49 protein-coding genes (1 of these 49 only partly in view) are annotated in these 57,271 nt (G+C 67.0%); 23 read left to right on the top strand and 26 right to left on the bottom strand.

Going from position 1 to position 57,271, the window contains the following annotated elements; translation table 11 throughout:
• Positions 1-17 precede the first annotated feature (17 nt).
• The 4 genes from J2W36_RS14265 to J2W36_RS14250 all read right to left on the bottom strand — a co-directional run bounded on the left by J2W36_RS14265 (position 18) and on the right by J2W36_RS14250 (position 2,804).
• Entirely contained in the window at positions 18-713 is a 696-nt protein-coding gene (locus tag J2W36_RS14265; RefSeq protein ID WP_307690406.1) for a Bax inhibitor-1/YccA family protein, read from the bottom strand.
• A 198-nt stretch (positions 714-911) separates the two neighbouring features.
• Positions 912-1,301, bottom strand: a complete 390-nt coding sequence (locus J2W36_RS14260; protein ID WP_307690405.1) for a hypothetical protein — start codon at positions 1,299-1,301, stop codon at positions 912-914.
• Positions 1,302-1,357: 56 nt separating this feature from the next.
• Positions 1,358-2,002: a maleylacetoacetate isomerase gene (maiA, locus tag J2W36_RS14255; RefSeq protein WP_307690404.1), complete on the bottom strand. Its 645-nt coding sequence runs from the start codon at positions 2,000-2,002 to the stop codon at positions 1,358-1,360.
• Positions 2,003-2,006: 4 nt separating this feature from the next.
• A complete protein-coding gene (locus J2W36_RS14250; protein ID WP_307690403.1) occupies positions 2,007-2,804 on the bottom strand; it encodes an SDR family oxidoreductase in 798 nt (265 codons plus the stop codon).
• A gap of 202 nt (positions 2,805-3,006) precedes the next feature.
• On the opposite strand from J2W36_RS14250, the gene J2W36_RS14245 reads away from it, so the two are divergent.
• Positions 3,007-5,256, top strand: a complete 2,250-nt coding sequence (locus J2W36_RS14245) for an ATP-binding protein (RefSeq protein WP_307690402.1) — start codon at positions 3,007-3,009, stop codon at positions 5,254-5,256.
• Positions 5,257-5,292: 36 nt separating this feature from the next.
• On the opposite strand, the gene J2W36_RS14240 is transcribed toward J2W36_RS14245, so the two are convergent.
• The 3 genes from J2W36_RS14240 to J2W36_RS14230 form a co-directional block, all read right to left on the bottom strand.
• Positions 5,293-5,691, bottom strand: a complete 399-nt coding sequence (locus J2W36_RS14240; protein WP_307690401.1) for a hypothetical protein — start codon at positions 5,689-5,691, stop codon at positions 5,293-5,295.
• A 197-nt stretch (positions 5,692-5,888) separates the two neighbouring features.
• Positions 5,889-8,456 (bottom strand): cyanophycin synthetase, encoded by a 2,568-nt coding sequence (gene cphA, locus J2W36_RS14235; RefSeq protein WP_307690400.1) that lies wholly within the window; start codon positions 8,454-8,456, stop codon positions 5,889-5,891.
• Positions 8,457-8,466: 10 nt separating this feature from the next.
• A complete protein-coding gene (locus tag J2W36_RS14230) occupies positions 8,467-10,725 on the bottom strand; it encodes a cyanophycin synthetase (protein WP_307690399.1) in 2,259 nt (752 codons plus the stop codon).
• 38 nt (positions 10,726-10,763) lie between these two features.
• Here J2W36_RS14230 and J2W36_RS14225 point away from each other — a divergent pair, with 38 nt between their 5' ends.
• Together J2W36_RS14225 and J2W36_RS14220 are read left to right on the top strand one after the other, a co-directional pair.
• Positions 10,764-13,046, top strand: a complete 2,283-nt coding sequence (locus J2W36_RS14225) for a cyanophycin metabolism-associated ABC transporter (RefSeq protein ID WP_307690398.1) — start codon at positions 10,764-10,766, stop codon at positions 13,044-13,046.
• Entirely contained in the window at positions 13,046-13,516 is a 471-nt protein-coding gene (locus J2W36_RS14220) for a cyanophycin metabolism-associated DUF1854 family protein (RefSeq protein ID WP_307690397.1), read from the top strand. The genes J2W36_RS14225 and J2W36_RS14220 overlap by 1 nt, the downstream gene beginning before the upstream one ends.
• Positions 13,517-13,532: 16 nt before the next feature.
• On the opposite strand, the gene J2W36_RS14215 is transcribed toward J2W36_RS14220, so the two are convergent.
• Positions 13,533-13,943 (bottom strand): DUF2177 family protein, encoded by a 411-nt coding sequence (locus tag J2W36_RS14215; RefSeq protein ID WP_307690396.1) that lies wholly within the window; start codon positions 13,941-13,943, stop codon positions 13,533-13,535.
• Positions 13,944-14,013: 70 nt separating this feature from the next.
• On the opposite strand from J2W36_RS14215, the gene queC reads away from it, so the two are divergent.
• The gene (gene queC, locus J2W36_RS14210; protein WP_307690395.1) at positions 14,014-14,709 is read left to right on the top strand and encodes a 7-cyano-7-deazaguanine synthase QueC; all 696 of its coding nucleotides are present in this window, start codon (positions 14,014-14,016) and stop codon (positions 14,707-14,709) included.
• A gap of 13 nt (positions 14,710-14,722) precedes the next feature.
• Here queC and J2W36_RS14205 read toward each other — a convergent pair whose 3' ends face one another.
• The 9 genes from J2W36_RS14205 to gspL all read right to left on the bottom strand — a co-directional run bounded on the left by J2W36_RS14205 (position 14,723) and on the right by gspL (position 27,863).
• Positions 14,723-16,558, bottom strand: a complete 1,836-nt coding sequence (locus J2W36_RS14205; RefSeq protein WP_307690394.1) for an ABC transporter ATP-binding protein/permease — start codon at positions 16,556-16,558, stop codon at positions 14,723-14,725.
• 108 nt (positions 16,559-16,666) lie between these two features.
• Positions 16,667-18,907: a phosphocholine-specific phospholipase C gene (locus J2W36_RS14200; RefSeq protein WP_307690393.1), complete on the bottom strand. Its 2,241-nt coding sequence runs from the start codon at positions 18,905-18,907 to the stop codon at positions 16,667-16,669.
• 346 nt (positions 18,908-19,253) lie between these two features.
• Entirely contained in the window at positions 19,254-20,162 is a 909-nt protein-coding gene (locus J2W36_RS14195) for a 5'-nucleotidase (protein WP_307690392.1), read from the bottom strand.
• A gap of 112 nt (positions 20,163-20,274) precedes the next feature.
• Positions 20,275-21,507, bottom strand: a complete 1,233-nt coding sequence (gspF, locus tag J2W36_RS14190) for a type II secretion system inner membrane protein GspF (protein WP_307690391.1) — start codon at positions 21,505-21,507, stop codon at positions 20,275-20,277.
• Between the two features lie 10 nt (positions 21,508-21,517).
• Entirely contained in the window at positions 21,518-22,939 is a 1,422-nt protein-coding gene (gene gspE, locus J2W36_RS14185; RefSeq protein ID WP_307690390.1) for a type II secretion system ATPase GspE, read from the bottom strand.
• A 5-nt stretch (positions 22,940-22,944) separates the two neighbouring features.
• Positions 22,945-25,221 (bottom strand): type II secretion system secretin GspD, encoded by a 2,277-nt coding sequence (gene gspD / locus J2W36_RS14180; RefSeq protein WP_307690389.1) that lies wholly within the window; start codon positions 25,219-25,221, stop codon positions 22,945-22,947.
• Between the two features lie 2 nt (positions 25,222-25,223).
• Positions 25,224-26,030, bottom strand: a complete 807-nt coding sequence (gspN, locus tag J2W36_RS14175) for a type II secretion system protein N (RefSeq protein WP_307690388.1) — start codon at positions 26,028-26,030, stop codon at positions 25,224-25,226.
• Positions 26,031-26,043: 13 nt separating this feature from the next.
• Complete coding sequence (locus J2W36_RS14170) at positions 26,044-26,658, bottom strand: type II secretion system protein M (protein ID WP_307690387.1); 615 nt, start codon at positions 26,656-26,658, stop codon at positions 26,044-26,046.
• Positions 26,655-27,863: a type II secretion system protein GspL gene (gspL, locus tag J2W36_RS14165; RefSeq protein ID WP_307690386.1), complete on the bottom strand. Its 1,209-nt coding sequence runs from the start codon at positions 27,861-27,863 to the stop codon at positions 26,655-26,657. The genes J2W36_RS14170 and gspL overlap by 4 nt, the downstream gene beginning before the upstream one ends.
• Before the next feature lie 366 nt (positions 27,864-28,229).
• Between gspL and J2W36_RS14160 the strand changes: the two genes are divergently transcribed.
• A complete protein-coding gene (locus tag J2W36_RS14160; RefSeq protein WP_307690385.1) occupies positions 28,230-30,227 on the top strand; it encodes an acid phosphatase in 1,998 nt (665 codons plus the stop codon).
• A 37-nt stretch (positions 30,228-30,264) separates the two neighbouring features.
• On the opposite strand, the gene gspK is transcribed toward J2W36_RS14160, so the two are convergent.
• Genes gspK through gspG form a run of 5 tightly spaced genes read right to left on the bottom strand, consistent with a single transcriptional unit; the run spans position 30,265 to position 33,295 of the window.
• Positions 30,265-31,329 (bottom strand): type II secretion system minor pseudopilin GspK, encoded by a 1,065-nt coding sequence (gene gspK / locus J2W36_RS14155; RefSeq protein ID WP_307690384.1) that lies wholly within the window; start codon positions 31,327-31,329, stop codon positions 30,265-30,267.
• A complete protein-coding gene (locus J2W36_RS14150; protein WP_307690383.1) occupies positions 31,326-31,994 on the bottom strand; it encodes a PulJ/GspJ family protein in 669 nt (222 codons plus the stop codon). Before J2W36_RS14150 ends, gspK begins: the two co-directional genes overlap by 4 nt.
• A complete protein-coding gene (gene gspI, locus J2W36_RS14145) occupies positions 31,994-32,374 on the bottom strand; it encodes a type II secretion system minor pseudopilin GspI (protein WP_307690382.1) in 381 nt (126 codons plus the stop codon). Before gspI ends, J2W36_RS14150 begins: the two co-directional genes overlap by 1 nt.
• Positions 32,371-32,880, bottom strand: a complete 510-nt coding sequence (locus J2W36_RS14140) for a prepilin-type N-terminal cleavage/methylation domain-containing protein (protein WP_307690381.1) — start codon at positions 32,878-32,880, stop codon at positions 32,371-32,373. The genes gspI and J2W36_RS14140 overlap by 4 nt, the downstream gene beginning before the upstream one ends.
• Positions 32,855-33,295: a type II secretion system major pseudopilin GspG gene (gene gspG, locus J2W36_RS14135; protein ID WP_307690380.1), complete on the bottom strand. Its 441-nt coding sequence runs from the start codon at positions 33,293-33,295 to the stop codon at positions 32,855-32,857. Before gspG ends, J2W36_RS14140 begins: the two co-directional genes overlap by 26 nt.
• Positions 33,296-33,362: 67 nt before the next feature.
• Here gspG and J2W36_RS14130 point away from each other — a divergent pair, with 67 nt between their 5' ends.
• Positions 33,363-33,887 (top strand): type II secretion system protein N, encoded by a 525-nt coding sequence (locus J2W36_RS14130; RefSeq protein ID WP_307690379.1) that lies wholly within the window; start codon positions 33,363-33,365, stop codon positions 33,885-33,887.
• Positions 33,888-33,914: 27 nt separating this feature from the next.
• Here J2W36_RS14130 and ilvA read toward each other — a convergent pair whose 3' ends face one another.
• Entirely contained in the window at positions 33,915-35,498 is a 1,584-nt protein-coding gene (gene ilvA, locus J2W36_RS14125) for a threonine ammonia-lyase, biosynthetic (protein WP_307690378.1), read from the bottom strand.
• A 284-nt stretch (positions 35,499-35,782) separates the two neighbouring features.
• On the opposite strand from ilvA, the gene J2W36_RS14120 reads away from it, so the two are divergent.
• Positions 35,783-36,232 carry an OsmC family protein gene (locus J2W36_RS14120; RefSeq protein ID WP_307690377.1) on the top strand — a complete coding sequence of 150 codons (450 nt, stop codon included), beginning with the start codon at positions 35,783-35,785 and terminating at the stop codon, positions 36,230-36,232.
• Between the two features lie 44 nt (positions 36,233-36,276).
• Here J2W36_RS14120 and coq7 read toward each other — a convergent pair whose 3' ends face one another.
• Positions 36,277-36,906, bottom strand: a complete 630-nt coding sequence (gene coq7, locus J2W36_RS14115; protein WP_307690376.1) for a 2-polyprenyl-3-methyl-6-methoxy-1,4-benzoquinone monooxygenase — start codon at positions 36,904-36,906, stop codon at positions 36,277-36,279.
• Between the two features lie 272 nt (positions 36,907-37,178).
• On the opposite strand from coq7, the gene J2W36_RS14110 reads away from it, so the two are divergent.
• From J2W36_RS14110 to J2W36_RS14080, 7 genes are all read left to right on the top strand, one after another.
• On the top strand, positions 37,179-38,294 hold the full coding sequence (locus tag J2W36_RS14110) for a porin (protein ID WP_307690375.1): 1,116 nt from the start codon (positions 37,179-37,181) through the stop codon (positions 38,292-38,294).
• Positions 38,295-38,512: 218 nt separating this feature from the next.
• Positions 38,513-39,493, top strand: coding sequence for an ABC transporter permease (locus J2W36_RS14105; protein WP_307690374.1), 981 nt, complete (start codon positions 38,513-38,515; stop codon positions 39,491-39,493).
• A 2-nt stretch (positions 39,494-39,495) separates the two neighbouring features.
• Positions 39,496-40,719 (top strand): M20 aminoacylase family protein, encoded by a 1,224-nt coding sequence (locus tag J2W36_RS14100; RefSeq protein WP_307690373.1) that lies wholly within the window; start codon positions 39,496-39,498, stop codon positions 40,717-40,719.
• A 30-nt stretch (positions 40,720-40,749) separates the two neighbouring features.
• On the top strand, positions 40,750-42,336 hold the full coding sequence (locus tag J2W36_RS14095; RefSeq protein WP_307690372.1) for an ABC transporter substrate-binding protein: 1,587 nt from the start codon (positions 40,750-40,752) through the stop codon (positions 42,334-42,336).
• Between the two features lie 132 nt (positions 42,337-42,468).
• Positions 42,469-43,383, top strand: coding sequence for an ABC transporter permease (locus tag J2W36_RS14090; protein WP_307690371.1), 915 nt, complete (start codon positions 42,469-42,471; stop codon positions 43,381-43,383).
• Entirely contained in the window at positions 43,383-44,384 is a 1,002-nt protein-coding gene (locus J2W36_RS14085) for an ABC transporter ATP-binding protein (RefSeq protein WP_307690370.1), read from the top strand. Before J2W36_RS14090 ends, J2W36_RS14085 begins: the two co-directional genes overlap by 1 nt.
• Positions 44,381-45,373: an ABC transporter ATP-binding protein gene (locus tag J2W36_RS14080; protein WP_307690369.1), complete on the top strand. Its 993-nt coding sequence runs from the start codon at positions 44,381-44,383 to the stop codon at positions 45,371-45,373. The genes J2W36_RS14085 and J2W36_RS14080 overlap by 4 nt, the downstream gene beginning before the upstream one ends.
• A gap of 10 nt (positions 45,374-45,383) precedes the next feature.
• On the opposite strand, the gene zwf is transcribed toward J2W36_RS14080, so the two are convergent.
• Positions 45,384-46,853, bottom strand: coding sequence for a glucose-6-phosphate dehydrogenase (gene zwf / locus J2W36_RS14075; protein WP_307690368.1), 1,470 nt, complete (start codon positions 46,851-46,853; stop codon positions 45,384-45,386).
• A 122-nt stretch (positions 46,854-46,975) separates the two neighbouring features.
• On the opposite strand from zwf, the gene J2W36_RS14070 reads away from it, so the two are divergent.
• Positions 46,976-47,620 (top strand): HAD family hydrolase, encoded by a 645-nt coding sequence (locus J2W36_RS14070; protein WP_307690367.1) that lies wholly within the window; start codon positions 46,976-46,978, stop codon positions 47,618-47,620.
• Here the strand turns inward: J2W36_RS14070 and J2W36_RS14065 are convergent.
• The gene (locus tag J2W36_RS14065; RefSeq protein ID WP_307690366.1) at positions 47,601-48,287 is read right to left on the bottom strand and encodes a lipocalin family protein; all 687 of its coding nucleotides are present in this window, start codon (positions 48,285-48,287) and stop codon (positions 47,601-47,603) included. The two genes, J2W36_RS14070 and J2W36_RS14065, sit on opposite strands and share 20 nt — an antisense overlap.
• Before the next feature lie 110 nt (positions 48,288-48,397).
• Between J2W36_RS14065 and tal the strand changes: the two genes are divergently transcribed.
• From tal to J2W36_RS14025, 8 genes are all read left to right on the top strand, one after another.
• The gene (tal, locus tag J2W36_RS14060; protein ID WP_307690365.1) at positions 48,398-49,348 is read left to right on the top strand and encodes a transaldolase; all 951 of its coding nucleotides are present in this window, start codon (positions 48,398-48,400) and stop codon (positions 49,346-49,348) included.
• The gene (gene pgi, locus J2W36_RS14055; protein ID WP_307690364.1) at positions 49,345-50,883 is read left to right on the top strand and encodes a glucose-6-phosphate isomerase; all 1,539 of its coding nucleotides are present in this window, start codon (positions 49,345-49,347) and stop codon (positions 50,881-50,883) included. Before tal ends, pgi begins: the two co-directional genes overlap by 4 nt.
• A gap of 207 nt (positions 50,884-51,090) precedes the next feature.
• Positions 51,091-52,398: an ABC transporter substrate-binding protein gene (locus tag J2W36_RS14050; RefSeq protein WP_307690363.1), complete on the top strand. Its 1,308-nt coding sequence runs from the start codon at positions 51,091-51,093 to the stop codon at positions 52,396-52,398.
• A gap of 77 nt (positions 52,399-52,475) precedes the next feature.
• Complete coding sequence (locus tag J2W36_RS14045; RefSeq protein ID WP_307690362.1) at positions 52,476-53,333, top strand: carbohydrate ABC transporter permease; 858 nt, start codon at positions 52,476-52,478, stop codon at positions 53,331-53,333.
• 10 nt (positions 53,334-53,343) lie between these two features.
• Positions 53,344-54,165 carry a carbohydrate ABC transporter permease gene (locus tag J2W36_RS14040; RefSeq protein WP_307690361.1) on the top strand — a complete coding sequence of 274 codons (822 nt, stop codon included), beginning with the start codon at positions 53,344-53,346 and terminating at the stop codon, positions 54,163-54,165.
• A gap of 152 nt (positions 54,166-54,317) precedes the next feature.
• Entirely contained in the window at positions 54,318-55,352 is a 1,035-nt protein-coding gene (locus J2W36_RS14035; RefSeq protein WP_307690360.1) for an ABC transporter ATP-binding protein, read from the top strand.
• A gap of 25 nt (positions 55,353-55,377) precedes the next feature.
• Positions 55,378-56,826: a D-arabinitol 4-dehydrogenase gene (dalD, locus tag J2W36_RS14030; RefSeq protein ID WP_307690359.1), complete on the top strand. Its 1,449-nt coding sequence runs from the start codon at positions 55,378-55,380 to the stop codon at positions 56,824-56,826.
• Between the two features lie 19 nt (positions 56,827-56,845).
• Positions 56,846-57,271 carry the 5' portion of an L-iditol 2-dehydrogenase gene (locus tag J2W36_RS14025; protein WP_307690358.1) on the top strand. It continues 405 nt past the right edge of the window, so 426 of the gene's 831 nt are visible here — the first part of the coding sequence; the start codon lies at positions 56,846-56,848; the stop codon falls past the right edge of the window.

The following is a 57,271-nucleotide window of genomic DNA, read 5'->3' as shown; positions in this document are numbered from 1 at the left end:
GTTGTGTGTCTGTGCGCTTACTCGTCGCGGCCGCCGGCGATGCCCAGCAGGGCGAGCAGCGACTGGAACACGTTGTAGAGGCTGAGGTACACGCCCAGCGTGGCGGTGATGTAGTTGGTTTCATGGCCGTCCTTCACACGCTTGAGGTCGTGCAGGATGAAGGCCGAGAAGATACCGATGGCAGCCACCGACAGCGTCATCATCAGCGCGCTCGACTGGATGAAGAAGTTGGCCACGCCGGCCACCAGCAGCAGGATGGCGCCGATGAACAGGAACTTGCCCATCGACGTCAGGTCGCGCTTGATCACGGACGACAGCGAGGCCATGCCCAGGAAGATCGCGCCCGTGCCGGCAAACGCCGTCATGATCAGGCTGGCGCCATTGGCAAGGCCCAGCACCGTTCCGACCAGGCGCGACAGCATCAGGCCCATGAAGAAGGTGAAAGCGAGCAGCACCGGCACGCCGGCCGCCGAGTCCTTGGTTTTTTCGATGGCGTACATGAAGCCGAAGGCGCCGACCAGGAAGACCACCAGGCCGATGCCCGGCGACATGGCACGCGTGATGCCCGTGGCCACGCCGACCCAGGCACCCAGGACGGTGGGCACCATGGACAGCGCGAGCAGCCAGTAGGTGTTGCGAAGGACGCGATTGCGTTCCTCGACGGAGGCGACCGGTGTGTCGAAACCGGTGTAGATGGGTTGCATGTTGTTCATGGGATTCCTCTTGGAAACGGGGTATGTCTGACGGGGACCGATGCAATGGCGGCGGTGCCGCCGGATGCGCCGGAACATGGGATGTGCGAAGGCCTCGGCGCAGCCGCATGCGGCTGGCGGGCGTCGGGTCGTGGGCTTCGTCAGTCGGTGGCCGGATACCGGTGGGTCCGGACCCTTGCCAACCGCCTTGCGAGACGCCTACGCGCTGAGGAGCGCGAGGCGGGGAGGGCGCTTGGGCCGCTCGAGCAGCGGCGTGGGCGCGACCGTCGGCAACGGCCTGGCCGGCGGCTCTGAGAGGCGCTGCGGTCCACGCAGGCGTTGCAGGCCGTCGAAGGCCTCGGCATGGTCGTAGCCGGTTTCGCCATGGGCGGCGGTGGCCACGTCGATCTTGTCGCTCAGGGGCTGGGGTTCGTCGTCTTGCGGGTCTTGCTGGGAAGAGACCAAAGACACCAGCGCCTCGGCCTGCATCTGCGCCGTTCCCTGCTGCGGGCCGTGCGGATGCACGCCCGGCACCGCCTGCGCGAGTGCGCCAAAGCTGTAGCAGGACAGCATGATGGCAAGAATGGAAGCGATGAGCCAGCGGGGCATTTGATCTTCATTTTACCCGTTTTGCCCAAAGGGCCATGTAGGCGGGTGGCGATAGCCTATTCCGCGTCGGGTTGTGCGCCTGGGGCTGCCGCACGGAAGGCGTCGAGTTGCTGCAGGTGCGCATCGATGCGCACCAGCGTCGGGAAGTCGTCCAGCGGGACGTTGAAACGGCGGGCGTTGAAGACTTGCGGCACCAGGCACAGGTCGGCAAAGCTCGGTGTATCGCCCACGCAGCAGCTGCCGGTGCGCGGGTCGCGTGCGAGGTGTGCCTCGAGCGAGGCGAAGCCCAGAAGGATCCAGTGGTGGATCCATGCCATCTTCTGCGCTGGTGTCACCCCCAGCGTCTTCTCCAGGTACTGGAGCACGCGCAGGTTGTTGATCGGATGGATTTCGCAGGCGACCAGATCGGACAGAGCCCGCACCCAGGCCCGGTCGGCCGGGTCGGCAGGAAGCAGTGCGGGCGTCGGATGGCGCTCCTCCAGATACTCCAGCATCGCCAGCGACTGTGTGATGACCTTGCCGTCGTCCACCAACGCCGGCACCAGGGCTTCGGGGTTGAGCGCCTTGTAATCTTCACTGTGCTGCGCGCCGCCATCACGCACCAGATGCACCGGCACGTAGTCGTACGACAGCCCCTTGTAGGCCAGCGCGATGCGCACACGGTACGAAGCCGAGCTTCGAAAGTAGTTGTGGAGTTCCATGCCATCAAATCATAGGCGTAACCGCACCGTCCATCGCCAGGATGGCGCCCGTGATGTAGCTCGCCCGCGCCGAGGCGAGGAACACGACGGCATGGGCGATTTCCTCTGGATCGGCGATGCGTCCGAGCGGCAGCCGCGCGGTTGCGCGCTCCAACGCCTGCGCCGTGTCGATGCCCTGCAGCGCTGCGTCGGCGGCCATGCCCTCCTGCAGCCGGGTCGTCAGCGTGAGGCCCGGGTTGACCGCGTTCACCCGCACGCCCTGCGGGCCGTAGGCCGCCGCCATGCCGGCGCTCACCAGCATCAGCGCCGCATTGGCCGCGCCGCCGGGCATGTGGATCGGGCTGGCCACCTTGCCGCCGGCGCCCACCACATTGACCACCGCGCCGCGTCCGCGCGCACCCATGCGCTTGACCACCGGGTCCAGCATGTGGATGTAGGTGAAGTACTTGGCGTCCATGGCCTCGTGCCAGGCCTGCGCGTCCAATGCCGCGGGGGCGGTGCGGCGTGCGGCACCGGCCGAATTCACCAGCACGTCGACCGGACCGAACACCTGCTCTGCCGCATCGAGTGCGGCCTGCGCAGCCGCGGGTTGCTTGAGGTCGGCCGCATGCACGCCGATATGCGCTGCATCGACGCCGGGGGCGCGCGCCAGCGTTCGGGCCGCCTGGGCCAACGCGTCTGGATCGCGCGCCACCAGGCTCACGCGCGCGCCCTCCTGCAGGAACACGGCGGCACACGCCAGGCCGATGCCCTTGCTGCCGCCTGTGATGAGCACGTGGAGGCCGTCGAGTTGGAGGTCCATGGTTTACTTTCTTCGTATAGATGCGTGTAGAAGGCTGCGAACAGGCAGCGCTGCCACCGCCATTGAAGCATTGCACGAGAGGCCCTGCTGGCGTTCATGCCACGTCCCAGGACATGATTCGACCGGCTCAACGCCTTTATGATTCGCCCCATCGGCCGTCGCTTCCGACTTGCCTGGAGTTCGTGCTGCATGGATGGCTTTGTTGACCGCTGCTGACACCCCGAAACCGATCGCCAGCCCAGTGATCCCCGCGTCGCCCGCCGTCACCTTGGACAACTGCGATCGGGAACCGATTCACATTCCGGGTCTGATCCAGCCCCACGGCGCCCTGCTGGCTTTCGACGCGCAGGGCGTGGTCACCCACGTCAGCGCCAATGCGCCTGCGTTGCTGGGGCATGCGGTCCCCGCGCCGGGTGACACGCTCTCGAGCCTGCATTTCGACGGCCACGCCGAGGTGCACGCGCTGCTGCAGGAGGCGCTCGAAGGCCATGGCACGGAGGGTGGCGACTCGGGCGGAACCGCGGAAGTCCGTTTGGGCGGTCGGCGCTTCGACCTCATCGTTCATGGGTACGCAGGCGTGGTCATCGCGGAATTCGAGCAGCGACCCGTCGCCAGCGACGAAGTCGCCGGCTTCGCGCTCAAGGCACACCGTGCCATGGACAAGCTCAAGCGGCAGAATTCGATCGATGCGTTGCTGGTGATGGCCGTGGGCGCGGTGCGCCAGCTCACTGGCTTCGATCGCGTGATGGCCTATCGCTTTCGCCACGACGACAGCGGCGACGTGGTGGCCGAAGACCGCCACGAGGCGCTCGAGCCCTTCATCGGGCGGCGCTATCCGGCCAGCGACATCCCGGCACAGGCACGCCGGCTCTACGTCATCAACACGCTGCGTCTGATCGCCGACGTCCAGGCCGTGCCGGTGGATGTGATCGCCGCCAATGCGGCGCTGCTGCCCCTGGACATGAGCCACGCCGTGCTGCGCAGCGTGTCGCCGATCCACATCGAGTACCTGCGCAACATGGGCGTGGGCGCGTCGATGAGCATTTCGATCGTGGTCAATGGCCGGTTGTGGGGCATGCTGGCCTGCCACCACCGCACGCCCCTGCAAGTGACGTATTCAGCGCGCATGGCGTGCGACGTGCTCGCGCAGGTGCTGGCAGCCAACGTCCAGAGCCTGCAGGCACGCGCGCTTGCGCAACGGGCTGCCGACGCGGCGCAGTTGCGCGCTCGGCTGATCGAAGGTGCGCTCCATGACGACGATCCGGTGCCCACGTTGGTAGCGATGTCCGCCGCGCTCGGCGAGGCCTTCGAAGCCGACGCCGTGGTCGTCGCGCAGGAAGCCAAGTTGCATGTGCACGGCACGCTGCCGCGCGACATCGGCATGCGGCTAGCCCAATGGCTCGCATCGCGCACGGACAGGCGCGATGCGGTGCTTGTGATGAATTCGCTGAGCGACCTGCCGTCCGACCTGGTTGCAGCCTGCGGCATCTGGTGCGGCCTGCTGGCGCTGCGCTTTGACGACGCGGCCCACGGCTGGCTGGTACTCGCACGCAAGGAGCAGATCGAAACCATCCGCTGGGGCGGCAAGCCCGACAAGGAATACACCAGCGGACCACTCGGTCCTCGGCTCACGCCACGGGGTTCCTTCGATGTGTGGAAAGAGGTGGTCAGCGGCACCGCCGTTCCCTGGACGGCGCCGCAGGTCGAGTTCGCGCGGCAGCTTCGTGACGAGTTGGCGAGGGCCGGTGCGGCGCGCATCGCCGAGGTCCACCGCGCCCGTACCCAGTTGCTGGCCATGCTGGGCCATGACCTGCGCGATCCGCTGCAGTCGATTTCCATGGCGGCGCGTGTGCTTGAACATGGTGGCAGCGAGAACGGCAACCGGCTCGGCCAACGTATTCAGTCGTCGAGCACCCGTATGTCGCGCTTGATCGGTCAGGTCCTGGATGCGGCGCGCCTGCAGACCCATGCGGGCCTGACCATGGACCGTGTCGACACCGAGCTCGTCCGATTGCTCGATGACCTGCTCGACGAGGTCCGCGTGGCCTATCCCGGCGTCATCGTGCGCCATGACGCGCCAGCAAGCCTGCACGCCCTGGTCGATGGTGATCGCATTGCACAGTTGTTTTCCAACCTGGTCAGCAATGCGCGGCACCACGGTCAGACTGGGCTGCCCATCGACTTGAAGTTGAGTGTGGATGCGGACACGGTGTGCTTCGAGGTGCGAAACACCGCGGAGCCCATCGCAGCGGACCTCCTGCCCAACCTGTACAGCGCCTTCAAACGACAGGCTACGACCAACGTGCGCAACAAGACCGGGCTGGGGCTGGGCCTGCACATCGCCCAGGCCATCGCCGTCGGCCATGACGGTACATTGGTCTACAGCCATGAGGACGGACAGGTCGTTTTCCGCGCCTGCTTCCCGCAGCGTGTGGTGTTGTCGGGCGACTGAAGCGCGGCGGGACCCAGGCCCCGCGACCAGCCCTGATCAGGGACGTGGTGCAGGTGGCGCTGGGATGGGCGTGACGGTTTCCCGGATCACGCCACCGCCCATCACGCTTCCCTCCTGGAACGTGCGGCCGGCCCCCTTGCCCGTGATACGCGCTTCGCAATCGGCGCGGTCGGGCGCGGGCTGGCTGCGGCAGCGTGCCAGCGCGTTCTGTTCGTACGTCGTCGGTGCTGCGTTGGTCAGGCCACCGCGGCGTGCCTCCTGCTGGGCTGCACCGGCTTCGCGCAGGCAGGCCGCACGGTCTTGCTGCACGCCATCGCAGACGGCACGCTCCCTCTGCGCCTTGGCATGGTGCCCCGGCGCACTCTGGGCACTGGCCAAGGTACCTGCGGCAAGCAGCACGGCGGCGATGAGGGAAGGGCGAAGCGCTCGAATCATGTGTTCTCTCCTGTGGAATGACGGGCGTTCCCACTGGTGAGGTGAACGTGACCGCCGGAGTCGCAGTGTGCAATGTGGCCAGGGCATCCCGCTGTGGGACGACCGCCTGAATCGCCCGCGATTCAACGACGATGTCTGTGGGATGTGTCCGGCAGCGAGCCGGGCACGGTCACGGGGCAGTGGTTGCCGTCAGCGGCTCAGCGTTCGGCGATGCGGCGCGCCAGGTGCGCCAGCGCCTCTTCCACCTGATCGACCAGGATCAGCGACAGGTCGCCTGGCTGCAGGCGTGCCAGTGCGGCGTCGATGGCGACGAACTCGCCCCGGATTTCCTCGATATGGCGCGTGCGCCGGGCGCCCTGCAGGCCCTGGCGCAGCAATGCCATCACCTCGCCGTCTGCACGACCGCGCTGCGCTGCGTCCTGGTAGAGCAGCACGTCGTCGAAGGCTTCTCCCAGAATCTGCGTCTGGTCTCGGATGTCGCTGTCGCGTCGGTCGCCCGCGCCGCTGATGACCACCGAACGCGTCCTGGCCGGCAGGGTGTCCACGGCTGCCACCAGCGCCTTCATGGCATCGGTGTTGTGGCCGTAGTCGGCGATCACGGTGGCGCCTCGGTATTCCATCATGTTGAAGCGCCCCGGCACGCCCGCCGCGTCGTTCTTGAAGCTGGACAGGCCGCTGCGAATGGTGTCCCAGTCGAGTCCCACGGCCCAGGCGGCGGCGACCGCGGCCATCACGTTCTCGACCTGGAAGGGCAGGGTTCCGTTGCGCGTGATCGGCACGTCGCGCAACGGGATGCGCTCGCGCCACGAGCCTTCGGCCGCGATCAGCGTGTCCTGATCGACATACACGGTGCGCTTGCCTTGCGCGCGATGCGTGGCCATGACCGCGTGCTGGCGGTCGGCGGTGAAGAAGATCACGCCGCCGGGGCAGCAGGCGGCCATTGCGGCCACGTTGGGGTCGGCGGCGTTGAGCACCGCCACGCCGTCGGGCGCCACGTTGCGCACGATCACGCGCTTGAGCACGGAGAGGTCCTCCACCGTGGTGATGTAGTTCAGGCCCAGGTGATCGCCGCTGCCGATGTTGGTCACCACCGCCACCTGGCAGCGGTCGAAACCCAGGCCTTCGCGCAGCACGCCACCGCGCGCGACCTCGAACACGGCCGCGTCCACTTCGGGATGCAACAGCACGTTGCGCGCACTCTTGGGGCCACTGCAGTCGCCACTGTCCGTCTGGCGGCCGTCGACCCACACGCCGTCCGTGTTGGTCATGCCGGTGCGCAGGCCGCTGGAGGCGAGGAGGTGGTTGATCAGCCGTGCCGTCGTGGTCTTGCCGTTGGTGCCGGTGACGGCCACCACCGGAATGCGGCCGTCGTCGCCGGGCGCATAGAGCGTGTCCATGACGGCCTCGCCCACGGCGCGACCGCGTCCGAAGGACGGCGAGATGTGCATGCGCAGGCCGGGCGCGGCATTGACCTCGACCACCCCGCCGTGTTGCTCCTCGAGCGGCTGCAGCACGTTCTCGCAGACCATGTCGACGCCGCAGATGTGCAGGCCGACCATCTGGGCGGCATCGACCGCGCGCGCCGCCACTTCAGGGTGTACGGTGTCGGTCACGTCGGTGGCGCTGCCGCCGGTCGACAGGTTGGCGTTGTTGCGCAGCACCACGCGCTGGCCGAGGGCAGGCACGCTGTCTGGCGTGAGGCCCTGCGCGTCGAGCCGCCCGATGGCGATGTCGTCGAGCCGGATCTTGGTCAGCGAGGTGGCGTGCCCTTCGCCGCGGCGCGGGTCGAGGTTGACGGTGTCCACCAGCTGGCGCACCGTCGCGTGCCCGTCGCCGATGACCTGGGGCGGGTCGCGCCGCGCGGCGGCCACCAGCCGGTCGCCCACCACCAGCAGGCGGTAGTCGAAGCCGGGCAGGAATTTCTCGACCATCACCTCGCCATAGGCAGCGGCGGATTCGTAGGCGGCGGCCAGTTGTTCGCGCGAAACGATGTTCACCGTCACGCCCTTGCCCTGGTTGCCGTCCTGCGGCTTGACCACCACCGGCAGGCCGATCTCCTGGGCGGCGGCCCAGCCGTCGTCGGCACTGGTTACCGGTCGGCCCAGCGGCACCGGCACGCCGGCGGCATTGAGCAGTTGCTTGGTCAGCTCCTTGTCCTGTGCGATCGATTCGGCTACGCCGCTGGTGCTGTCGATTTCGGCGGCCTGGATGCGCCGCTGCTTGGAACCCCAGCCGAACTGCACCAGGCTGCCGCGTGTCAGGCGGCGGTACGGAATGCCGCGTGCCACCCCGGCGTCGACGATCGCGCCAGTGCTCGGGCCCAGGCGCTCGGACTCGTCGAGGTCGCGCAGCTCTGCAATGGCGCCCTGTGCATCGAAACTGCCACCGGTGAGTGCGGCGTGAATGAGCGCTTCGGCCAGCGCCACGGCACGGCGGCCCACGGCCTCCTCGCTGTACTGCACGGCGACCTGGTACACGCCGGCCTCCACCGTGCGCGTGGTGTGGCCGAACACCACCTGGCAGCCAGCCTGCGACTGCAGTGCGAGCGAGGCGTTCTCCAGCACGTGGGCGAGCGCCAGCGGCTGGCCCAGCACCATCGGGTGCAGCTCGCCGATCGTGGGAAACAGGGCGCGCAACCGGGTCTCGAAGCCGGTGAGCTGTTCGACGGCGTTCTCCGCGCCGGTGCAGGCGACGATGGCCTCGATCGAGGTATGGCGGCTCCAGAGATTGGGGCCGCGCAAGGCGCGGATGCGGGTGACTTCCATGGCGCGGCGCTCAGGCTGATTGTTGTTGTGAAGAAAGGGACGGCGCGCTTTGCGACAGCTGAAGCGACGCCAGGGCCGACTGCAGGTCCGCCTCGAACGCCTCAGCGCCGGCACCGATCAGGTTCAGCGGGATGTTCAGCGCCCAGCTGGCTGCCACGGCGGCGAGCAGCACGTCGAGCGTCACGCCGGCGTGTGTGGCGCGCCACACCGTGAGACGTCCCAGGCCGGGCAGGAAGGATTCGCTGGTGCCATTGGCCAGCACCACCCGGTCCTGGCGCACCAGCACCGCCTTGCCGCCAGCGGCCTGGTGGGCGCCCAGGGCGACGGCCTTTGGATCGGATGCGTACAGGATCACGCTGCCGTCGCACAGCGGCGCGAGGCCGGCCACGCGCGGGTCCGCCGCGTTCAGCACGGCCGTGCCTTCGGCCAGCACCACGTCGACCTGCGTGCGCAGCACCTTGACCATCTGGTCGCTCTCGGTGACGTCGAACTCCGCGAGCGCCTCGGCGCCCTCCAGATCGGTCACGATGCCCACGGTGCAGCGGTCGTAGGCCAGGCCGCTGCGCAGGATGGTTTCGGCGCCGTTCTCGATGACCACCGCCTGCACGGCGCGGTTGACCAGCAGGCGGTGCGCGGCTTCCCAATGGGCGCTGTCGCGCGCATCCACACGGCGGCGTTCGAGGAACAGGCCGTCGCGGCAGGCCAGGCCGGTGTGGCGCCCGCCCAGGCCGATCAGCCAGGCCACCAGCCGTGCGAGCACCGCGGTGTCCTGGGTGCCGGCCACGCCGACGATCGGGATGCGCCCAGCCAGTTCCCCCGCCTCGGGCTCGGGAAACAGGTGGTCGCAGATGGCGCGGCCCACCGGACGCGGCGAGCCGACCGCCGGCTTCAGGTGCATCAACAGGCCGGGGCCTGCATTGACCTCGACGATGGCGCCGCGCTGGGCGGCCAGCGGCCGGCTGATGTCCTGCGCGACCAGGTCGATGCCGGCGATGTCCAGGCCCACCACGCGCGCGGCGAGCACGGCCGCATGTGCGACCTCGGGATGGACGAGATCGGTGCAGTCCACGCCCAGATTGCCGTTGCGCTGGATCGTGACCACACGCCCGGCTGCCGGCACCGCGTCGCTGTGCAGGTCCTGGCGCTGGAGTTCGAGCTGCAGCTTGGCGTCGGTGGCCGGCACGATCAGGTCGAGCGGGTATTCCTCTTCGGCGCCGCGCCGCGGGTCGCTGTTGAGCTGGCTGTCGATGAGCTGCGCGACCGTCGCGCTGCCGTCGCCGGTCACGGTGATGACCTCACCGCGCGCGGCGGCCACCACCTGGCCGCCGACCACCAGCAAGCGGTGCTCGCTGCCGCGCACGAAGCGCTCGACCATCACGTCGCTGCCTTCGGGCTCGGCCACGGCGAAGGCAGCCATCACCTCCTCGCGTGTGCCCAGTTCGAGCGACACGCCGCGGCCATGGTTGGCGTCCGACGGTTTCACCACCACCGGCAGGCCGATGTCCTCGGCGGCTTCCCAGGCTTCCTCGGGGCTGGCGACCACCTGGCCTTCGGGCACCGGTACGCCGCAGCTCTGCAGCAGCGACTTGGTGAGTTCCTTGTCGCTGGCGATCGATTCACCGATGGCGCTGGTGTGGTCGGTTTCGGCCGTCCAGATGCGTTGCTGCCGCGCGCCGTAGCCCAGTTGCACCAGGTTGCCCGCGTTCAGGCGTATGTGCGGAATGCCACGGTCGGTGGCGGCGCCGACGATGCAGGCCGTGCTCGGGCCGAGGTAGCAGTCTTCGACCATGCCCTTGACCGCATCGACTGCACGTTGCACGTCGGCTGCGTCGAACGCGTCGCCGTTGACCGCGGCCATCAGCAGGCGGTGGCCTTCGGCCAGGGCGACGCGAGCGACCTGTTCGTCGCGCGCGCGGAACACCATGCGGTAGACGCCGTGCCGGGACGTGCTGCGGGTCTGGCCGAAGCCGGTGGGCATGCCCGCCAGGTTCAGCAGCTCGATGACCACGTGCTCCAGGATGTGCCCGGCCCAGGTGCCTTCGGTCAGGCGCTGGATGAAGCCGCCGCGCTCGCCCACGCCGCAGTGGTGCTCGATCAGCGCGGGAAGAAGGGCGGTCAGCCTCTCGGTGAAGCCCGGGATGCGCTGCGAGGGGTAGTCTTCGAGCCGGCCGAGGTCGAGCCAGACTTCCAGCACCGGGCGGTAGGTCCAGAGGTTGGGGCCACGCAGATAATTGATGCGCAGGAGCTGGATGTCGTCGAAACGGGTCATGGAAACGTTAGGGTCGAGGCGAGGGCCAAAAAAACACAATGCAACATCACGATCCAGTCGATGCCCGGGAGGGCGCAGGAGAGGCGACTTCGGCCGCCCTGAAAAGCCGGCTCACAGCCGCCGAAAACGTTCTGGCAACCCTCTCGGTTGACCTCGACGGGGAACTTCGGTTTGCCACCGGCCTGCTGGCGCTCACCGACCGGCGTCTGCTGGCCCGCGAAACAGACGGCCGCTGGCGGGAATGGCCGGTCGGCCAGCTTGCACCGGAACCGCTCGAACTGCAAGCCGGCGACCACGCCGGCGTCGGCACGCTCGACCTGGTCGGCCCCGATGGCAATCGCGCGCGCTGGCGCTACACGCTGGCCCAACAGGCCGCGGCGCTGCAGTTGATCAAGCGCTTTGCCCAGCTGCAAAGCCGCATGACACCCACTGCCTTGGCCGAGCCCGACGATCCGCGCGCGGCCGAGCCGGATGCGCCGCCGCCCTCGACCTGGGTGCTGCTTCGCCTGGGCCGCTTTGCCCGGCCTTACCGCAAGCAGCTCATCGCGGGTTTCCTGCTCACGCTGGCCTCGACCGCCGCCACGCTGGTGCCGCCGTACCTGACGATCCCGCTGATGGACGACATCCTGATCCCGTTCCAGAACGGCCAGCAGATCCCGGTCGGCAAGGTCGTGCTGTTCCTCGCCGCGCTGCTGGCGGCTGCGCTCACGGGCTGGGGGCTGGGCTGGGCGCGCACCTATTTGCTGGCGCTGGTGTCCGAGCGCATCGGCGCCGACCTGCGCACCACGACGTATGAGCACCTCCTGACGCTGCCGCTCGACTACTTCGGCGGCAAGCGCACCGGCGACCTGATGTCGCGCATCGGCTCCGAGACCGACCGCATCAACGTCTTCCTCTCGCTGCACGCGCTCGACTTCCTCACCGACGTGCTGATGATCGTGATGACCGCGGTGATCCTGGTGTCGATCAACCCGCTGCTGGCGGTCGTCACGCTGGTGCCGCTCCCGTTCATCGCCTGGATGATCCACGTGGTGCGCGACCGCCTGCGCACCGGCTTCGAGAAGATCGACCGCGTGTGGAGCGAGGTCACCAACGTGCTGGCCGACACCATCCCCGGCATCCGCGTGGTCAAGGCCTTCGCGCAGGAAAAGCGCGAGGCCGACCGCTTCCACGCTGCCAACGCATACAACCTGCAGGTCAACGACAAGCTCAACAAGACCTGGTCGCTCTTCACGCCCAGCGTGTCACTGCTCACCGAGATCGGCCTGCTGGTGGTGTGGGGCTTCGGCATCTGGCAGGTGGCGCGCGGGCGCATCACGGTCGGCGTGCTGACGGCCTTCATCGCCTACATCGGCCGCTTCTACACGCGGCTCGATTCGATGAGCCGCATCGTGTCGGTCACGCAGAAGGCCGCGGCTGGCGCCAAGCGCATCTTCGACATCCTCGACCATGTGAGCAACGTGCCCGAGCCTGCGAACCCGGTGAAGGTGGATCGCGTGACGGGCCGCATCGTGATGAAGGACGTGGGCTTTCGTTACGGCTCGCGCGCCGTCATCCGCGACCTGGACCTGGCCATCGAGCCGGGCGAGATGATCGGCCTGGTCGGCCACAGCGGCTCGGGCAAGAGCACGCTGGTCAACCTGATCTGCCGCTTCTATGACGTGACCGACGGTGCGATCCTCGTGGACGGCACCGACATCCGGCGCTTCGCGGTGGCCGATTACCGGCGTCACGTCGGGCTCGTGCTGCAGGAGCCCTTCCTGTTCTTCGGCACCATCGCGCAGAACATCGCCTACGGCAAGCCGGATGCGACCCGCGAGGAGATCGTCGCCGCCGCGCGCGCTGCGCATGCACACGACTTCATCCTGCGGCTCGCGCATGGCTACGACTCGCTGGTCGGCGAGCGCGGGCAGGGGCTGTCTGGTGGCGAGCGCCAGCGCATCAGCATCGCGCGCGCACTGCTGATCGACCCACGCATCCTGATCCTCGACGAGGCCACGTCCGCCGTCGACACCGAGACCGAAAAGGAAATCCAGAAGGCGTTGGACAACCTCGTGAAGGGCCGCACCACCATCGCCATCGCGCACCGCCTGTCGACGCTGCGCAAGGCCGATCGCCTGGTCGTGATGGACCGCGGCGAGATCGTCGAGGTCGGCCCGCACGATGCGCTGATGGCCAAGGAGGGCGCGTACTGGCGGCTCTACCAGGCGCAACTGCGGCAGGTCGATGACGATCCGACCGCGGGATCGATGGCGACCGAACGCCTCGGCGTGGCCGTCGCCCTGAGCAACCATGCCGCCCATCCGGCCGGAGAAGCCTGATGAACGCGCCGGTATTCGAACTCGAACGCGATGCCTTCGGCCAGCTGGTGTTGATCGACGCACAGGGGGAGCGCCATCCAGGCGTCGTACCGGTGCGGGCGTTTCCGCTGACGGCGCCCGACGTGGGCGTGTCCCTGCTGGGCAGCGATGGCCGCGAGCGCATCTGGATCGACCGCATGGACGCGCTGGCGCCGGCTCAACGCGCCTTGCTCGACGCGGAACTGGCGGTGCGCGATTTCGCGCCAACGCTGCAACGGTTGCACGCCGTGTCAAGCTTCGGCGTGCCGAGCACCTGGCGTGTGAGCACCGACCGTGGCGACGTGAGCTTCGTGCTCAAGGCCGAGGAGGACATCCGGCGCCTGGAGGGCGGGGCGTTGCTGATCACCAGCGCGCATGGCGTGCAGTTCCGCGTGCCCGACCCGAAGGTGCTCGACCGCGCATCGCGCAGGCTGCTCGAGCGCTTCCTCTAAAAAAGGGCTGACGCAGCTACCGGGCCACGAACCACCGCACGACCGCAGCGCCGGCCCCCGCCGACACGGCACTCACCAAGGTGCCCCACGCGATATCGATGAACGACAGTGCGACGGGCCAGTTGCGCACCACCGCCAGGTTCGTCAGGTCGTACGTGGCATAGGCGAACAGGCCGAACAGCGCGCCGAGCACGCCAGCGCGCGCGACGCTGCCGGCGTCCACGCCAGGCAGCACGGCGAAGATCACCAGGCCTATCGGGTACATCAGGTAGAAGAGCGCAGCGATGCCCAGGCGCGGCTGCTGCGCCATGAGGTCGCCCATGGCCTGGGCATAGAGGTTCTTCGCGATCACACCCAGCCAGAGCAGGTCGATCACGATCATCACGAGGAAGGTGGCGGCCCAGGCCACGAGGTGTTTGGTCGTCATGCGAAGGATCGTATTCGCCGCGCGTGGGTTGCTGCGAAACTTGCGCCCTTGTCCGACAGGAGTTTCTTTCATGCACACCACCGCCCTCGTCCTCTTTTCCGGCGGCCAGGATTCCACCACCTGCCTGGCCGACGCCCTCAGCCGCTTCGAGCGCGTCGAGACGCTCGGCTTCGAGTACGGCCAGCGCCACCGCATCGAGATGGACGTGCGCCACACCGTGCGCGAGGCCTTGTGCGAGCGCTTTCCGCAGTGGGCTTCACGCCTGGGCGAGGATCACCTGCTCAACGTCGATGCGCTGTCTCAGCTCGGCGGCTCGTCGCTCACGCAGGAGGTGGCCTTTGCGATGCAGGCCGATGGTCTGCCCAACACCTTCGTGCCCGGGCGCAACCTGCTGTTTCTCACGCTCGCCGGCGCGCTGGCCTACCGGCGTGGCCTGCAGGTCATCGTCACTGGCGTTTGCGAGACCGACTATTCCGGCTACCCCGACTGCCGCGACGACACGATGAAGGCGATGCAGCTGGCGCTGTCGCTCGGCCTGGACCGTCGGCTGGTCATCGAGACGCCGCTCATGTGGATCGACAAGGCGCAGACCTGGGCCATGGCGCACCGCCTGGGCGGCGATGCGCTGGTCGACATGATCGTCGAGCACACCCACACCTGCTACCTGGGCGATCGCGTGCACCGCCATGCCTGGGGCTACGGCTGCGGCAGTTGCCCGGCCTGTGCGCTGCGGCAGGCTGGATGGGAGCGCTACAAGGGAGCCTGATGCGCCAGGGGAGTTACGCCTTTGTTCCCATCGTGGGGGTAGCGCCGGGCGTGCGATCGGGCGCATCTGCCGTGGCCGTGTCGAGGTGGTGGCTGGCGCTGCCGCCGTCGGACGTTGGTGTCAGCGTCCAGCGCTGGCGATGGAAGGGTCCGAGCGTCGAGCGATGCGCGATCGACACGATGCCGCCACCGGCCTGCCGGACCTGCGCGACCAGGCGGGCGTACAACGTGGCCTCGGCTGCCTCGTCCAGCGCGCTGGTCGCCTCGTCGGCGAGGATCCAGGCGGGTCGCTTGAGCAAGGCACGGGCGATCGACAGGCGCTGTTGCTCGCCCCCCGAGAGTTTCTGGCCCCAGGCGTCGGCCCGGTCGAGCTGCGTGGCCAGTTGGGGCAGCAAGGCGTTGCGCAGGGCTTGCTGCAGGGCCTCGTCGCTGTAGTGCGTGGCCGCTTGCGGGTAGGCCAGCGCGTCGCGCAAGGGACCGTCGGGGAAGTAGGGGCGCTGTGGGATGAACATGGTGTCTGCGGGCAGGTTCACCTGCCCGCGCGCATGGGGCCAGATCCCTGACAGTGCGCGAAAAAGACTCGACTTGCCGCTGCCGGATGGGCCGGTCACCAGCACCGTTTCGCCGGGCGCGACATGCAGTCGTCCGTCTGCCAGCAGGGTGTGCCCGTCCGGCAGGGCAACGTGGAGTTGCGACGCGGCGATGCCGCCGGCTTCGTGGGTGGCACTGAAGTCTTCATTCGGTCGCGACTGCTGGCCGAGGCTTTCCTCGAAGCCTGCCAGCCGGTCGCTTGTGGCCTTCCACACGGCGATGCCCATGTAGTTGTCCACCAGCCAGCCCAGGGAACTCTGCACCTGGCCGAAGGCCGAGCTGATCTGCATCAGCTGGCCCAGCTGGATCGCGCCGCTGAAGTAGCGCGGTGACGCGACGATCATCGGGAAGATGATGGCCGCCTGGCCGAAGAAGCTGTTGAACCAGGTCAGGTTCTTCTGGCTGCGGATCAGGCGCAGGTAGTTGCCCATGACCGCGGTGAAGCGGGTGTCGAGCTGGCGGCGTTCGACGGCCTCGCCGCCGTCCAGCGCAATGGCTTCGCTGTATTCGCGGATGCGCACCATGTGATGGCGGAAGTTGGCTTCCAGCCATTGCTGGCGAAAGTTCAGCCCCACCTGCCGACGCCCGATGAAATGGGCGATGACGCTGCCGACCACGCAATAGAGCACCGCCGCCCAGACCATGTAGCCCGCAATGGTCCATTCGCCGCCGCCCAGGAAGGCGGGCGCGTGGAAACTCAGCGGCCCGCTCAGCGTCCACAGGATGCCCACGAAACTCAGCAGCGTGACCACCGCATTGAACACGCCCATGCCCAGCGTCACGGTGGAGTCGGTGAAGATGTTGAGGTCTTCCTGAATGCGTTGGTCGGGGTTGTCGGGCACCTGGGCCGCGTCGCCCGTGAAGCGCGCGAGTTCCATGCGGTAGAAGGCCTTGTTCGCAAGCCAGCGCGCCAGGTAGTGGTCGGTCAGCCAGCTGCGCCAGCGCAACTGGAGGACCTGGGTCAGGTAGAACTTGTAGACCGCGATGACGATGTAGACCAGCGCCAGCCAGGTGAAGCGCCCGATCTGCTGCCAGAACGCGTCGAGCTGCTTGTTCTGCAGGGCGTCATAGAACGTTCGGTTCCATTCGTTGATCTGGACCAGCATGAACACCACGCCCAGGTTGAGCGCGACGATGGCCGCCAGCAGGCCGCGCGCTTTCCATTTTTCCTCGGACTGGAAGTAAGGCCAGGCCAGGCGGCCGATGCGCCGCAAGGTGGCGAGAAAGGGCGCGCGCTGCGCGGTGTCGGGCAGGGACATCGTGGGACCGTCATCGTGGTGCGCCACAACGGCGCGATGGCCCATGCTAGCCGCGCACGCGGCCCGATCCTTAGGCTCGGCTTAAGCGCGCGCCCTGGCGTTCGGGCATCACAGGTCGCCCAGCCCCATGGCCGGGTCGCTCACCGAGTGCTGGCCGGTCTCCACGCGGCCGGCGAAGCGCCGGTAGTACACCGGGTCGGCATCGCAGGTCACGGCGAAGTCGTACCACTGGCCGCTGTCGGCGAGTTCCCAATGCTGCTCCACCGTGGCGCCGCCAGCCACAGGCGCGGTCCATGGGCCGTCGTTGCGGTAGGCCTTGGCGCGAACGGTGAAGTTGGCGCTCTTCTTGCCCGCGTTCGTCATGCGCAGGTAGACGTTTCCGTTGGCAATGTCGTAGCACACGCGCACCTCGGGGTTGGCCGCGTCGGCCACGCGCAGGGTGTTCAGGTCGCCCTTGAAGTGGCGGTGAAAGCCGTTCGGTCCCAGCACCCAGAGGTCGTACAGGCCGGCGTTGTCGGTCGTCGCGTTCCAGCTGTCGTCGAGCGTCTTGCCGGCTTCCACCATGTAGCGGCGCGGCAGGCGGTCGAGGTTGAGCCTGTCGTAGACGTGGAACACGGCGGCCTGCGCGCCGGTGTTGGCAAACACAAGCTGGACGCGGCCATTGACCGCGTCGGTCTTGGCGCTGGCATGCAGCTCGTAGGGCAGGGCGCGCGAGGGACGTGTGCCTGTAGCCTGACGCGGCAGCTGCGCACTGGCCGGTGGCACGATCTGCGGCAGCGCCTGCTGGTCGGCGCGCAGCTTGTCGGCTTCGGCTTTGCTCTTTCGGCCGCTCAGCGTGGGCAGGTCCTGGGCGTTGGGCGTGGCGAAGTTGAAGGCGCTGGTGAGGTCGCCGCAGACCGCGCGGCGAAACGGACTGATGTTGAGTTCGGCGACACCAAAGCGTGCCTCGATGAAGCGCAGCACCGAGGTGTGGTCGAACACCTGGGAATTGACCCAGCCGCCGCGGCTCCAGGGCGAGATCACGTACATCGGCACGCGCTGGCCGGGCCCGTAGACGTTGCCGTCGGGCGCCGGCTGCGCCACGGGCATGCCCGGCGGCACGGGGTGCGTGAAGTATTCGAAGCTCATGTCCGCATCGGACAAGGTGGTCTTGCCCGCGAACTGCTTGTCGGCATTGGGAAGCGGCGCCAGCGGCGAGGGGGCCGACGGCGAAGGCACGTGGTCGAAGTAACCGTCGTTTTCGTCGAAGTTCACGATGAACACCGTCTTGCTCCAGACCTCTGGCACGGCGGTGAGGGCGTCGAGCACCTGCTGGACGTACCAAGCGCCCTGCACCGGGCTCGACGGGCCAGGGTGCTCGGAGTTCACGTCCGTCGGAATGATCCACGACACCTGGGGCAGGCGGCCGGCTTTCACGTCGGCGCGAAACGCGTCGAAGATGGCGCCCGCATCGAAAGCGGCCTGGTCGGCCACCGGCAGGGTGTTGGCAATGCCCTTGTAGAGCGGATTGCCGGCATCGTCGCCCGGCGCGTAGGCGGGCGAGGCGCCCTGGGGCAGCGCCGTGTTCACGGGTTTGGCCGAGAGCTCGTTGGCCTTGCGGAAGGTCTTGAAACCCATCAGCGGATTGCAGCCGTAGTTGTTCGGGATGTTCTGGTAGACCATCCAGCTGACCTTGGCGTCCTGCAGGCGCTCGGCATACGTCTTCCACTCGTAGCCTGCCGTGGAGGGGCCGGTCGACGACCAGGCGTTGACGTTGTTCACGTAGGCCACGTTGGCGCCCGTCGGGCCGTTGGTGCCGGTCCAGTGGAACGAGCGGTTGGCATGGGTGCCGGTGTGCATGGCGCAGTGGTAGTCGTCGCACACGGTGAAGGCATTGGCCAGCGCGTACTGGAATGGCAGCTCTGCCTCCTGGAAGTACCCCATCGAAGCGGCGTTCTTGTAACGCGGCCACTGGTTCATGCGGCCGCCGTCCCAGGCGTTGTGCGTGTCGACCCAGGTGTGCGGCGTGCCGCTGGCGCGTTGCGCGTTGCCTTTGCTGCCGTCGAGGTGATAGGGCAACACCAGGGCGCCCTTTGCATCGCTCTGCTGCCAGACGGAGAGGCCGGCCGGCAGCGGAATCGTGAAGCGGTCGCCGAAGCCCCGCACGCCCATCAAGGTGCCGAAGTAGTGGTCGAAGGACCGGTTTTCCTGCATCAGGATGACGATGTGCTCGACGTCCTTGATCGTGCCTGTGGCGTTGTTGGCTGGAATGGCGAGGGCGCGGCGGATGGCCGGCGGAAAGGCTGCGAGCGTGGCGGCGGCGATGCCGGCGGAAGCGGTGCCGCGCAGGAAGGTGCGTCGTGAGGTCATGGTGTGGGGCGCTTGCGGGGGGACGTGGGGGCCGTGCTCAAGGGGCGCAGCGCATCACGGGCTGGGCTGCTGTGGCGGGGGGCGTCGTTGTGGACGGGGTCGTGGGGGTGGGGGTGGTGGGGGCGTTGTTGGCGTTGCCGCCACCGTCGCTGCTGCCGCCGCAGGCGCTCAGCGCACCGGCGAGTGTTAGCAAAGCCGTGAGCGTCGCGACGCGCGCAAGGCGCATCGGTAAGAGACGAGAAGGCGCATCGTGGTTCATGTGCTGGGTTCCGTGGGGAGAACCGTGAGGCTAGAACCTTTGGGTGACAACGTCGTGAACTCACGGCGCGCATCCCTTGCAGAAGTGTCAGCGTGGGTTACGGACGTTACTGATGCCGCTGGACACATGGCCTGACGGCACGTGGCGCGCCGCTGCGTCGACATGGCCTGTCTGGTCGTCGAAGAAGAAGTCGGGCTCGAATTCGCGCAGGAACTCGCCTTTGGGCAGGCCCCCGAGGAACATCGCTTCGTCGACCCGGATGTTCCAGTTCATGAGCGTTCGGATCGCACGCTCATGGGCCGGTGCGCTGCGTGCGGTAACCAGGGCGGTGCGGATGCGCATCGACGCATTGCCCGCGAGCTGCAACCGATGCAAGGCCGACAGCAGCGGCTTGAACGGCCCTTCGGGCAGCGGCAGCGCGGCCTTGCTCAGCTCGTGCGCCTGGAAGGCGTCGAGTCCCTCGGCCTGGAACACGCGCTCGGCCTCGTCGCTGAACAGCACGGCGTCGCCGTCGAAAGCGATGCGCACTTCGTTCGGGAAGGCGTCGCTCGCCTTCACCGATTCGACCAGCACGCGTGCCGCTGGAAAGCCAGCGCCGAGTGCCTCGCGCACATCTTCGGCATTGGCCGACAGGAACAGGTGGGCCCGCAGCGGCCGCAGATAACCGAACGGCGCCCGGCCTTGCGTGAACACACCACGCTGCAGCTTGATGCCGGCCGACACGCTGGAGCGGAAGATGCGCATGCCCGACACCGGGTCGTTGCGCGACAGGATCACCACCTCGACGCGCTGCACACCGTCGTCGTTGAAGCGCAGCAGCTTCTGCACCAGCGAATAGGCAATGCCGGGCTGTGCGGGGACGTCCAGCCGCTCGAGCTGAAGCCGCATGTAGGCCTCGGGGTCGCCCGATTCGAAGAGCTGGTTCTCCTCCTCGAGGTTGAACAGCGCCCGCGACGAGATCGCGACCACCAGCTTATCGTCCAACGTTACGGCCACGCGCACCTCCTTCCAGGAACGCCACCGAACCGGCTCTGCCGGGCCGTTGGCGTTGCCCCCTGCAAGGGGGTTGGCGAAGCGACACGCAGTGCGCGAAGACTGGGGGTGTGCTTCATTTGACAAACTGGTTGAGCTGGATGATCGGCATGAGCACCGCCAGCACGATCAGCATCACCACCCCGCCCATGGCCACGATCAGCAGCGGCTCGAGGATGGTCGCCAGGTGCATGGCGCGGCGTTGCACTTCGGCGCCCAGCTGGTTGGACGCACGCTGCAGCATCAGCGGCAGCGTGCCGGTCTGTTCGCCCAGACGCGCAAACATCGAGACGATGCCCGGAAAGCGTTTTTTCTGCGCCAGTGCCGAGGCCAGTGGCGCGCCTTCGCGCACCAGCACCAGTGCATCGAGCGCATCGGCGCGCATGGCGCGGTTGCCCAGCGTCTCGGCGGCCGCCTGCAGCGCGCGCAGGATTGGCACGCCGGCCGTCGCCAGCATCGCCAGCGTGCTGGCAAAGCGCGCCGCGTTGTAGCCGCGCGCGAGCTTGCCGACCAGCGGCAGCCGCAGCCAGGCCGCGTCGAATTTCTCGCGAAAGGCGTCGCGCGCGAGTGCCGCGCGCATGGCGACGACTGCCAGCGCGATGGCGATCAGCATCGACCAGCCGTAGCCGCGCACGAAGTCGCTGATGGCGAGCATGGCCACCGTCAGGAAGGGCAGCGCCCGCTTGGTGCCCGCGAACACGTTGGCCACCTGCGGCACCACGTAGCTCACGAGAAAGATCACGATCACGATCGCCACCAGCGTGACGATGGCCGGATACAGCGCAGCGCCCACCAGCTTCTGTTGCAACGCCTGGCGCTCTTCGAGGTCGTCGGCCAGGCGTTCGAGCACCAGGCCGAGGTTGCCGGTCTGCTCGCCCGCGCCGATGACGGCGGTGTAGATGGCGGAGAACTCGTGCGGATGCTGCGACAGCGCGCGCGCAAAGGGCGAGCCGCCGTTGACCTCGGCGCGCAGCGAGGCGATGAGGTTGCGTTGCTGTTCGCTTTCCGATTCGTCGGTCAGCGCCGTCAATGCGCGTTCGAGCGGCAGGCCCGACGACACCAGGCCGGCCAGCTGGCGCGTCCACACCGCCAGGCCGGTCGAGTTGAAGACACGGCCGCCCCCGATCGAGCGGCGCCATCGGCTGCTGGTGGGCGCATTGCCGACCGCGCTGCCGACCAGCGTGACCTCCAGCGGAATGAGGTTCTGCGCGCGCAGCATGCCGCGCGCGCTGCGTGCGGTGTCTGCCTCCAGCACGCCCTTGCGCGGCTCGCCCTGGGCGTCGACGGCTTCGAAGGAATAGGCGGGCATGGACGTGCGCTCAGTCGCGCGTCACGCGCAACAGCTCTGCGCGCGATGTGACGCCCGCAGCCACCAGCCGCTCGCCGTCGGCGCGCATCGAGCGCAGGCCGCCATGTTCGGCGGTCGCCAGAATCTGGCTTTCCGGTGCCCGGCTGTGGATGAGCGACTGCACCGCGTCGTCGGCCACCAGCAGCTCGAAAATACCGGTGCGCCCCTGGTAGCCCGTGTGGCCACACGCGTCGCAGCCTGCAGGTGTGGCCTCGCCGCCTTCTGCGGGCATCACGGTGCACACGGGGCAGAGGCGGCGCACCAGCCGCTGTGCGAGCACGCCCAGCAGCGAAGAGCTCAACAGGAACGGTTCCACGCCCATGTCGGTGAGGCGCGTGACGGCACTCACCGAATCGTTGGTGTGCAGCGTGGCGAGCACCAGGTGGCCGGTGAGCGAGGCCTGGATGGCGATCTGCGCGGTTTCGAAGTCGCGGATTTCGCCGATCATGATCACGTCCGGGTCCTGCCGCAGGATGGCGCGCAGGGCCTTGGCGAAAGTCAACTCGATCTTCGCGTTCACCTGGGTCTGGCCCACGCCCGTGAGTTCGTACTCGATCGGGTCTTCGACCGTCATGATGTTGCTGCTGCCCGCGTCCAGGCGAGAGAGCGCGGCGTACAGCGTGGTCGTCTTGCCCGAGCCGGTCGGCCCGGTCACCAGGATGATGCCGTGGGGCTGGCCGATGAGCCGCTCGAAGCGCGCCAGCGTGTCGCCCTGCATGCCCACCGATTCGAGCGTGAGTTTGCTCTCGGTCTTGTCCAGCAGCCGCAGCACCGCACGTTCGCCGTGTGCGCTGGGCAGCGTGGACACCCGCACGTCGACCGCGCGCGTGCCGATGCGCAGCGAAATGCGGCCGTCCTGCGGCAGTCGCTTCTCGGAGATGTCCAGGTCGGCCATGATCTTCAGGCGCGAGATCAGCGCCGCATGCAGCGCACGGTTGGGCTGCACCACCTCGCGCAGCGTGCCGTCGATGCGAAAGCGCACCGACGACGTGCGCTCGTAGGGTTCGATATGGATGTCACTGGCGCCGTCGCGCGCGGCCTGCGTGAGCAGCGCGTTGAGCATGCGGATGATGGGCGCATCGCCCGCGCTTTCGAGCAAGTCTTCGACCGCCGGCAGCTCCTGCATCATGCGCGACAGGTCGGCGTCGCCCTGCACCTCGCTCACCACCGCGGCGGCGTTCGACTCACCCTTGGCGTAGGCGGCGCTGATGCGCTGCGCGAGCTGGTCGTTGGGCAGCGGCTGGAAGGCTGTCACCGTGAACTTGCGCGTGACTTCACCCAGCGCGCTGCGTGGCGGCGTCTTGGGCATCCACAGCGTTGCGGTGCCGTCGTCGGCTTCTTCCAGCAGCAGTTGCTGGCTGCGCGCGAACGCGTAGGGCAGGGGGTAGCGCATGGTCTTCAGGGCAGCTCGCGCCGCGTCGTCGGGTCGGCCGTCGGCGGCAGGGCGCCGCGCAGCGGGCTCGGGGTGAGCAGCGGGGCGGTGTCGATCATCGGCGGCGGGATCAGGCGGGTTCCCTCGATGCGGCGGCTGCCCGGCTTCGGAGCATCGGCGGGCGTCTCAGGCATCGGCGGCACGGTGGGGGGTGGCAGGGCCGGCACCACCGGCGCCGAATCGACGCCACGCAGCATGATGTTCTGCCTGTCGGGCTGGTAGGTCTGCTGCAGCGCGCGCAGCGCGTCGTAGCGTTCGGAGGCCAGCAGCTCGCCGCTGGCGTTGTCGCGCAGCACCGTGGGCCGCAGGAACACCATCAGGTTGCTCTTGGTACGGCTGCGCACCTCGCTCTTGAAGAGGCTGCCCACGACCGGGATGTCGCCCAGGCCCGGCACCTTCTCGTCCTGGCGGCTGTATTCGTCTTGCAGCAGCCCGCCGATGACGATGATGCTGCCGTCGTCGACCACCACGCTCGACTCGATCGAGCGCTTGCTGGTCGTGGGGCCATTCGTGTTGTTGGCGGTGTTGGCCACCACGTTGGAGACCTCCTGGAAGATGGTCATCTTCACGGTCCCGTTCTCGCTGATCTGCGGGCGCACGCGCAGCGTCAGGCCCACGTCCTTGCGCTCGATGGTCTGAAACGGGCTGACCGAGGTGCTGCTGCTGCCAGTGCTGGTGTACTGGCCGGTCACGAAGGGCACGTTCTGGCCGATCACGATCTTGGCTTCTTCGTTGTCCAGCGTGAGCAGGTTGGGTGTGGAGAGCACATTGCCTTCGCCATTGCTCTGCAGAAAGCGCGCGACCAGACCGAGCGCGCTCACGCCGTTGACCTTGGTGCCCAGCCCGATATTGAAGCCCGACGAGGCTTGCGCGGTGCCGGCCGACAGCGCCAGGATGTTGGAGCCGGCCAGGCTGGAGTTGGTGCCGATGGCGCCAGTCGCGCCGATGGCCGTCTGCCACTGCACGCCGAATTCGGCGGCCTTGTCGGCGTTCACCTCCACGATCAGGCTCTCGACCATGACCTGTGCGCGCCGCCCGTCGAGCTTGTCGATCACCGCGCGAAGCTGCCTGTACTGCGGCTCGGGGGCAGTGATGATCAGCGAATTGGTGGACGGGTCGGCCTGGATCTGGCCACCGGTGGACGGCTGATTGGCGTTGTTGAGCGGCGCGCTGGCCGCCGCGCTGGTGACGCCGCCGGTCGAGCTGTTCTGCGGCTGGTTGGTCGTGCCCGAGGTGCCGGACGAGCCGGTGTTGCCCGCCATCGCACCCGATGCGCCGCCTGCGTTGTTGCTGGTCATCGCCGCGCGCAGCGTGGTCGCCAGCTTCACTGCATCGGCGTTCTTCAGGTAGACCACATAGATGTTGCCGGCCGCGCCGTTGCTGCTGTCGATGGGCGCGCGGTCGAGTTTGTCGATGAGCGATCGCACCAGCTGCGCCCGAGCCGGATTGGCCGCGCGCAGGATCAGCGAATTGCTGCGCGGATCGGCCTGCAGTGCGGTGCGAAAGGAGGCGTCGACGACGCCCGGTGCGGCAGCGCCGCCCGCGGTGCCCGTGCCGCCTTCGAGCAGGCGCGTGACCAGCGGCACCATGTCGGTGGCGATGGCGTGGCGCAGCGGAATCACCTCGATGTCCGACGCATTGGGTACGTCGAGCGAGGCCACGATGCGCGCGAGCCGGCTCAGGTTTTCGGCGTAGTCGGTGATCACCAGCGAGTTGTTGCCGGGGTTCACGTTGATGGTGTTGTTCGGCGCGATCAGTGGGCGCAGCACCGGCAGCAGGTTGTTGGCCGATTCGTAGTTGAGCTTGAAGACCTGCGTGACGATCTGGTTGCCGCTCATGCGCGCGGCCGCGCCGGTCGAGCCGGCGATGGCACTGCTTTGCAGCTTGGCGTCGGCTTCAGGCACGATCTTGTAGAGGCCGTCGGCCTGCACCACCGCAAAGCCCTGCAGGCGCAGCGCGGCGGCGAACTGGTTGAACGCTGCGGCCGGTGCGATGGCGCGGTCGGTGACCAGCGTCATCGTGCCCTTGACGCGCGGGTCCACCACGACATCTCTGCCGGTGACCACTGCCATCGTGCGCGCCACCGATTCGATTTCGGCATTGCTGAAGTTCAAGGTGATCGGCTCGCCGCGGCGCGGTACCGTGTCCTGCGCGAAAGCCGTTGGAATGCAGGCGGCGAACACCAGCTGCGCCGCAAGTGCGACGAGGCCGGTACGAACGCCGTGCGAAGACAGATGCTTCATGGTCAACCCAGGGTGATGAGCGAGCGCGCGCCGTTGCGCCGCCCGATGATGTTCAACAGATTCGATAGCGCGTCTTCGCTGCCGGGCGCGGCACTGGCCTCGCCATTGAAGCGCATGGCCGTGCCGGTCCAGTAACCGCTGCCGTTGAGTTGCAGGCTGCCTTCGCGTGTGGTCAGCAGCAGGCTCGGCGTGCTGCCGCCTTGCAGCGCCAGACGGTAGCTGCCCATCGGCCGCAGGGTCGACAGGCTGGAGGAGATGTCGCTTGCATCCAGGGTGGCGCGACCCTGCAGCGCGAGCTGCCGGCCCTGCACCTCGACGGCGAAGGACTGCGTGATCAGGTCGAGCACGCCTTCGGTCTTGAGCGTGTTGAAGGGCGCGCCGAAACCGGTCAGCATGGCCGCGGGCCAGCGCGAGCGGCCATCGGCCAGCACCAGCTGTACGCCGTTGCTGCGTGGATGCGCCAGCAATTGCAGCGGCGCCGGTGCGCAGCAGGGCAGGTCGAGCGCGGCGCTCACACCGTCCCAGCGCGGCCGCAGGCGCCAGTGGAACTGGCCCGGCAACGAAATCGCCTCCGCGCCGCCGACGCCGCTGGCGAATACCAGCCCGGCCGTTCCGTTCCAGACCGTGCCGCGCGCATTGACCAGCCGCAGGTGGCCGTCGGTCCAATGCACGAGTGCCGAGGCGAGCCAGCGTGCAGGCGCGAACAGCGCGAGCGTCAGCAGGGTGCCCAGCAGTGCGCCTGCGACGGCCCAGCGCCAGCCGGCCGTGGCCGCAGCATGCAGCGGGCGAAGAGGGGCGGAGGTTGCCATGGGGGTGCGGGGCTCAGCGCGCCGGCAGGCTCATGACCAGCGTGCCATCCCAGCGGGGGGCAGCCGGCGTGGCCGAGGCTTCGGCGGGCGTTGCAGCCAAAGCCAAAGTCGGGGCTGCTGCCGGGCGGCCCGCAGGCAGCGCGGCCGGGCGTGGGCTGGTGGGCGCAACCGGCAGTGCCTGGCTGCGCGTGAGGTGGACTTCACGCGGCACCGCGCGTGCATTGGCGCGCGCCTGGGCCAGCCATTGCGCCAGGGCGTCGGGTGCGGTGCTGCGCACCGTCACCGTGGCACCCTCGCTGGCGCCGGCGACCTGCAGCTGGGCGTTCGGCAGGCCATCGCGCACAGCGCCTTCCAGCGCGCGCAGCGCGTCGTCGCGCGGTACGCGCGGCTGCGTCTGAAGTTGACGGGCCTGGGCCTGCAGCGTGCTCATCTGCTGGAGCTGGGCGTCGAGCTGCGCATGTGCGGCAGGCGCGTCGGCCAGTGTGCGCAGTGCCGGCGCAAGGGCGACCCACCACAGCAGCGCCAGCACCACGAGCGTGAGCGCTACCGTCGCCAGGCGTTGTTCGCGCGGCGCGAGTTGTGCCCACCAGAGCTTGCGGCGTACGTGGAAAGTGGCGAGCGCGCTCATCGTGACGATTCCGCCTGCACCAGCAGCAGGTCGCCTTCGGCGCGTGCGCTGTAGCCGCGCGTGGACAGCGTGGCCGACAACCGCTCGGCGTCGGAGGCCTGCAGGCCGAGGCCGCGCAGACGCAACTGGCCGCCGCTGTAGTCGATGGCGCTCGGCGTGCGGCCGGGCGAGAGGCTGGCGCCCACCGCGGCGAGCATGGGTTCGAGGTCGCTGGGCGTCACGCCCCCGGTGGCCACCTGAAGCAGCGCGACTTCGCGCGACATCTGCACCGGCGCATCGACCACCAGTTGCACTGCGGGAAAGGTCTGTGTGAGGACGCTGCGGACCGCACCGCGCTTGGCTTCGAGCGCATTGCGTTCCTTCCAGGCCCAGGCGTTGACGCCCACCAGCTGCGCGACGAGCAGCAGTGCAGCGCCCCAGCGCGCGGCACGCCATTGTGGTGCGTGCCGCAGGGTCTGGACCACGGCGTTGAGTTTCTTGCCGGCCCGCGCGCGGCCGGTGGAGGCCAGGTCGAACTGCGCGAGGTCCCAGGGCGACTGGCTGGCCTGCATCCAGCGCGCCTCGGTGGTGAGGATCGGAATGCGCTGGCCGAACACCTGCTCGGCACGCTCGGCCACGGCGGGTTCGGTCTGCAACGTCGTGTCTTCTGGCAGCGCGCCGATCACCGCCAGGCTGGCGGCGTCGAGGGGCAGCGTGACCACGCCGCTGGCATCGCAGACCGTGACGAGGGCCTTTTCGTCCTCGCCGGTGGCAAACACCATCGAGGGCGCACCGGCAGGCTGGGGCGTCCATTCCGGCACGATGCGCATGACGCGCCGTCCGGTCGATTCGATCGCCTGCACCGCCGCGCGCAACCAGGCCCGGTTGCATGCCGCCACCCAGGCAGGCGCGCCGGCCTGGGCACCGGGCGCCAGGGCGAAATGCAGCAGTTCGGGGTCGTCGAGCAACCGGTCTTCGAGCAGGCCGGCGAGCATTGCACGCAGGCGCACATTGCCGCTCAGGCTGCCCTGGGGCAGCGTCACCTGGTGCCAGGACAGGGCGGCGGCGGGCACGCCCAGCAGCACCTCGCTGGCACTGGGCAGCAAAGCAGGCGGGGCGCTGCCATGCTCGCGCACCTGGCGGCCGTCAGCCGACCACAGCGCCCAGCCGTAGGCATCGCTGGCAGAAGCCGGCGGCAGCGGGGTGATGACAAATAGGAGGGCCATGGGATAGGAGACGGATGGACGGGGGATTGTAGGGTGCGGGTACCCGCCCATCACTATGGATTTGATAGCGCAATTCGCAAAGCAGAACGCGATTCCCGCCTCTTTTAACCAAGCTGTATGACCTTGGTAATGCAGGCCCGGGAAAAGAGCCCGACTGTCGTGAAGACGCCACGTTTTCGCCGCTTTCGCGCCCTGCGGGTTTCACGCGCCTGACTTCTTGTCGTTCTAGATTGCCGGACGTCGGTCGCGTCGTCACGCGCCGGCTTTGTCATGTGCCGGCCGACTTTCGTGCTGGCGCATCGCACCGACTTGCATGTCGTGTCGCGTCCATTCCTGTGTCCTCCTGAACATCTCTTTGCTTTGTCCATGGCTCCTTTCCTGTCTTCCTGCCGCCCGTTCGTTCTCACCCTGGTGGCCGCGCTCTGCCTGGCCGCCTGCGGTGGCGGCAACGACGCCGTCCACACCAGTACCTCCGCACCCGCCGGATCGACATCGCCCGGAGTCGCCGCAGCCACGCCGCCCAAGGACCTCGGCTTCACCGACAGCGCGCCGGTGCCAGACGCGCAACGCATCCCCCCGTTCGTGGACAACGTCGCCAGCAACCAGCGCGGCGATGCACGCTATGCGACCAAGGAAACGAATGCGGGCGTGCGTGTCGTCGCCGGCTTCCTCGACGTCTGGCAACCCAGCACCCTGCTGGTGGATGCCGGTGCAGCAGCGCCCGCGCGCGACGGTTTCCCGGCCGTAGCGGCGTCGACTTGGAGCGGCGTGCCTGGCGACGCGACCGACGGCAAGGTGCTCAACGCAGCCGTGCTCGGCAGCAACATCCAGTACGTGGTCGACCGGACCAACCAGCGCACTGCCGCGCAGGAACTCGCGGCCTACCTCGACGATCGCCGTGGCAAGGGCTATAGCATCAGCGACGGCATGGGGCCGCTGACGGCCGCCTGGCGTGCGGCGTCGCGCCAGACCACCAGCATCACCGGCATCGCTGCGGACGCGACCACCGTCAGGTACGACGACACGGGCAACGACAGCGGCGTTGGCGGCAGCGCCAACCCTGACTTCGGCACTGTGGTGGACCTGATCAACAACATCGGCGAAAACGGTTCCACCGAGCCTGCCAAGCGCTACTTCAAGTACGCCCGGCCGTGGCGCTGGAGCAGCAGCGTGAAGGTCGTGCCGGCGCTCGAGCCCGCCAAGAGCAGTACGCCCGCAACTGACGGCGGCTTCATCAGCGGCCACACCGCCGAGGCCGTGAGAAAGGCCATCGCCGTGGCTTACGTGGTGCCCGAGCGCTACCAGGAAATGCTCGCACGCGGGCTGGAGCTGGGCGAGAACCGCATTCTCGCGGGTATGCATTCGCCGCTCGACGTGATCGGTGGCCGGGTGCACGGCCAGGCCGTGGCGGTGGCCAGCCTGTCGACCGGGGCCAACGCGGCACGAAAGACCGCCGCCCGTGCGCAGGCGCAGGCCACGTTGATGACCGCGGTGGGTGCGGCCAGCCCGGCCGCCCTCAACGACTTTGCGCATTCGCAAGGCAGTGATACCGATCGCTTTGCCGACCATGCGGCGGCGCGTGCGGACTATCTGCGTCGGCTGACCTTCGGCTTCAAGCAGATCGGCGACACCACGCTGCCGGCGGTCGTGCCCAAGGGCGCGGAAGTGCTGCTGGAGACGCGCCTGCCGTACCTCGATGCGATGCAACGCCGCGTGGTGCTCAAGACCACGGCCCTGCCTTCGGGCTATCCGGTGATGGACGACGCCGAAGGCTGGGGCCGTCTGAACCTGTTCGACGCAGGCGATGGTTACGGCGCCTTCAACGGCGATGTGGTCGTGACCATGGACGCCAGCCTGGGTGGCTTTCATGCACTGGACAGCTGGCGCAACGACATCGGTGGGGCTGGCAAGCTCAGCAAGCGAGGCAGCGGCACGCTGCGCCTGGGCGGCAAGAACAGCTACAGCGGCGGCACGCAGCTGGTCGCCGGCACGCTGCAGGCCGATTCGGTCAGCGCGTTCGGCGCGGGCGATGTGTATGTCGGTGCCGGCACGCTGGTGTGCAATGCGGCGGCGCCGGTCGCTGTGGCCGGTGCCTACGCGCAACTCGACGGCGCCACGCTGCAGTTGAACCTGGGCGGCAACGGTGCCGGCCGCCTGCGTGTGGCCGGCGTGGCCATCCTGGGTGGCACGTTGAACTTGCGTTTCGCCGCGGGTGCCGTGCCCAGTGTGGGTGACACACTCACGCTCGTTACCGCCGGCAGCGTCACGGGACGGTTTTCGGCCATCTCGGTGCCGGGCTTCAAGGTGACGCCGACCTACACGGGCAAGGAAGTGCTGTTGCACATCGACGCGCTGGGCGCCTGACCCTCCGACACTGCCGCACCGGGGCTCGGCGTGGCAGTCAGCGCGGCAGTGTCTGCGTGCCGGCGAGTCGCTCGCGCCACAGGATTCGCGGGCCGACCGTGTCGTTGGGCGTGCGTTTCAGGAGCGAATGCTCCTGCACCCAGTGATCGTCGATGCGCAGCCTGCCGAACACTTCGAAGTAGAGCGTCGTGACGCCGACCGACGCGCTGCCCATGTCGGCTTGCGGCGCAATCGCCTGGGCGCGGGCGATGTCGTTGAACGGGCTGCGGGTGCGCTCTGCGACCAGTTGCTGCGCGGTCGAGGGATCGAGCTGGTCGATGCTGGCGGCCAGCGCCACGGCACTGGCCGTGTTCAGGTTGAGGGTCGTGGGTTCGGGCAGCACCGTCACGTAGGGCTCGATCGCCGCCACGGTCGTCGGCGAAAGACCCAGCCACACCAACTGCGAGACCTGCTGCGGCATCAGCGGCGCCATGAGGTTGTCGCCGCTTTCCGTGCTTGTGTTGGCCGTGGTTCCAGCGGCCGTGGCCCCAGCGGCCGTTGCCGTGGTCGCTGCCGAAGCCGCCGCTGCCGCACTGGCAACCGCCGTTCCGGCCGCAGCCTGGCGCAGGTTGGAAGCCAGAAGTTCCGCCTCCTGTGCCGGCAGTCCCAGTGTGGTGAACAGCTTGCGGAAGGCCGCGAGGGCCTTGGTGCCTTTCATGTCGCGCTGAATCAGATTGGTTGCGTTCAGCTTGGACTGCGCATCGATGATACGACCCGAAAGAAAAGCGTCCGGCAGCCCTTCGAGCGCATCGCTGGCGATGTTCTTGTCGGCCGCGAGGAAGCTGGTGAGCCTGGCTTCTTCGAGCGGGATGGCCCAGGGCTCCGACAGGTTGTCCGTCCGTTGGCCGACCGGGCTGTTGCCGTCCTCGCGCAGGATGATCCGCGACCAGTCGAGCGCACCGATCAGCACCCAGGCCGACTGCATGCGAGTGCGCTCGGCCGCCTCGATTTCGGCCGAGCGCCACTGCTGCCAGAGGGCCGCTGCGGCGAAGGTCGCGACCAGCGTGACCGTGAGCATCGCCGCGAGCAGGGCGGCACCGCGTTGGGCGCGTTGCGGTTTCATTGCTGTCTGGGCGCGGTCACCGCGAAGTTCGGTTTGACCCAGTCACGGGTGATCTCGCCAGCGAGCGCGTTGCCCTGCGGCAGGTCGAGCACCACGCGCACGCCGTCGGGCACCGTCGATGTGGTCGTGCCCGACGCATCGGCGCCGGTGGCCGGTTGCCAGAGGTTGTTGCGGAAGTACTGCAGTTGCCAACCCTGCAGGGGCATCAATGCGACTTCGGTGCCCTGCGTCTCGGTGTCGCCGTTCTCCGCCCAGCTGGCGGCGCGTTCCCACGCCTGCTGCCAGTCGCCCCGCGTGCGAAGCGTCGGTGATGCCCAACGGTACCAGCGCGGCACGCCGGCCGCGTCGTTGCGCACGGTCCAGGCCACCACCTCGACCAGCGGCTGAACACCATCGGTGAGGGTGCGTGTCAGGCGCACGGCCCGCCCGTTCCAGTCGATCGGCTGGGTCGAGGGCAGCACCGCAATGGCGTCGAGGTCGGTGCCCCACTGCGACAACGCCGTCTGCAGCGTGAGAACGGCATCGCCGCGTTCGCGCATCTGGCCCTGGGTGCGGGTCATGCCGTCAACGCCGCGCCAGCTCATCAGCGCGAGCAGCGCCATGGCCGCGATCGCCACCATCAGCTCGATCAGCGTGAAGCCGTGTGCGCGTTGCCTTGGCTGCATCAGTAACGCCCCACGACGGTGGAGATCCGGATGATCGAATAGTCGTTGAGGTCGCGCACCTGCACGTCGACCCGGCGGAAGTTCGGATTGAGCGTGGCCGTGGTCGACACGGTCACGGGGAAATCGGTGTTGGCCTGCGTGCAGGTGCGAGCCGTATCGCCAATGGCGGGCATCTGCGAGGCCATGCGTGCCAGGATCAGCTCGTTCTCGGCGCAGATCTGCGCGAGCATGACGTCCGACTGCCGCTGCGCGTTGCGCACGAGCGCGGTCGTGGCCTGCGTGCCGGCAGCCAGCGCAATGGCCACGATGGCCAGCGCCACCATCACTTCGATCAGCGTGAACCCGCGGGTGCTGTTGCGGGCGTTGCGTCGCGCTTTCATGGCGAGACGATCGCAAAGGGGCGCAGGCCATCGGTGGCGATGCGCACCGTCTGCGGCTGTGGCCCGGGCAGGCTCAGCACGACCTGCTGCGCCGCGATGATCGGATCGGGACCGAGCTGCAGTGCGGCGACGGCCTCGCCGCCGGCACCCCGCAGCTGCGCACCGATGCCACTCGTGAGCCATTGGGCGGGCAGCGCACCGGGCGGCAGGCCGTCGAAAGTGAAGTCGCCGGGGCCCTGGGGCGTGGGGCGCCAGCGCACCACCATGCCACTGGCACGCGAGCGCGCGCGCGCGGATTCGAGCAGCGCGGCCAGCCGTTCGCCTTCGCGTTCGAGCGAGGCCTGGCCGGAATCGCGCAACGCAAAGCCGACGCCGGCCGTGGCGATGGCGATGATCGCGATCACCACCAGCAGTTCGAGCAGCGTGAAGCCCGCGGCGCGGCGGCGCACGGGCGTATCGACGCTGCCGCGCCTGTCGCGTCTACTGCCAGCTGCCGACGTCGGCATTGTTGCCTTCGCCGCCCGGTTGGCCGTCGGCCCCCAGCGACAGCACGTCGATCTCGCCCTTGATGCCTGGATTCAGATACTGGTACGGCCGGCCCCAGGGGTCGTTGGGCAGCTTCTCCACATAAGGCTTCCAGTTGGGCGCAGCCGGGCCCGTGGTCGGCCGCGTGACCAGGGCCTGCAGGCCCTGTTCGGCCGTGGGATAGCGCTGGTTGTCGAGCCGGTAGAGCTTGAGCGCCTGCATGAGGTTGTTGACGTCGGTCTTGGCGGCGGTGGCGCGCGCATCGTCGGCCCGGCCGATGACGTTGGGCACGATCAGCGCCGCCAGCACGCCGATGATGACCAGCACCACCATCAGTTCGATCAGGGTGAAGCCGCGCTGCAGTGCGCGCGCGTCGGAGCGTTTGAATTGAGCCATGAAGCCTGGAATAGTCTGCGTGAAAGAGGTGCGCCGGGTGACGCGTGCTGCATGATAATCCGCGGCTATGTCACTTCCCTACGCCCCTTCCCGTTGGCCTGCCGCTACCGCCACGCTTGGCCTGTGGGCACTGGCTGCTGCCAGCGTGGTGTTCTGGGGGCTTCGTCTGGCTGCGCCGGTCGACGGACTCGCGCCGCCTGCCGTGGCGCTCGCGCCTGCCGCTGCCATCGACTCGGCGGCGGTCGGCCGTTTGCTGGGGGTGCGCCCTGCGGCGGAGACCGTGGTCGCGACGCCGGGTGCAGCCACCCGTTTCGCACTGCTGGGCGTCGTCGCGAGCGGCTCGCAGCGCGGCGCCGCGCTCATTGCTTTCGACGGCAAGCCGGCGCGGCCCTTTCGCGTTGGCATGACCGTGGGCGAGGGCTATGTGCTGCAGGCCGTTGGCACGCGCAGCGCCGCCCTGGGCACCAGCCGCGACGCGGCCACCGCGTTCACGCTGGAGATGCCGGTGCCGCCGATGGCGGTGATGTCGCCACCCGCATCTGCCGGGGCTGGCGCACCTGGCGCATCCCCGGCGCCCTCCGCCGCGCGCTGAACCTGCGGGCGAGCCGCTGGCCGCCGCTCAGTTCTGCAGGAACAGGCGATACACCGGGTTGGCGGTTTCCTCGATGAAGGGATAGCCCAGCGTCTGCAGGAATTCGTCGAAGGCCGGATGGTCCGTGGTCGGCACCTGCAGGCCCACCAGGATGCGCCCGTAGTCGGCGCCCTGGTTGCGGTAGTGGAACAGGCTGATGTTCCAGTTGGGCCGCATCAGGCTCAGGAACTTCAGCAGCGCACCCGGGCGCTCCGGAAAAATGAAGCGCAGCAGGCGTTCGTCGTGGGCCAGGCCTGTGCGGCCGCCGACCATGTGGCGGATGTGTTCCTTGGCCAGCTCGTCGTGGGTGAGGTCGATCGTGTCAAAACCCTGTGCTGCGAAGGTGTCGGTGATGGTCTTCGATTCGCCACGCAAGGCCGTGGTCAGGCCGACGAACACATGGGCCTGCCGGGCATCGCTGATGCGGTAGTTGAACTCGGTCACATTGCGCGAGGCGCCTGGCAGGTCGCCCACCAGCTCGCAGAAGCGGCGAAAGCTGCCGCGCTCCTCGGGCATGGTTACGGCGAACAGCGCCTCGCGCTCCTCGCCGACCTCCGCGCGTTCGGCCACGAAGCGCAGCCGGTCGAAGTTCATGTTGGCGCCGCAGAGGATGGCCGCGTAGGTCTCGCCGTGTGTGCCATGCGTGTCGACGTACTGCTTGATGGCCGCGACCGCCAGCGCGCCCGAGGGCTCGACGATGCTGCGGGTGTCGATGAAGACGTCCTTGATGCCGGCGCATACCGCGTCGGTGTCGACCACGATGAATTCATCGACCAGTTCGCGCGCGATGCGGAAGGTCTCTTCGCCCACCAGCTTGACGGCCGTGCCGTCGGAGAACAGGCCCACGTCGGGCAGCGTGACGCGCTGCTGCGCGGCCACCGACTGCATCATCGCGTCGGAGTCGTTCATCTGCACGCCGATCACGCGGATTTCAGGGCGCACTGCCTTGATGTAGTTGGCCACCCCCGAAATCAGCCCGCCGCCGCCGATGGCGACAAACACGGCATCGAGCCGGCCCTGATGCTGGCGCAGGATTTCCATGGCCACCGTGCCCTGGCCGGCAATCACGTCTGGATCGTCGAAGGGGTGCACGAAGGTCAGGCCCTCGCGCGTCTGCAGTTCGAGCGCATGCAGGTAGGCGTCGGAATAGCTGTCGCCATGCAGCACCACCTCGCCACCGAAACCGCGCACCGCGTCGATTTTCACTTGCGGCGTGGTGGTGGGCATCACGATCACGGCGCGCGTGCCGAGCTTGCGGCCGCTCAGTGCCACACCTTGCGCATGGTTGCCGGCGGACGCGCAGATGACACCGGCGGCCAGTTGCGCGGGGCTGAGCTGGACCATCTTGTTGAACGCGCCTCGCAGCTTGAAGCTGAAGACGGGCTGCTGGTCCTCGCGCTTGAGCAGCACGGTGTTGCCCAGCCTGGCGCTCAGGGTTCGCGCCGGTTCGAGCGCGGACTCCACGGCGACGTCGTAGACGCGGGCGTTCAGGATCTTTTTGAGGTAGTCGGCCGGCGTGAGTGCGCTGGATGCGGGCGTGCTTGCGGCGTGTTTCAAAGGAGCTTTCGTCATGACAGCCAACGATGATAAGAGGCCTCGTGCCTGCTTGGCCGGCCACTGTCCATGTGCGGCAGAGGGCGCGGCGACACAAAGAAAAAAGCCCCGAGTCTTGCGACTCGGGGCTAAATCCACCAATTGAGAGGGTGGAGGAGACAACTGGTGCGAACCCTTAGGTCCGCGATGAAATAAAGTATAGCGACTGTTTGCTGCAATGCAACACGCAGTGGCGTTTTTCACACACAAAAATGAGTGGTGGCGTGACTTTTTGTTCTTGCCCCCGCTCCGGAGTCTCAAAAATGGAATGCACGGTAAGCTGGACAGGCGATGCGGGAACCCGGTCGGCCATGGGTTTTGTCGCCGAAACAGGCAGCGGCCATGTCCTCATGATGGACGGAGCGCCCGATGCGGCCAAGCCGGAGAACGGCGGCCAGAACCTGGCGGCGCGGCCCATGGAAACGGTGCTGGCCGGCACGGGCGGTTGCACGGCGTACGACGTGGTGCTGATCCTCAAGCGCGGTCGCCACAAGGTCGAACGTTGCAGCGTCAAGCTGACGAGCGAGCGCGCGGAAAAGGACCCCAAGGTTTTCACCAAGATCCACATGCATTTCACCGTTGCCGGCAAGGGCATCCCGGCCGCTGCGGTGGAGCGCGCGGTGGCGCTCAGCCACGAAACCTATTGCTCGGCCAGCATCATGCTGGCCAAGACCGCGGAGATCACGACCAGCTTCGAACTGGTCGAGACCTGATCAAGGGACGAGGGGCAAGGGCCCGGCTCTGGCCCTGCGGGGCGTCAGATGCGGTGCGCCACGGTTGTCATGACACGGGAAGCCAGGCGCATCAATGCCTTGGCAGGCGGCGGCAGTTCCACCGCACCCGCGTTGCGCGCTTCGGCCGCGTGGCGCGCCTCGTCCGTCTTCATCTGCTGGACGACTGCGCGGGATGCCGTGTCGCCGGCGGGCAGTCGGCCGAGATGGCTGTCGAGGTGGGCTTCGACCTGGCGCTCTGTTTCCGCCACAAAACCCAGGCTCACAGGATCACCGAAACGGCCCGCCACCAGACCCAGTCCAAACGCGCCTGCGTACCAGAGCGGATTCAGCACAGAGGGCTTGGCGCCCAACGCATCCAGTCGTTCCTGCGTCCATGCCAGGTGGTTGCCTTCCTCCCGTGCCGATGCCAGCAGATGGGCGCGCAGCACCGGATCACGCGTCACTGCGGCCTGAGCGGTGTAGAGGGCCTGGGCGCACACCTCGCCCACGTGGTTCACCCGCATCAAAGCGCCCGCTTCCCTGCGTTCGGCGTCGGTCAGTGCGGTGGGGGCCTCGGTGGCGCGGGGGGTGGGTGCCGTGGCGTGGGGTCGCGCGAACACGGTGCGCAGCGCCGCATCGGCCGCCGTCAGAACAGAGTCGATAGAACGTGTCATGCCTGCATTCTGAACGCTGACGCTGGGTGCCGCTGCGAGACATTCAACGGGGCTCTCACCATGCGGAAAGCAAGCGTGTGGTGCTTCTGCAACGAAACATGCAGACCGTCGGTGATTTCGGGTGAATTCTTTTGCTCTGGTGCGTCGGCTCTGGTGCAATAGCTACAACTTCCCAAAAGGAGGTTGGCCCGGGGTCCGGTGGGAGCACAAAGTGCGATGCACAGTGAACCCTCTGCACCGGAGCCCTATGTTTAACCTTGGAGAAACTTGCAATGAAAAAATCCCTAGTTGCTCTGGCTGCCCTGGCTGTTGCCGGCGTTGCCTCTGCTCAGTCGTCCGTCACCCTGTTCGGTATCGTTGACGCAGGCGTCAGCTACTACCAAAACAAGGCCGACGGCGGCGCCAAGACCAGCTCGTGGCAACAAACGAACTCGGGTTACAACTCGAGCCGCCTCGGCTTCCGCGGTACGGAAGACCTCGGTGGCGGCCTGGCTGCTGGTTTCTGGCTCGAAGCTGCTCTGGGCAATGACACCGGCGCAGCTGGTGGTGGCGGCACGCAGCTGTTCAACCGTCGTTCGACCGTGAGCCTGTCGGGCCCGTTCGGTGAATTCCGTATCGGCCGTGACTACACCGCCACGTTCTGGAACGACACCACGTTCGATCCGTTCGGCACCAACGGCGTTGGCACCAACGTCATCAACGCTGCCCACAGCGCTGTTCTGACCGGCGCAGGTTTCGCTTCTGATTCGACCACCGTTCGTTCGAACAACATGGTCGGCTACTTCCTGCCCGCCAACCTGGGTGGTTTCTACGGCCAAGCACAATACGCTTTCCACGAAAACACCAAGACCGACGGCTCGACCTTCGACAGCAAGGCCAATGAATACGCTGGCGCGCGCTTCGGCTACGCCAACGGCCCCCTGGACGTGGCTGTTGCCTACGGCGAAACGACTGTCGTGAGCACCGCTGCTCAAGAAGTCAAGGTCAAGACCGCCAACCTGGGCGCTTCGTACGACCTGGGCGTTGTCAAGCTGTTCGGCGAACTCTCGCGCGTCACCAACGACTTCTCGCCTAACTCGGTGGTCTTCGGTAGCGACAGCGTCGACCTCGACGGCGCTCTGATCGGCGTGACCGCTCCGATCGGTGCTGGCCTGATCCGCGCTTCCTACTCGACCGTCAAGGCCAAGGTGGACAACGCTGCTGACCCGAAGGCTAACAAGTTCGCCCTGGGCTATGTGCACAACCTGTCGAAGCGCACTGCCCTGTACGCTACGGTTGCTCGCATCTCCAACAAGGATGGCGCAAACATCTCCGTCAGCGGCAACCTGTCGACCAGCGCTACGAAGAACTCGACCGGCTACGACTTCGGTATCCGTCACGCTTTCTGATCTGACGCTGGCTGACGCCAGCTTCGGTTGAAAGACTTCAAAAGCCTCCCTGCGCAAGCGGGGAGGCTTTTTTCATTGGTGTGCGCCATGACGGTGCATGATGCGGCTTGCTTGACGACTGAAATATCCAGTTGTCAATGACGTTCACCCCGCTTCGGGCACGTCCCTTGCTCGGATAGCATCTGTTCTTCACTTCCACTCCTGTGTGCCTCCACTGAATGCTTGCTTTTGTTCTGCGCCGCCTGATCCAGGCTGTGATCGTGATGGTCGCAGTAGCGTTTTTTTCGTTCCTGCTGTTTCAGTTCGTGGGAGATCCGGTTGTTTTTCTGCTGGGCCAGGATGCAAGACCTGAGCAGATCCGTCAGTTGAGGGCCGATCTGGGGTTGGACCAGCCCTTCATCGTGCAGTTTTGGCATTTTCTGTCCAATGCGGTGCGCGGCGAGTTCGGCCTGAGTCTGCGGCAGGGCGCAAAAGTGTCGCGCCTTATCGGTGAGCGCTTTCCCGCGACCTTTGAGTTGGCGATGGTGGCTGCAGTGCTTGCTTTGGTCATCGGCATCCCGATGGGTGTGTACACGGCATTGCGCCGCGGCAGCTTCATGAGCCAGGTGTTCATGACCGTGTCCCTGCTGGGCGTGTCGCTGCCTACTTTTCTGATCGGCATCCTGCTCATTCTGGTTTTTGCCGTGCACCTGGGCTGGTTTCCCAGTTTCGGCCGCGGTGAAACCGTGCAGTTCGGTTGGTGGACATCGGGCCTGTTCAAGGTCGATGGCTGGATGCACATCGTGCTGCCTGCCATCACGCTGGCCATCTTCCAGCTCACGCTGATCATGCGGCTGGTGCGTGCCGAGATGCTCGAGGTGCTGCGTACCGACTACATCAAGTTCGCGCGTGCCCGCGGCCTGAGCAACCGTGCGATCCATTTCGGCCACGCGCTCAAGAACACGCTGGTGCCCGTGATGACCATCACCGGCCTGCAGCTCGGCGGGCTGATCGCCTTTGCGATCATCACCGAGAGCGTGTTCCAGTGGCCCGGCATGGGCTTGCTGTTCATCCAGGCCGTCACCTTTGCCGACATTCCGGTGATGGCGGCCTACCTGTGCCTGATTGCGCTGATTTTCGTGGTCATCAATCTGGTGGTGGACCTGCTGTATTTCGCGGTCGATCCTCGCTTGCGTGTGGGCAAGGCAGGGGGGCACTGACGATGCAGCCCGCACGCATCCGCGCGGGTGGCCGCGCCTTCGCGCACATCGCCGAATTTCATTCGGAGCTGACAGCCCTGCGCCGCGACCTGCATGCCCATCCCGAACTCGGCTTCGAGGAGGTCTATACCGCCGCCCGCGTGAAAGAGGCGCTGCGCGCCTGTGGCGTGGACGAGATCCACGAACACATCGGCAAGACCGGCTTTGTCGCGGTCATTCGCGGGCGGCGTGACACGCGCGGCGCCATGATCGGCCTGCGCGCCGACATGGACGCGTTGCCGATGACCGAGCACAACGAATTCACCTGGAAGTCGGCCAAGCACGGCCTCATGCATGGTTGCGGCCATGACGGCCACACCACCATGCTGGTGGGCGCCGCACGCTATCTGGCGGCCACGCGCAATTTCGACGGCACCGCCGTGCTGATCTTCCAGCCGGGCGAGGAGGGCTTTGCCGGCGCGCGTGCCATGATCGAGGACGGTCTTTTCGAGCGTTTTCCGGTGCAGTCGGTCTACGGCATGCACAACTGGCCGGCCATGAAGCCGGGCACCGTGGGCATCAACATGGGCGCCATGATGGCGGCGGCTGACCGGATCACGATCGACATCACCGGCCGCGGCGGCCACGGTGCGCATGCCTACAACACGGTCGATCCGGTGCTGGTGGCCGCGCACATCATCACGGCCGCGCAGAGTCTGGTGTCGCGCAACGTGCGGCCGATCGACAGTGCGGTGGTGAGTCTGTGCGCCATGCAGGCGGGTGACCTGGGGGCCTACAGCGTGATCCCGGGCAAGGCCACGCTGGTGGGCACCGCGCGCAGCTTCAGTGCCGAGGTGCAGGACACCCTGCAGCGGCGCCTGAGCGAACTGTGCAGCGGCGTGGCGCTGGGCTTTGGCGCCAGCGCGAGCGTGAATTACGAGCGCATCTATCCGGCGACCATCAACACGCCGCGCGAGGCGGCCTTCGCGGCCGATGTGGCCGAGCGGCTGGTGGGTGCGGAGCACGTGGACCGCGACATGGAGCCCAGCATGGGCGCCGAAGATTTTTCGTTCATGCTGCAGGTCAAGCCGGGCGCCTACCTGCGCATCGGGCAGGGCGGCACAGGTGGTGTGGGCAGCACCTCGCTGCACAACAGCCGCTACGACTTCAACGACGATATTCTGCCGCTGGGTGCAGCCCTGCATGCCGGTCTCGCGGAGCAGGCGATGCCGCTCCTTCCTTCCTGAATCCTTTTTTCAACGCAGCTGGAGTCTCTTATGCAATACAAATCCACCGTGCTCGCCGCCTCGATCCTGGCGGCGCTGTGCGCCGTTGGCGGCGTGACCCAAGCGCAGACGATCCGCGTTGCCAACCAGGGCGATGCGCTGTCGCTGGATCCGCACTCGCTGAACGAATCGCTGCAGCTGAGTACGACCAACAATGTCTACGAGACACTGGTCGGCCGCAACAAGGACCTGAGCGTGGCGCCGGTGCTCGCGACCAGCTGGAAACAGACTTCACCTACGGTCTGGCGCTTCGAACTGCGCAAGAACGTGCAGTTCCATGACGGCACGCCCTTCACCGCCGATGACGTGGTTTTCAGTTTTGCGCGCGCTGCTGGCGAAGGCTCGGACCTGAAGTCCAATACCACCGACATCAAGGAAGTGCGGAAGGTAGGCGACCACGTCGTCGAGATCGAAACCAAGGGTCCGTTCCCGATCCTGCCGGACGTCATCACCACGCTCATGATCATGAGCAAGAAGTGGTGCGAAGAAAACAAGGCGACTGTGCCGGTCGATCGCCGCAAGGGCATCGAAAACACGGCGTCTTTCAAGGCCAATGGCACGGGCCCGTTCCGTGTACGTGAGCGCCAGCCGAACGTGCGCACGGTGTTCGTTCGCAATGCGACCTACTGGGGCAAGATCGAAGGCAACGCGCAGGAGATCATCTTCACGCCGATCGCCAATCCTGCCACCCGCGTGGCCGCGCTGGTATCGGGCGAGGTCGACGTGATGGAACCGGTGCCCGTGCAGGACATCGCACGCATCAATGCCAGCCCGACCGCCCGCGTGATCTCCGGCCCCGAGCTGCGCACCATCTTTCTGGGCATGGACCAGAAGCGCGACGAACTGCTGTACTCCAGCGTGAAGGGAAAGAACCCGTTCAAGGACAAGAAGGTACGCCAGGCCTTCTACCAGGCCATCGACATCGCCGGCATCCAGCGTACCGTGATGCGCGGTGCATCGCGTCCGACCGCACTGATGGTCGGCCCCGGTATCAATGGTTGGAACGCCGAGCAGGACAAACGCTTGCCGTACGACGTTGATGCGGCCAAGAAGCTGCTGACCGAAGCGGGCTATCCCAACGGCTTTGAAGTCACGATGAACTGCCCGAACGACCGCTATGTGAACGACGGCCAGATCTGCCAGAGCGTGGCCGCCAACTTGGCGAAGATCGGCGTGAAGATCAACCTCGCGACCGAGACCAAGGGCACCTACTTCCCGAAGATTCTGCGTCGTGACACGAGCTTCTATCTGCTGGGCTGGACGCCAACGACCTACGACTCTCACAACGCATTGACTGCGCTGATGGCTTGCCCCGATGACAAGACAGGTGCCGGCCAGTTCAACCTGGGTGCGTACTGCAATGCCAAGGTCGATGAGTTGACCAAGAAGATTCAGTCGGAAACTGACAAGCCCAAGCGCGATGCGATGATCAAGGAAGCCTTCGCGCTGCATACCGATGACATCGGTCACCTGCCGCTGCATCAGCAGACGCTGGCGTGGGGTGTGAGCAAGAAGGTCGAGTTGACGCAAATGGCTGACAACTACATGCCCTTCAAGTGGATGAGCATCCAGCCGTAACTTGGAGGCACCCCCAGGCTTCGCGCACTGCGTGTCGCTTCTCCTACCCCCACCGGGGGCAACACCTGCGGCCCGGCAGAGCCGGTTCCGTGGTGTCCTTGAAAAGGGGCTCCGTCCCATTTGACCTCACGAATGAAAAACACCATCGCACGCTGGTTCGACAGCGATGTCGGCTACAGCTTTCGCACATCGCCCGTTGCCATGGCGGCAGCGGCGATCGCGTTCGTCTGCATCTTCTGTTCGGTGTTCGCCGGCTGGGTGTCGCCGCACAACCCGGCGGACCTGGCCACGCTGGAATTGAGCGACGCCCGCCTGCCACCCGCCTGGGTGGCCGAGGGCGGGACGCGAAAGTACCTGCTGGGCACGGACGACCAGGGGCGCGACATCCTGTCGGCCGTGATCTATGGGGCGCGCATCTCGCTCGTGGTGGGCGTGGTGTCGGTCGTGCTGTCGGTGGTGGTAGGGGTGCTCTTCGGGCTGCTGGCGGGTTTTCTCGGCGGCTGGCTCGACACCTTCCTCATGCGGGTCTGCGACGTGATGCTGTCCTTTCCACCGATCCTGGTGGCACTGCTGATCTCGGGCGTGGGGCGCGCGCTGTTTCCAAACGCGCATGAGTCTTTGGCCTTTGCAGTGCTCATCGTCTCGATTTCGCTCACGGGGTGGGTGCAATACGCGCGCACCGTGCGCGGCTCCACGCTGGTCGAGCGCAACAAGGAGTACGTGCAGGCTGCGCGCGTGACTGGCGTGGCGCCGTCGCGCATCATGTTGCGCCATGTGCTGCCCAACGTGACCGGGCCGGTGATGGTGCTGGCGACCATCCAGGTGGCGACCTCGATCATCACCGAGGCAACGCTGTCGTTCCTGGGGCTGGGCGTACCGCCGACGTCGCCGTCGCTGGGCACGCTCATCCGCGTGGGCAACGACTACCTGTTTTCGGGCGAATGGTGGATCACCGTGTTCCCCGGCCTGATGCTCGTGCTCATTGCACTCAGCGTGAACCTGCTGGGCGACTGGCTGCGCGACGCAACGAACCCGAGGCTTCGCTGATGTCCACACCCCTGCTCGAAGTCCGCCATCTCGTCGTCGAATTTCCGAGTCGCCACGGCACGCTGCGTGCGCTCGACGACATTTCCTTTTCCATCGCGCCGGGTGAAATCCTGGGCGTGGTGGGCGAGTCGGGCGCCGGCAAATCGCTCACCGGCGCGGCCATCATCGGCCTGCTGGAGCCGCCGGGCCGCGTCGCCGGTGGCGAGATCCTGCTCGACGGCCAGCGCATCGACAACCTGTCGCACGACAAGATGCGCCACATCCGCGGCCGCAAGATCGGCGCGATCTTCCAGGACCCGTTGACGTCGCTGAACCCGCTCTACACAGTGGGCCGGCAGTTGACGGAAACCATCCAGGCGCATCTGCCGGTGAACGCCGCCGAGGCACGCCGCCGTGCCATCGGCCTGCTGCAGGACACCGGCATTCCCGCCGCCGAGCAGCGCATCGATCACTTTCCGCACCAGTTCTCCGGCGGCATGCGCCAGCGCGTGGTGATTGCACTGGCGCTGGCGGCCGAGCCCAAGCTGATCGTGGCCGACGAGCCGACCACCGCGCTGGACGTGTCGATCCAGGCGCAGATCATCCAGCTGCTCAAGCGCATCTGCAAGGAGCGCGGCGCGGCGGTGATGCTCATCACCCACGACATGGGCGTGATCGCCGAGACCTGCGACCGCGTGGCCGTGCTGTATGCCGGCCGGGTCGCCGAAATGGGCCCGGTGCACGAGGTCATCCACCAGCCTGCGCACCCGTACACAGCCGGCCTGATGGCGGCGATTCCGGACATCGAGATCGACCGCGAGCGCCTCAACCAGATCGACGGCGCGATGCCGCGCCTGAATGCGATCCCGCGCGGCTGCGCCTACAACCCGCGCTGCCCGCGCGTGTTCGAGCGCTGCGTGCAGGAGCGTCCCGACCTCATCAACGCAGGCGCCACGCGTGCCGCCTGCTGGCTGCACGATGCGCACGAGCCGCATGTGGCCCTTTCCGGAGTGGGTGCATGAGCGCTTTGGTGGAAGTTCGCGACCTCGCGAAGACCTTCGACGTGTCGCCGCCCTGGCTCAACCGGGTGCTGGAGCGCAAGCCGCGCCAGTTGCTCAACGCCGTGGACGGCGTGAGCTTCGAGATCCAGCGCGGCAAGACGCTGGCGCTGGTGGGCGAATCCGGGTGCGGCAAGAGCACGGTCGCGCGCCTGATGGTGGGGCTGTACTCGCCCACGCGCGGCGACATGCTCTTCGACAACCGCCAGGCGCATGCCGAGTTCAAGACGCCGGCCGGACGCACGTTGCGCCGCCGCATCCAGATGATCTTCCAGGACCCGTATGCGAGCCTGAACCCGCGCTGGATCGTGGAAGACATCATCGGCGAGCCCTTGCGCGAACACGGCATCCTGCAGGCTGGCCCGGCGCTCAAGCAGCGCGTGGGGGAGCTGCTGCAGTCGGTCGGCCTGAGCCCGCTGGACATGTCGAAGTACCCGCACCAGTTCTCGGGCGGCCAGCGCCAGCGCATTTCCATCGCGCGGGCACTCGCCACGCAGCCTGAATTCCTGGTCTGCGATGAACCGACCTCGGCGCTCGACGTGAGCGTCCAGGCACAGGTGCTCAACATCATGAAGGACCTGCAACGCCAGCAGGGCCTGACCTATCTTTTCATCTCGCACAACCTGGCCGTGGTGCGTCACGTGGCCGACGAGGTGGGTGTGATGTACCTGGGCCGCCTGGTCGAGGTGGCCGACAAGCACAAGCTCTTTGCCGCGCCGCAGCACCCGTACACGCGCATGCTGCTCGACGCGATTCCGCAGATGAAGCACACCGGCCGCCAGCGCACGCCGGTGCAGGGTGAGGTGCCCAATCCGCTGAACCCGCCCACCGGCTGCACCTTTCACCCGCGCTGCCCGCACGCCAACGCACGCTGCAAGGCCGAACGTCCGCCGCTGCAGATGCTGCGCGGCGTGAAGGTGGCTTGCCACGCGGTGGAAGAAGGCCGGATCTGAGGGGCGAGAGCTACTGCTCCTCGCCCCAGGCGAAGCCGTCGCGCGCGATCATTGCACTCGACGCGCTCGGGCCCCACGTGCCGGCGGCATAGGGACGCGGGCCACCGTCGGTGGCCCAGCTGTCGATCAGCGGCTCGACCCAGCGCCAGGCTTCTTCCTGCTCATCGCTGCGCACGAAGAGGTTCAGGCGCCCGTCGATGACGTCCAGCAGCAGGCGCTCGTACGCGCCCACACGTTCGCTGCCGAAGCGCTTGTCGAAGTCGAGGTCCAGTTGCACGGGCGCCAGCGGTTGCACGGCGTCGCCGACGGATCGCTTGCGGTTGTTCTGCGCCTGCGCGAGAAGGTGCAGTTCCAGGCCGTCCTTGGGCTGCAGGTTGATCACCAGCTTGTTCACCGCGCCGGCAGGTGCGCGGAAGATCGCATGCGGCGTCGGGCGGAAGTTGATCTCGATGCGCGCGTCCCGCGAGGCCAGGCGCTTGCCGGTGCGGATGTAGAACGGCACGCCGGCCCAGCGCCAGTTGGCGATCTCGGCGCGCAGCGCCACGAAGGTCTCGGTGCGGCTCTGCGGGTCGATGCCCGCTTCGTCCTTGTAGCCCGGTACACGTTCGCCGTAGGCCGTGCCGGAGGTGTACTGGCCGCGCACGGCGTGCAGCCCCAGCGTCTCGGGCGTCCAGGGCTTGAGCGACCGCAGCACCTTGAGCTTTTCGTCGCGCAGCGCATCGGCATGGGCATTGATCGGCGGCTCCATCGCGATGGCGCAGACCAGCTGCAGCGCATGGTTCTGCACCATGTCACGCAGCGCGCCGGTCTGGTCGTAGAAGGCGCCACGCTTCTCCACGCCCAGGTCTTCGGCGATCGTGATCTGGATGTTGGCGATGTGCTCGCGGCGCCAGATCGGTTCGAACAGCGCGTTGCCAAAGCGCATGGCGAACAGGTTCTGCACCGAGGGCTTGCCCAGATAGTGGTCGATGCGAAAGACCTGCTTTTCGTCGAGTACCTTGCCCACCGCCTCGTTGATGGCGCGGTTCGACGCCAAGTCGTGGCCCAGCGGCTTTTCCAGCACGATGCGCGTGCGCGGCGTGTTGAGCCCGGCCGCGGCGATCTGCTCGACCACCTGGGTGAACAGGTTGGGTGCTGTGGCCACGTACATGACCACCGTGTCGGCATTGCGCGCGTTCAGCAGTTCGGCCAGCGCGGCATAGTCCTGCGGCTTGGAAAGGTCCATGCGCAGGTAGTGCAGCATCGAGGCGAACTTCTTGAATTCCTCGGGGTTCGGCCGTTTGGCACCCTCGACCGCGTCGAAGCGCGACTGGATCAGCGCGCGGTACTTGTCGTCGTCGAGGTTGTCGTCTCGCGCCACACCGATGATGCGGCCGCCTTCGGGCAGGCTGCCGTGGCGGAAGGCTTGAAACAGTGCGGGCATCAGCTTGCGCCATGCGAGGTCGCCGGTGCCGCCGAAGAGAACGAGGTCGAAACTCATGGAAAGGAAGATCCGTGATGGGTTGGATGCCGAGGATAAGCCCTCGGCGCCCATGGTAGCGATACGGTGTTGCGCCCTGTCACGCCGCTGGGGGTACGGCTGTGCCGTGAAACAATATGTGGATGAATGTTGTTTTCGATCTGGGTGCCATCGTCTTCGCATGGGAGCCTGCACAGCTCCTGCAGCAGCATCTGCCGGCTCATGCGCCGGACGCGCAGAGCGGTGCGGCGCTGGCGCGCTCAATGTTCCACCATGCCGACTGGAAGGCGTTCGACGGGGGAGTGTGCTCGCTCGATCACACGCTGGAGCGGCTGGCCGCCCGGCTGACGCTGCCGATGGCGCCGTTGCAGGACATGCTCGGCACGCTGGGCGAGCGTCTGGCGCCCATTCCGGAGACCGTCGCCTTGCTCGAGCAACTGTTCGCGCAGCGCGATGCCGGGGCCGACCTGCGCATCTATTACCTGTCGAACATGCCTGCGCCCTATGCGCGCGACCTCGAGCGGCTGCATGGCTTCATGCAGCGCTTCGATGGCGGCGTCTTCTCGGGCGACGTGAAATACATCAAACCCGACCGCGAGATATACGAACTGATGGAGGTGCGCTACGGGCTGGTGCCCGAAGACACCGTGTTCATCGACGATGTGCCGGCCAACGTCGAGGCAGCACGCGGGTCGGGATGGCACGCCATCCACTGCACCCATCCGCCCTCGTTACCCACGCAGCTCGCGCGCTACGTGACGATCGATCCTATCGGCCGGTCAGCATGACCTTGTCGATGTCGAAGCCCAGGCTGCGCGCGTAGTCCAGCTCCAGCCCCAGGCGGCGTTCGTCGAGCACCGGATCGCGCGAGAGGACCCAGAGGTAGTCTCGGTTCGGCGTGCCGACCAGCGCCACCTCGTAGTCGCGGTCCAGCCGGAGGATCCAGTAGTCGCCCCACACCAGCGGCAGCCAGCTCAGCCAGGCGGGTGCAAAGCGCACCTCCAGCCGGCCCGCGCCGGGCTGGCCGGCCACGCGAACGGTGCGCGCCTGACCCACCGATTCGCTGAAGGTCCCATCCGAACGGATGCAGCGGTTGCGCACCTCGATGGTTCCATCCGGCAGCGGCGTGTAGTTGGCCGAGACCGGGCCGGTGCACTTGTCCTGGAAACGGTTGGGCAGCCGTGCCTGTTCGTGCCACATGCCGGCATAGCGCTTCAGGTCGACCGGCGCCACCACCTGCAATGGCGCGCGCATCAGCGGCGCGCCATCCGCAGGGCCGGCGTTGCCCTGTGCGCGGGCAGTCCGCACGCTGCCCAGCGCCACCAGGGTGAGCGCACCGCCGATGCAGAACGCCGTCGCCAACGTGCCGATGGATGCACTGCGGGCATGGTCGTCGAAGGGGTGTTGCGGTGCAGGCGAAGCGGGCGGGGCGGCACGCTGAAAGCGAGATGGCATGGGAAGGTCCTCCGAACGGCGTTCAAAACGCCAGCTTAGCGACCCTGCCCCACAAGGCCCGTCAGTCAGAGACCACACGTTTTGTAGTTTCCCGGCGAGATAATGTTCCCATGAACCAACTCGACGCCCTCCGCCAATGGACCACCGTGGTTGCCGACACCGGCGACTTCCGTCAACTCGCGCAGTTCAAGCCGCAGGATGCGACGACCAATCCGTCGTTGATCCTGAAAGCCGTGCAGAAGCCGGACTACCGGCCGCTGCTCGACGACGGTGTGAAAAAGCACAAGGGCAAGCCCGTCGACGAGGTCATCGACCGCCTGCTGGTGCGTTTCGGCACCGAGATCCTGTCGATCATTCCCGGCCGTGTGTCCACTGAAGTGGACGCACGCCTGAGCTTCGACACCGCTGCCACCGTGGCGCGCGCGGACCGCATCGTCGCGCTCTATCGCGCCGAGGGCATCGACCCTGAAAAGCGCGTCCTCATCAAGATCGCCTCGACCTGGGAAGGCATCCAGGCTGCACGTCAGCTTGAGCAAAAAGGTATTCATACCAACCTCACGCTGTTGTTCTCGTTTGCGCAGGCCGTGGCCTGCGGCAATGCGGGCGTCAAGCTGATCTCGCCCTTCGTGGGCCGCATCTACGACTGGTACAAGAAGTCCGAGGGCGCCAAGTGGGACGAAGCTGCCAACGCCGGCGCGAACGACCCCGGTGTGAAGTCGGTGCGTGAAATCTACGACTACTACAAGCAGAACGGCATCGCCACCGAAGTGATGGGCGCGAGCTTCCGCAACGTGGGTCAGATCGCCGCTCTGGCGGGTTGCGACCTGCTCACCATCAGCCCCGACCTGTTGGCCGAACTCGCTGCCAGCGATGCGCCGCTGAGCCGCGTGCTGGACCCGAACGCCTCGGCTGCAAAGAAAGTCGACAAGGTCGAGCTGGACGAACCGGGCTTCCGTTTTGCGCTCAACGATGACGCCATGTCCACCGAAAAGCTGGCCGAGGGCATCCGTGCCTTCGCCGCCGACGCGGTCAAGCTCGAGAAGCTGATGGAGTCCGTGTGAGTTGCGACCGCACGTCGGCCTGGCGGCAACTCCAGGACCACTACGACAACGCGGGCAGCAACTTCGACGTGCGCCGGGCCTTCGCGGCTGACGCTGGCCGCTTTGAGCGCTTCAGCCAGTCGGCGCCGCACCTCTTCGCCGACCTCTCGAAGAACCTGATCGATGCCCAGAGCGAAGACCTGCTGCTGGCCCTGGCCCGCGAAACGGGGCTCGAGGCGCACCGGGCTGCCATGTTCGCGGGCGAGCACATCAACAACACCGAAGACCGTGCCGTGATGCACTGGCTGCTGCGTGCGCCGGCCGATGCCGACACGCCGCGCCGCGCCGAGCTCGCCCAGGTGCATGAAACGCTCGACGCAATGCTGGCGTACGCCGAGGCGGTGCGTGGCGACCACACCATCACCGACGTGGTCAACATCGGCATCGGTGGCTCCGACCTCGGCCCGCAGATGGCGGTGCTCGCGCTCGGCGATTTCGTGGCACCGGGCAAGCGCTTTCACTTCGTCTCCAACGTCGACGGCCATGAACTCGCCGGCGTGCTCAAGGGGCTGGCGCCCGAACACACGCTGTTCCTGATCGCCTCGAAGACTTTCACGACCGCCGAGACCATGACCAACGCGCAGTCGGCCAAGCGCTGGTTCGCGCAGTCCGGTGGCACCGACATCGCGCGCCACTTCGCGGCGCTGACGACCAACGTGGAGGCCGCGCACGCCTTCGGCATCGACAAGACCTTCGGTTTCTGGGACTGGGTGGGCGGGCGCTATTCGCTCTGGTCGGCGATTGGCCTGCCGATTGCGCTGGCCATCGGCGCCGAGGGCTTTCGGGCCTTTCTCGCTGGCGCCCATGCCATGGACGAACACTTTCGCACCGCGCCGCTCGCGCAGAACCTGCCGGTGCGCCTGGGCCTGCTCGACGTCTGGTATCGCAATTTCCATGGCTTCACCACGCGCAGCATTGCGCCGTACCACAGCGCCCTGAAGCGCGTGCCGGCCTACCTGCAGCAACTGGAGATGGAGAGCAATGGCAAGCAGGTCGGCGCGAACGGCAAGCCGCTGGCTTTCGGCACGTCGCCGGTGCTGTGGGGCGAGCCGGGGACCAACGGCCAGCATGCGTACTTCCAGATGCTGCACCAGGGCACCGACGTCACGCCGCTGGAATTCGTCGCGGTGCGGGACGCCACCCACCAGCTGGAAGGCCATCACACCAAACTGCTGGCCAATGCACTGGCCCAGGCGCAGGCGCTCATGGTCGGCCAAGCCGATGCGGGCGGGCACAAGAACTTTCCGGGCAACCGGCCGAGCACGTTCTTTGTCTTCGAAAAACTCACGCCCGAGGTGCTCGGCGCCTTCCTGGCCCTGTATGAGCATCGCGTGTTCACCAGCGGTGCGGTGTGGGGCATCAACAGCTTCGACCAGTGGGGCGTGGAGTTGGGCAAGGTGCTGGCCCGCGACATCGAGCCGCGGTTGGCCTCGGGCGATGTGGCCGGGCTCGATGGGTCGACGGCGGGCTTGCTGGAACGCCTGCGTCCACGCTGATTCGTCGGTACGCGCAACCAACGGGGTGGCTTCGGCCACCCTTTTTTTTTGGCTCGGTTACATGCTGAATTGCCCCGATAAGGGAATCCACTAGGCAATCGGTGCATGAAAGTATCGAGGTGGCTGGGGCGAGTACCAAACGCGACGCGAGGAGTCTTCAGAATTCGGCCACGGCGATCGGTGGTCGCTGACGACAAGGAGACATTCATGAAGCGTTTCGTTCAAGCCGGCCTGGTTGCCGCACTCGCCGTCGCAGGCCTGGCACATGCCGCGACCGAACTCGTGATTGCGACCGTGAACAACGGTCACATGATCGAGATGCAGAAGCTCACACCCTTCTTCGAGAAGGCCTATCCGGACATCAAGCTCAAGTGGGTGGTGCTCGAAGAAGGCACCTTGCGCCAGCGCGTGACCACGGACATCGCCACCAAGGGTGGCCAGTTCGACGTGATGACCATCGGCCTGTACGAAGCGCCAATCTGGTCGAAGAAGGGCTGGCTGCAGCCGATCGCGACCGATGCCGCCTACGACGTCGACGACCTGCTGCCCGCCATCCGCGCCGGCCTGTCCAATGAAGGCAAGCTCTACGCCGCGCCCTTCTACGGCGAGAGCTCGATGCTCATGTACCGCAAGGACCTGGCCGACAAGGCTGGCTTCAAGATGCCTGCGCAGCCGACCTGGACGCAGGTGAAGGACCTGGCCGCCAAGATGCACGACCCGAAGGCCGGCGTGTACGGCATGTGCCTGCGCGGCAAGCCGGGCTGGGGCGACAACATGGCCTTCCTCACCACGCTGGTCAACACCTACGGCGGCCAGTGGTTCGACATGGGCTGGAAGCCACAGATCGACACCAAGCCCTGGAAAGACGCGATCAGCTTCTACGTCGACCTGATGAAGAACTACGGCCCGCCTGGCGCATCGGCCAACAGCTTCAACGAGAACCTCGCGCTGTTCAACGAGGGCAAGTGCGGCATGTGGGTGGACGCAACCATCGCGGCGTCCTTCATCAGCGATCCGAAACAGTCGAAGGTGGCCGACAAGGTCGCCTTTGCGCAAGCGCCGGTGGCCGTCACGCCCAAGGGTGCCAACTGGCTGTGGACCTGGAACCTGGCCATTCCCTCCAGTTCCACCAAGGCTGCCGCTGCACAGACTTTCGTCAAGTGGGCCACGTCCAAGGACTACATCCAGCTGGTGGCCAAGGAGCAGGGCTGGGCCATGGTGCCGACGGGAACGCGCAAGTCGACCTATGCCAACCCTGAATTCCAGAAGGTCGCGAAGTTCGCCGAGGAAGAGAAGAAGGCCATCGACAGTGCCAACCTCACCGACAGCACGCTGCCCAAGTCGCCATACGTCGGTGTGCAGTACGCGGCGATTCCCGAGTTCCAGGCCATCGGCGTGGCGGTGGGCCAGCAGATGAGCGCGGCGCTGTCGGGCAAGGTCACGGTCGACCAGGCGCTCAAGACCTCGCAGACCGCCGCCGAGCGCGAGATGAAGAAGGCCGGGTACTACAAGTAGGCCCCCCGGCTGCGGCCCGGCGAAGCCGGTGCCGCGGCAATCCTGGAGTCTCCTCTCGACCGTCCTGGGAACAAGCTATGAACCGATTCCTGCCGCGGGTGCTCATGGCGCCTGCCGTGCTCACGCTCGTCGTCTGGATGATCGTGCCGCTGCTCATGACGTTGTACTTTGCCTTCGTCAACTACAACCTGATGCAGCCCGGCGCGCATCCGTTCGTCGGCCTGGAGAACTTCCACTACTTCATCACCGACCCGGACTTCTGGCCGGCGGTGTCGAACACGATGCTGCTCATCGGCAGCGTCATCGGCATCACCGTCGTGCTGGGCGTGCTGCTGGCGCTGCTGGTGAACGAGCCCTTCCCGGGGCGCGGCATCGTGCGGGTGTTGCTGATATCACCGTTCTTCGTCATGCCGGCGGTCAATGCGCTGCTGTGGAAGCACATGATGATGAACCCGATCTACGGCGTGCTGGCCGACCTGTGGCGCGCCTTCGGCGCCACGCCGGTCGACTGGCTGACCGACCTGCCGCTGTTCTCCGTCATCGTCATGGTGGCGTGGCAGTGGCTGCCCTTTGCCTGCCTGATCTTCATCACCTCGCTGCAGTCGCTCGACCGTGAGCAGATGGAAGCCGCACGCATGGACGGTGCCAACGCCGTGCAGCGCTTCGTCTACCTCACGGTGCCGCACCTGGGGCGGCCCATGGCGGTGGTGATCATGATCGAGATGATCTTCCTGCTGAGCGTGTTCGCCGAGATCGCCATCACGACCAATGGCGGGCCAGGCAACGAGAGCACCAACCTGACCTACCTGATCTTCAAGCAGTCGCTGATGAACTTCGACGTGGGCGTGGCGTCCGCGGGTGCGCTGTTCGCCGTGGTGCTGGCCAACATCGTGGCCGTGTTTCTCATTCGCATCGTCGGCAAGAACCTGGACTGAAGGACGCGTGATGCAAAGCAAACTTCTCATCACCGGCGTGCGCACGGTTGGCGCCTGGGCTGCGGCACTGCTGCTGTTCTTTCCGCTGGGCTGGCTGTTCCTGACCGCTTTCAAGACCGAACTGCAGGCGATCCATGTGCCGCCGCTGTTCATCTTCGAGCCGACGCTGGCCAACTTCAGCGAGGTGCAGCGCCGCAGCGACTACCTGCTGTTCGCACGCAACTCGCTGGTCACCGCGCTGGGCTCGACGCTCATCGGCCTCCTGATCGCCGCGCCGGCCGCGTACTCGATGGCCTTCTTTCGCACGCGGCGCACACGCGACATCCTGATGTGGATGCTGTCCACCAAGATGATGCCGGCGGTGGGCGCGCTCATGCCTATCTATGTGCTGGCGCAGACCGCCGGTCTGCTGGATTCGCTCACTGTGCTCACCGTGGTGTTCACGCTGTCGAACCTGCCGATCATGGTCTGGATGCTCTATTCGAGCTACAAGGACATTCCGCATGAGATTCTCGAAGCGGCCCGCATGGATGGCGCCAGCCTCTGGACCGAGTTTCGCCACGTGGTGCTGCCGCTGTCGGTGGGCGGCCTGGCATCGACCGGTCTGCTGTGCCTGGTGCTGAGCTGGAACGAATCGTTCTGGGCGCTCAACCTGAGCTCGGCCAAGGCCGGCACGCTCGCCACGCTGATTGCGTCCTACGCCAGCCCTGAAGGCCTGTTCTGGGCCAAGCTGTCCGCGGCCTCGCTGATGGCCATCGCACCCATCGTTGTGTTCGGCTGGTTCAGCCAGAAGCAACTGGTGCAAGGCTTGACCTTCGGCGCCGTGAAATGAGTACGCCCCCAGTCTTCGCGCACTTCGTGTCGCTGCGCCTACCCCCTCGCGGGGGCGCTGCCGGCGGCCCGGCAAAGCCGGTTCCGTGGCAGCCCTGGCATGTTCCTCGTGGCGTGCTGCAGATCAACGATCAGATTTCAAGGAGTCACTGAATGGCCTACCTCCAACTCAAGGACATCACCAAGAGCTTCGGCGATGCGCAGATCATCCGTGGCGTCGACCTGGAAATCCGCAAGGGCGAGTTCATCGTCTTCGTCGGCCCCTCGGGCTGCGGCAAGTCGACGCTGCTGCGGCTTATCGCCGGGCTGGAGCCGACCACCAGCGGCAGCCTGCTGCTCGACGGCCGCGACATCACGCACACGCCTTCGGGCAAGCGCGATCTGGCCATGGTGTTCCAGAGCTACGCGCTCTATCCGCACATGAGCGTGTACGACAACATGTCGTTCGCGCTCAAGCTGGCGGGCGTCGGCAAGGACGAGATCCGCAGGAAGGTCGACCACGCCGCGCAGACGCTCAACCTCACGCAATACCTCGACCGCACGCCCAAGGAACTGTCGGGCGGCCAGCGTCAGCGCGTGGCCATCGGCCGTGCGATCGTGCGTGCGCCCAAGGTCTTCCTGTTCGACGAGCCGCTGTCCAACCTGGATGCGGCCTTGCGCGGCAACACGCGCGTGGAGATCCACAAGCTGCACCGCGCGCTCGGCGCCACCACCATCTACGTGACGCACGACCAGGTCGAGGCGATGACGCTGGCCGATCGCGTGGTGGTGCTCAAGGACGGGCTGATCGAGCAGGTCGGCACGCCGCTCGAGCTCTACGACCGCCCGGCCAACCGCTTCGTGGCGCAGTTCATCGGCATGCCGTCGATGAACATGGTGCCTGCGCGCTCGATCCCGCAATTCGCGACCCAGTCGGGTGGCCGCGTGCCCGACGACGGCTTCCTGGGCGTGCGCCCCGAGGGCCTGCGCGTGCATCCAGGCCATGGTGCCGGCGTGCCGGGCCGGGTCGAGCTGATCGAGGCGCTCGGCGCCGACACGCTGATCCACGTCGACGTGGGCGGCATCGCGCTGATCGCACGCCAGAACGAACGCACGCCGTTGCAGGCCGGCGACGACGTGGGCGTCGAGCTCGATGCGTCGGTGCTGCATCTGTTCAACCGCGAAGGCCGCACCGTCGGCGCGCCATGACCCGTTTCCTTCTGGAGCTTTCGACGTGACTTCCTCTTTGGTACCCGCCGCCGATGCCAGCGGTCCGTTCGTCAACCTGCACCTTGGACTGGGCGCCTTCCACCGCGCGCACCAGGCCGTCTACCTGCAGGCGCTGCACGACGTCGGCGACACGCGCTGGTCGCTGGTCGGCGCGAACATCCGGCCCGACATGGCCGCGGTCATCGCTGCGCTGCAGGCGCAGGACGGCCAATACACGCTCGAAACGGTGTCGCCCGACGGCGAGTACCGCTACGAGCGGATCAAGGCGATCCGCAAGGTGCTGGCGTACGACCCCGGCCTGCGCGAGGTGATCGCCTGCGGTGCCGACCCTGCCACGCGCATCGTGTCTTTCACCGTGACCGAAGCCGGCTACTACCTCGACGCGCAACACCGGCTCGACCTGTCTTCAGGCGAACTGGCTGACGACATGGCGCGCGCGCGGCGTGGCGAGGCAGGCCAGACGATCTACGGCGCGGTCTGCGCCATCCTGCGTGCGCGGCATGCCGCCGACGCTGGCCCGATCACGCTTTTGAACTGCGACAACTTGCGCCACAACGGCGAGCGCTTTCGCGGCGGGCTGCTGGAGTTCATAGAGCGCACCGGCGATCTGGCGTTGCGTGACTGGGCGCGTGACCACACCACCAGCCCGAACGCAATGGTCGATCGCATCACGCCACGTTCGCCCGCGGACCTGCCGGCGCGCGTGCAGGCCGCCACCGGGTGGGCCGACGCCGCGCCCATCACGGCCGAGCGCTTCATCCAGTGGGTGATCGAGGACGATTTCATCGCGGGCCGCCCGGCATGGGAGCGCGTGGGCGTGCAACTGGTCGATTCGGTGCAGCCCTATGAAGAGGCCAAGATCCGCCTGCTCAACGCCACGCACAGTTGCATCGCCTGGGCAGGAACGCTGATCGGCCTGCAGTTCATCCACGAGGGCACGCACACGCCCGCCATCCGGTCGATGGCGTTCGACTACGTGACCGACGACGTCATCCCTTGCCTGGCCATGCCCGGCGCGCAGAGCCCGCTCGACCTGCCGGCCTACCGCGACGTGGTGCTCGAACGCTTCGGCAACCCGGCCATCCGCGACACCAACCAGCGCGTGGCGATGGACGGCTTCTCCAAGATCCCCGGCTTCATCGCGCCCACGGTGCACGAACGCCTGCAGCGCAACGAAAGCATCGACAGCGTGGCCATGTTGCCGGCGCTGTTCCTGGCGTTCCTGCAGCGCTGGCACCGCGGTGCGCTGAGCTACACGTACCACGACCAAGGCATGGACGAAGCGGTGGCGCATGCCATCTGCGAGGCAGACGATCCGGTGGCTGCCCTGTGTGCCGATCCCGTCCTGTGGGGCGGCCTTGCGGGCGACGTGCGGCTGACCGAGGCGGTGCGCCGGGCCGCGCAGCGCGTGGATGCCTTCGTGGCCACCGCTGGAACCACCTCCCAATCCTGAACAACGAAGAAGGACACCCATGCAACTCCAGACTTCAACCGGCGCGCCCGCTGCAACCGCGACCCAGGGCCGCCTGGCCGGCCGCCATGTGCTGCTGACCGGTGCCGGCGGTGGCATCGGCCTGGCGATCGCGCGGGCCTGCATCGCCGAGGGCGCGCGCTGCAGCGTGGTCGATCGTGCGCCGTCGGCGCCCGAGGCCGTGCAGGCGCTGGTGGCCGCCCGGCCGGGCACGTTGGCGTACATTGCCGCCGACGTGACCGACCTGGCGGACATCGCACGCCTGGTGTCCGAGGCGCAGGCCCACTTCGGCCCCATCCACACGCTGGTCAACAACGCCGCAGTGTTCGATATGGCGCCGCTGCTGGACGCTGACACCGCATCGTTCGACCTGCTCTTCGCCGTCAACGTCAAAGGCATGTTCTTCGTGATGCAGGCCGTGCTGCGG

The organism is Variovorax ginsengisoli (assembly GCF_030811835.1).
Lineage (GTDB): Bacteria > Pseudomonadota > Gammaproteobacteria > Burkholderiales > Burkholderiaceae_C > Variovorax > Variovorax ginsengisoli_C.
The sequence above is the reverse complement of the archived record's forward strand: the minus strand, read 5'-3'. Positions and strand labels throughout refer to the sequence as shown.

Bases quoted from the DNA above. Each gene is read 5' to 3' on its own strand.
- J2W36_RS14265 (WP_307690406.1), bottom strand. From the start codon at position 713: ATGAACAACATGCAACCCATCTACACCGGTTTCGACACACCGGTCGCC.
- J2W36_RS14260 (WP_307690405.1), bottom strand. From the start codon at position 1,301: ATGCCCCGCTGGCTCATCGCTTCCATTCTTGCCATCATGCTGTCCTGC.
- maiA (WP_307690404.1), bottom strand. From the start codon at position 2,002: ATGGAACTCCACAACTACTTTCGAAGCTCGGCTTCGTACCGTGTGCGC.
- J2W36_RS14250 (WP_307690403.1), bottom strand. From the start codon at position 2,804: ATGGACCTCCAACTCGACGGCCTCCACGTGCTCATCACAGGCGGCAGC.
- J2W36_RS14240 (WP_307690401.1), bottom strand. From the start codon at position 5,691: ATGATTCGAGCGCTTCGCCCTTCCCTCATCGCCGCCGTGCTGCTTGCC.
- cphA (WP_307690400.1), bottom strand. From the start codon at position 8,456: ATGGAAGTCACCCGCATCCGCGCCTTGCGCGGCCCCAATCTCTGGAGC.
- J2W36_RS14230 (WP_307690399.1), bottom strand. From the start codon at position 10,725: ATGACCCGTTTCGACGACATCCAGCTCCTGCGCATCAATTATCTGCGT.
- J2W36_RS14225 (WP_307690398.1), top strand. From the start codon at position 10,764: ATGCAACATCACGATCCAGTCGATGCCCGGGAGGGCGCAGGAGAGGCG.
- J2W36_RS14220 (WP_307690397.1), top strand. From the start codon at position 13,046: ATGAACGCGCCGGTATTCGAACTCGAACGCGATGCCTTCGGCCAGCTG.
- J2W36_RS14215 (WP_307690396.1), bottom strand. From the start codon at position 13,943: ATGACGACCAAACACCTCGTGGCCTGGGCCGCCACCTTCCTCGTGATG.
- queC (WP_307690395.1), top strand. From the start codon at position 14,014: ATGCACACCACCGCCCTCGTCCTCTTTTCCGGCGGCCAGGATTCCACC.
- J2W36_RS14205 (WP_307690394.1), bottom strand. From the start codon at position 16,558: ATGTCCCTGCCCGACACCGCGCAGCGCGCGCCCTTTCTCGCCACCTTG.
- J2W36_RS14200 (WP_307690393.1), bottom strand. From the start codon at position 18,907: ATGACCTCACGACGCACCTTCCTGCGCGGCACCGCTTCCGCCGGCATC.
- gspF (WP_307690391.1), bottom strand. From the start codon at position 21,507: ATGCCCGCCTATTCCTTCGAAGCCGTCGACGCCCAGGGCGAGCCGCGC.
- gspE (WP_307690390.1), bottom strand. From the start codon at position 22,939: ATGCGCTACCCCCTGCCCTACGCGTTCGCGCGCAGCCAGCAACTGCTG.
- gspD (WP_307690389.1), bottom strand. From the start codon at position 25,221: ATGAAGCATCTGTCTTCGCACGGCGTTCGTACCGGCCTCGTCGCACTT.
- gspN (WP_307690388.1), bottom strand. From the start codon at position 26,030: ATGGCAACCTCCGCCCCTCTTCGCCCGCTGCATGCTGCGGCCACGGCC.
- J2W36_RS14170 (WP_307690387.1), bottom strand. From the start codon at position 26,658: ATGAGCGCGCTCGCCACTTTCCACGTACGCCGCAAGCTCTGGTGGGCA.
- gspL (WP_307690386.1), bottom strand. From the start codon at position 27,863: ATGGCCCTCCTATTTGTCATCACCCCGCTGCCGCCGGCTTCTGCCAGC.
- J2W36_RS14160 (WP_307690385.1), top strand. From the start codon at position 28,230: ATGGCTCCTTTCCTGTCTTCCTGCCGCCCGTTCGTTCTCACCCTGGTG.
- gspK (WP_307690384.1), bottom strand. From the start codon at position 31,329: ATGAAACCGCAACGCGCCCAACGCGGTGCCGCCCTGCTCGCGGCGATG.
- J2W36_RS14150 (WP_307690383.1), bottom strand. From the start codon at position 31,994: ATGCAGCCAAGGCAACGCGCACACGGCTTCACGCTGATCGAGCTGATG.
- gspI (WP_307690382.1), bottom strand. From the start codon at position 32,374: ATGAAAGCGCGACGCAACGCCCGCAACAGCACCCGCGGGTTCACGCTG.
- J2W36_RS14140 (WP_307690381.1), bottom strand. From the start codon at position 32,880: ATGCCGACGTCGGCAGCTGGCAGTAGACGCGACAGGCGCGGCAGCGTC.
- gspG (WP_307690380.1), bottom strand. From the start codon at position 33,295: ATGGCTCAATTCAAACGCTCCGACGCGCGCGCACTGCAGCGCGGCTTC.
- J2W36_RS14130 (WP_307690379.1), top strand. From the start codon at position 33,363: ATGTCACTTCCCTACGCCCCTTCCCGTTGGCCTGCCGCTACCGCCACG.
- ilvA (WP_307690378.1), bottom strand. From the start codon at position 35,498: ATGACGAAAGCTCCTTTGAAACACGCCGCAAGCACGCCCGCATCCAGC.
- J2W36_RS14120 (WP_307690377.1), top strand. From the start codon at position 35,783: ATGGAATGCACGGTAAGCTGGACAGGCGATGCGGGAACCCGGTCGGCC.
- coq7 (WP_307690376.1), bottom strand. From the start codon at position 36,906: ATGACACGTTCTATCGACTCTGTTCTGACGGCGGCCGATGCGGCGCTG.
- J2W36_RS14110 (WP_307690375.1), top strand. From the start codon at position 37,179: ATGAAAAAATCCCTAGTTGCTCTGGCTGCCCTGGCTGTTGCCGGCGTT.
- J2W36_RS14105 (WP_307690374.1), top strand. From the start codon at position 38,513: ATGCTTGCTTTTGTTCTGCGCCGCCTGATCCAGGCTGTGATCGTGATG.
- J2W36_RS14100 (WP_307690373.1), top strand. From the start codon at position 39,496: ATGCAGCCCGCACGCATCCGCGCGGGTGGCCGCGCCTTCGCGCACATC.
- J2W36_RS14095 (WP_307690372.1), top strand. From the start codon at position 40,750: ATGCAATACAAATCCACCGTGCTCGCCGCCTCGATCCTGGCGGCGCTG.
- J2W36_RS14090 (WP_307690371.1), top strand. From the start codon at position 42,469: ATGAAAAACACCATCGCACGCTGGTTCGACAGCGATGTCGGCTACAGC.
- J2W36_RS14085 (WP_307690370.1), top strand. From the start codon at position 43,383: ATGTCCACACCCCTGCTCGAAGTCCGCCATCTCGTCGTCGAATTTCCG.
- J2W36_RS14080 (WP_307690369.1), top strand. From the start codon at position 44,381: ATGAGCGCTTTGGTGGAAGTTCGCGACCTCGCGAAGACCTTCGACGTG.
- zwf (WP_307690368.1), bottom strand. From the start codon at position 46,853: ATGAGTTTCGACCTCGTTCTCTTCGGCGGCACCGGCGACCTCGCATGG.
- J2W36_RS14070 (WP_307690367.1), top strand. From the start codon at position 46,976: ATGAATGTTGTTTTCGATCTGGGTGCCATCGTCTTCGCATGGGAGCCT.
- J2W36_RS14065 (WP_307690366.1), bottom strand. From the start codon at position 48,287: ATGCCATCTCGCTTTCAGCGTGCCGCCCCGCCCGCTTCGCCTGCACCG.
- tal (WP_307690365.1), top strand. From the start codon at position 48,398: ATGAACCAACTCGACGCCCTCCGCCAATGGACCACCGTGGTTGCCGAC.
- J2W36_RS14050 (WP_307690363.1), top strand. From the start codon at position 51,091: ATGAAGCGTTTCGTTCAAGCCGGCCTGGTTGCCGCACTCGCCGTCGCA.
- J2W36_RS14045 (WP_307690362.1), top strand. From the start codon at position 52,476: ATGAACCGATTCCTGCCGCGGGTGCTCATGGCGCCTGCCGTGCTCACG.
- J2W36_RS14040 (WP_307690361.1), top strand. From the start codon at position 53,344: ATGCAAAGCAAACTTCTCATCACCGGCGTGCGCACGGTTGGCGCCTGG.
- J2W36_RS14035 (WP_307690360.1), top strand. From the start codon at position 54,318: ATGGCCTACCTCCAACTCAAGGACATCACCAAGAGCTTCGGCGATGCG.